The 56,711-nt window shown below is 65.2% G+C and carries 57 protein-coding genes (2 of these 57 cut by a window edge); 23 read left to right on the plus strand and 34 right to left on the minus strand.

What is annotated here, in order from left to right; translation table 11 throughout:
- On the plus strand, positions 1-304 hold the 3' portion of the coding sequence (locus G467_RS0107970) for a sulfate/molybdate ABC transporter ATP-binding protein (protein ID WP_022969206.1). Its footprint begins 746 nt before the window's first position; only the last 304 of its 1,050 coding nucleotides appear in the window; the start codon falls outside the window, past its left edge; it ends in the stop codon at positions 302-304.
- Between the two features lie 27 nt (positions 305-331).
- The gene (locus G467_RS0107975; protein ID WP_022969207.1) at positions 332-1,330 is read left to right on the plus strand and encodes a polyprenyl synthetase family protein; all 999 of its coding nucleotides are present in this window, start codon (positions 332-334) and stop codon (positions 1,328-1,330) included.
- Between the two features lie 4 nt (positions 1,331-1,334).
- Here G467_RS0107975 and G467_RS0107980 read toward each other — a convergent pair whose 3' ends face one another.
- The 4 genes from G467_RS0107980 to G467_RS0107995 form a co-directional block, all read right to left on the minus strand.
- Positions 1,335-2,117 carry a dienelactone hydrolase family protein gene (locus tag G467_RS0107980; protein WP_245559045.1) on the minus strand — a complete coding sequence of 261 codons (783 nt, stop codon included), beginning with the start codon at positions 2,115-2,117 and terminating at the stop codon, positions 1,335-1,337.
- Between the two features lie 72 nt (positions 2,118-2,189).
- Positions 2,190-3,569 carry a UDP-N-acetylmuramoyl-L-alanine--D-glutamate ligase gene (gene murD, locus G467_RS0107985; RefSeq protein ID WP_022969209.1) on the minus strand — a complete coding sequence of 460 codons (1,380 nt, stop codon included), beginning with the start codon at positions 3,567-3,569 and terminating at the stop codon, positions 2,190-2,192.
- Positions 3,550-4,926, minus strand: a complete 1,377-nt coding sequence (murL, locus tag G467_RS0107990) for a UDP-N-acetyl-alpha-D-muramoyl-L-alanyl-L-glutamate epimerase (protein ID WP_022969210.1) — start codon at positions 4,924-4,926, stop codon at positions 3,550-3,552. The genes murD and murL overlap by 20 nt, the downstream gene beginning before the upstream one ends.
- Positions 4,919-7,522 (minus strand): bifunctional aspartate kinase/diaminopimelate decarboxylase, encoded by a 2,604-nt coding sequence (locus G467_RS0107995; RefSeq protein ID WP_022969211.1) that lies wholly within the window; start codon positions 7,520-7,522, stop codon positions 4,919-4,921. The genes murL and G467_RS0107995 overlap by 8 nt, the downstream gene beginning before the upstream one ends.
- Before the next feature lie 56 nt (positions 7,523-7,578).
- Here G467_RS0107995 and G467_RS0108000 point away from each other — a divergent pair, with 56 nt between their 5' ends.
- Together G467_RS0108000 and G467_RS0108005 are read left to right on the plus strand one after the other, a co-directional pair.
- The gene (locus G467_RS0108000; RefSeq protein ID WP_022969212.1) at positions 7,579-8,457 is read left to right on the plus strand and encodes a PhzF family phenazine biosynthesis protein; all 879 of its coding nucleotides are present in this window, start codon (positions 7,579-7,581) and stop codon (positions 8,455-8,457) included.
- On the plus strand, positions 8,451-9,341 hold the full coding sequence (locus G467_RS0108005) for a PhzF family phenazine biosynthesis protein (protein ID WP_022969213.1): 891 nt from the start codon (positions 8,451-8,453) through the stop codon (positions 9,339-9,341). The genes G467_RS0108000 and G467_RS0108005 overlap by 7 nt, the downstream gene beginning before the upstream one ends.
- 82 nt (positions 9,342-9,423) lie before the next feature.
- Here the strand turns inward: G467_RS0108005 and G467_RS0108010 are convergent, their stop codons facing one another.
- From G467_RS0108010 to G467_RS0108020, 3 genes are all read right to left on the minus strand, one after another.
- Entirely contained in the window at positions 9,424-10,116 is a 693-nt protein-coding gene (locus G467_RS0108010; RefSeq protein WP_022969214.1) for a glycine zipper 2TM domain-containing protein, read from the minus strand.
- A gap of 65 nt (positions 10,117-10,181) precedes the next feature.
- A complete protein-coding gene (locus tag G467_RS17455; RefSeq protein ID WP_022969215.1) occupies positions 10,182-10,874 on the minus strand; it encodes an alpha/beta hydrolase in 693 nt (230 codons plus the stop codon).
- A 1-nt stretch (position 10,875) separates the two neighbouring features.
- Entirely contained in the window at positions 10,876-11,304 is a 429-nt protein-coding gene (locus tag G467_RS0108020; RefSeq protein ID WP_022969216.1) for an OsmC family protein, read from the minus strand.
- Positions 11,305-11,569: 265 nt separating this feature from the next.
- Here G467_RS0108020 and fusA point away from each other — a divergent pair, with 265 nt between their 5' ends.
- From fusA to G467_RS0108045, 5 genes are all read left to right on the plus strand, one after another.
- Positions 11,570-13,618, plus strand: a complete 2,049-nt coding sequence (fusA, locus tag G467_RS0108025; protein WP_022969217.1) for an elongation factor G — start codon at positions 11,570-11,572, stop codon at positions 13,616-13,618.
- A gap of 24 nt (positions 13,619-13,642) precedes the next feature.
- Positions 13,643-14,041 carry a VOC family protein gene (locus G467_RS0108030; protein ID WP_022969218.1) on the plus strand — a complete coding sequence of 133 codons (399 nt, stop codon included), beginning with the start codon at positions 13,643-13,645 and terminating at the stop codon, positions 14,039-14,041.
- 81 nt (positions 14,042-14,122) lie between these two features.
- On the plus strand, positions 14,123-14,683 hold the full coding sequence (locus G467_RS0108035; RefSeq protein WP_022969219.1) for a pilin: 561 nt from the start codon (positions 14,123-14,125) through the stop codon (positions 14,681-14,683).
- A 43-nt stretch (positions 14,684-14,726) separates the two neighbouring features.
- The gene (locus G467_RS0108040) at positions 14,727-15,425 is read left to right on the plus strand and encodes a hypothetical protein (protein WP_022969220.1); all 699 of its coding nucleotides are present in this window, start codon (positions 14,727-14,729) and stop codon (positions 15,423-15,425) included.
- Positions 15,426-15,449: 24 nt separating this feature from the next.
- Positions 15,450-15,731 (plus strand): helix-hairpin-helix domain-containing protein, encoded by a 282-nt coding sequence (locus G467_RS0108045; RefSeq protein WP_022969221.1) that lies wholly within the window; start codon positions 15,450-15,452, stop codon positions 15,729-15,731.
- On the opposite strand, the gene G467_RS0108050 is transcribed toward G467_RS0108045, so the two are convergent.
- Positions 15,728-16,609 carry a LysR family transcriptional regulator gene (locus G467_RS0108050; protein ID WP_022969222.1) on the minus strand — a complete coding sequence of 294 codons (882 nt, stop codon included), beginning with the start codon at positions 16,607-16,609 and terminating at the stop codon, positions 15,728-15,730. The genes G467_RS0108045 and G467_RS0108050 overlap by 4 nt on opposite strands.
- Positions 16,610-16,742: 133 nt before the next feature.
- On the opposite strand from G467_RS0108050, the gene G467_RS0108055 reads away from it, so the two are divergent.
- Genes G467_RS0108055 through G467_RS18320 form a run of 3 tightly spaced genes read left to right on the plus strand, consistent with a single transcriptional unit; the run spans position 16,743 to position 17,902 of the window.
- Positions 16,743-17,174 (plus strand): DoxX family protein, encoded by a 432-nt coding sequence (locus G467_RS0108055; RefSeq protein ID WP_022969223.1) that lies wholly within the window; start codon positions 16,743-16,745, stop codon positions 17,172-17,174.
- Complete coding sequence (locus G467_RS18545; protein ID WP_211214051.1) at positions 17,171-17,335, plus strand: glutathione S-transferase N-terminal domain-containing protein; 165 nt, start codon at positions 17,171-17,173, stop codon at positions 17,333-17,335. The genes G467_RS0108055 and G467_RS18545 overlap by 4 nt, the downstream gene beginning before the upstream one ends.
- A 9-nt stretch (positions 17,336-17,344) precedes the next feature.
- Positions 17,345-17,902, plus strand: a complete 558-nt coding sequence (locus tag G467_RS18320; RefSeq protein ID WP_483756896.1) for a glutathione S-transferase family protein — start codon at positions 17,345-17,347, stop codon at positions 17,900-17,902.
- Positions 17,903-17,950: 48 nt separating this feature from the next.
- Here G467_RS18320 and G467_RS0108065 read toward each other — a convergent pair whose 3' ends face one another.
- Positions 17,951-18,433: an SET domain-containing protein gene (locus tag G467_RS0108065; RefSeq protein ID WP_022969224.1), complete on the minus strand. Its 483-nt coding sequence runs from the start codon at positions 18,431-18,433 to the stop codon at positions 17,951-17,953.
- 115 nt (positions 18,434-18,548) lie between these two features.
- Between G467_RS0108065 and G467_RS0108070 the strand changes: the two genes are divergently transcribed.
- From G467_RS0108070 to G467_RS0108110, 9 genes are all read left to right on the plus strand, one after another.
- Positions 18,549-19,580 (plus strand): VIT1/CCC1 transporter family protein, encoded by a 1,032-nt coding sequence (locus tag G467_RS0108070; RefSeq protein WP_022969225.1) that lies wholly within the window; start codon positions 18,549-18,551, stop codon positions 19,578-19,580.
- Between the two features lie 85 nt (positions 19,581-19,665).
- Positions 19,666-20,106 (plus strand): SUF system Fe-S cluster assembly regulator, encoded by a 441-nt coding sequence (locus tag G467_RS0108075; protein ID WP_022969226.1) that lies wholly within the window; start codon positions 19,666-19,668, stop codon positions 20,104-20,106.
- Positions 20,107-20,113: 7 nt separating this feature from the next.
- Positions 20,114-21,553 carry a Fe-S cluster assembly protein SufB gene (gene sufB, locus G467_RS0108080; protein WP_022969227.1) on the plus strand — a complete coding sequence of 480 codons (1,440 nt, stop codon included), beginning with the start codon at positions 20,114-20,116 and terminating at the stop codon, positions 21,551-21,553.
- Positions 21,554-21,583: 30 nt separating this feature from the next.
- Positions 21,584-22,336: a Fe-S cluster assembly ATPase SufC gene (gene sufC / locus G467_RS0108085; RefSeq protein WP_022969228.1), complete on the plus strand. Its 753-nt coding sequence runs from the start codon at positions 21,584-21,586 to the stop codon at positions 22,334-22,336.
- Positions 22,333-23,634 carry a Fe-S cluster assembly protein SufD gene (gene sufD / locus G467_RS0108090; protein WP_022969229.1) on the plus strand — a complete coding sequence of 434 codons (1,302 nt, stop codon included), beginning with the start codon at positions 22,333-22,335 and terminating at the stop codon, positions 23,632-23,634. The genes sufC and sufD overlap by 4 nt, the downstream gene beginning before the upstream one ends.
- Positions 23,631-24,857 (plus strand): cysteine desulfurase, encoded by a 1,227-nt coding sequence (locus G467_RS0108095; RefSeq protein ID WP_022969230.1) that lies wholly within the window; start codon positions 23,631-23,633, stop codon positions 24,855-24,857. Before sufD ends, G467_RS0108095 begins: the two co-directional genes overlap by 4 nt.
- A 2-nt stretch (positions 24,858-24,859) precedes the next feature.
- Positions 24,860-25,393, plus strand: coding sequence for a GNAT family N-acetyltransferase (locus G467_RS0108100; RefSeq protein WP_155844853.1), 534 nt, complete (start codon positions 24,860-24,862; stop codon positions 25,391-25,393).
- Positions 25,394-25,414: 21 nt separating this feature from the next.
- Positions 25,415-25,729, plus strand: a complete 315-nt coding sequence (locus G467_RS0108105; protein WP_022969232.1) for a non-heme iron oxygenase ferredoxin subunit — start codon at positions 25,415-25,417, stop codon at positions 25,727-25,729.
- A gap of 38 nt (positions 25,730-25,767) precedes the next feature.
- A complete protein-coding gene (locus tag G467_RS0108110) occupies positions 25,768-26,403 on the plus strand; it encodes a PepSY-associated TM helix domain-containing protein (RefSeq protein ID WP_022969233.1) in 636 nt (211 codons plus the stop codon).
- 3 nt (positions 26,404-26,406) lie between these two features.
- Here the strand turns inward: G467_RS0108110 and G467_RS0108115 are convergent, their stop codons facing one another.
- The 3 genes from G467_RS0108115 to G467_RS0108125 all read right to left on the minus strand — a co-directional run bounded on the left by G467_RS0108115 (position 26,407) and on the right by G467_RS0108125 (position 28,219).
- Entirely contained in the window at positions 26,407-26,997 is a 591-nt protein-coding gene (locus G467_RS0108115; RefSeq protein WP_022969234.1) for a HutD/Ves family protein, read from the minus strand.
- Positions 26,998-27,059: 62 nt separating this feature from the next.
- Complete coding sequence (locus tag G467_RS0108120; protein WP_245559047.1) at positions 27,060-27,581, minus strand: REP-associated tyrosine transposase; 522 nt, start codon at positions 27,579-27,581, stop codon at positions 27,060-27,062.
- 272 nt (positions 27,582-27,853) lie between these two features.
- Entirely contained in the window at positions 27,854-28,219 is a 366-nt protein-coding gene (locus G467_RS0108125) for a ComEA family DNA-binding protein (RefSeq protein WP_022969236.1), read from the minus strand.
- Positions 28,220-28,419: 200 nt separating this feature from the next.
- On the opposite strand from G467_RS0108125, the gene G467_RS0108130 reads away from it, so the two are divergent.
- Positions 28,420-29,898 (plus strand): M20 family metallopeptidase, encoded by a 1,479-nt coding sequence (locus G467_RS0108130; RefSeq protein WP_022969237.1) that lies wholly within the window; start codon positions 28,420-28,422, stop codon positions 29,896-29,898.
- Positions 29,899-29,912: 14 nt separating this feature from the next.
- Positions 29,913-31,217, plus strand: a complete 1,305-nt coding sequence (locus tag G467_RS0108135; RefSeq protein WP_022969238.1) for a serine/threonine-protein kinase — start codon at positions 29,913-29,915, stop codon at positions 31,215-31,217.
- 68 nt (positions 31,218-31,285) lie between these two features.
- Here the strand turns inward: G467_RS0108135 and galE are convergent, their stop codons facing one another.
- From galE to G467_RS16000, 22 genes are all read right to left on the minus strand, one after another.
- Positions 31,286-32,302 (minus strand): UDP-glucose 4-epimerase GalE, encoded by a 1,017-nt coding sequence (galE, locus tag G467_RS0108140; protein WP_022969239.1) that lies wholly within the window; start codon positions 32,300-32,302, stop codon positions 31,286-31,288.
- Between the two features lies 1 nt (position 32,303).
- Entirely contained in the window at positions 32,304-33,239 is a 936-nt protein-coding gene (locus G467_RS0108145; RefSeq protein WP_022969240.1) for an FkbM family methyltransferase, read from the minus strand.
- 46 nt (positions 33,240-33,285) lie between these two features.
- A complete protein-coding gene (locus tag G467_RS0108150) occupies positions 33,286-34,464 on the minus strand; it encodes a glycosyltransferase family 4 protein (protein WP_022969241.1) in 1,179 nt (392 codons plus the stop codon).
- A complete protein-coding gene (asnB, locus tag G467_RS0108155; RefSeq protein ID WP_022969242.1) occupies positions 34,461-36,425 on the minus strand; it encodes an asparagine synthase (glutamine-hydrolyzing) in 1,965 nt (654 codons plus the stop codon). The genes G467_RS0108150 and asnB overlap by 4 nt, the downstream gene beginning before the upstream one ends.
- Positions 36,426-36,488: 63 nt before the next feature.
- Positions 36,489-37,793, minus strand: a complete 1,305-nt coding sequence (locus G467_RS0108160; RefSeq protein ID WP_022969243.1) for an oligosaccharide flippase family protein — start codon at positions 37,791-37,793, stop codon at positions 36,489-36,491.
- A 57-nt stretch (positions 37,794-37,850) separates the two neighbouring features.
- Entirely contained in the window at positions 37,851-38,693 is an 843-nt protein-coding gene (locus G467_RS0108165; RefSeq protein ID WP_022969244.1) for a class I SAM-dependent methyltransferase, read from the minus strand.
- A 45-nt stretch (positions 38,694-38,738) separates the two neighbouring features.
- Positions 38,739-39,875: a glycosyltransferase family 4 protein gene (locus G467_RS17805; protein WP_022969245.1), complete on the minus strand. Its 1,137-nt coding sequence runs from the start codon at positions 39,873-39,875 to the stop codon at positions 38,739-38,741.
- Positions 39,876-39,884: 9 nt separating this feature from the next.
- Positions 39,885-40,640 (minus strand): acyltransferase, encoded by a 756-nt coding sequence (locus G467_RS17465; protein WP_155844854.1) that lies wholly within the window; start codon positions 40,638-40,640, stop codon positions 39,885-39,887.
- Between the two features lie 9 nt (positions 40,641-40,649).
- On the minus strand, positions 40,650-41,783 hold the full coding sequence (locus G467_RS0108180; RefSeq protein WP_081644608.1) for an acyltransferase family protein: 1,134 nt from the start codon (positions 41,781-41,783) through the stop codon (positions 40,650-40,652).
- Positions 41,784-41,859: 76 nt separating this feature from the next.
- The gene (locus G467_RS0108185) at positions 41,860-42,924 is read right to left on the minus strand and encodes an EpsG family protein (protein WP_022969248.1); all 1,065 of its coding nucleotides are present in this window, start codon (positions 42,922-42,924) and stop codon (positions 41,860-41,862) included.
- A gap of 9 nt (positions 42,925-42,933) precedes the next feature.
- Positions 42,934-44,538 carry a hypothetical protein gene (locus G467_RS0108190; RefSeq protein ID WP_022969249.1) on the minus strand — a complete coding sequence of 535 codons (1,605 nt, stop codon included), beginning with the start codon at positions 44,536-44,538 and terminating at the stop codon, positions 42,934-42,936.
- Entirely contained in the window at positions 44,535-45,545 is a 1,011-nt protein-coding gene (locus G467_RS0108195) for a polysaccharide pyruvyl transferase family protein (RefSeq protein WP_162140745.1), read from the minus strand. Before G467_RS0108195 ends, G467_RS0108190 begins: the two co-directional genes overlap by 4 nt.
- A gap of 43 nt (positions 45,546-45,588) precedes the next feature.
- Positions 45,589-46,596: an NAD-dependent epimerase gene (locus G467_RS0108200; protein ID WP_022969251.1), complete on the minus strand. Its 1,008-nt coding sequence runs from the start codon at positions 46,594-46,596 to the stop codon at positions 45,589-45,591.
- Between the two features lie 16 nt (positions 46,597-46,612).
- On the minus strand, positions 46,613-47,890 hold the full coding sequence (gene tviB, locus G467_RS0108205; RefSeq protein ID WP_022969252.1) for a Vi polysaccharide biosynthesis UDP-N-acetylglucosamine C-6 dehydrogenase TviB: 1,278 nt from the start codon (positions 47,888-47,890) through the stop codon (positions 46,613-46,615).
- Between the two features lie 97 nt (positions 47,891-47,987).
- Positions 47,988-49,355: an O-antigen ligase family protein gene (locus G467_RS0108210; RefSeq protein ID WP_022969253.1), complete on the minus strand. Its 1,368-nt coding sequence runs from the start codon at positions 49,353-49,355 to the stop codon at positions 47,988-47,990.
- Positions 49,356-49,419: 64 nt separating this feature from the next.
- On the minus strand, positions 49,420-49,860 hold the full coding sequence (locus G467_RS0108215; protein WP_022969254.1) for a FecR family protein: 441 nt from the start codon (positions 49,858-49,860) through the stop codon (positions 49,420-49,422).
- A gap of 110 nt (positions 49,861-49,970) precedes the next feature.
- Complete coding sequence (locus G467_RS0108220; RefSeq protein WP_022969255.1) at positions 49,971-51,203, minus strand: tetratricopeptide repeat protein; 1,233 nt, start codon at positions 51,201-51,203, stop codon at positions 49,971-49,973.
- A 3-nt stretch (positions 51,204-51,206) separates the two neighbouring features.
- Positions 51,207-52,688: a DnaJ domain-containing protein gene (locus G467_RS17470; RefSeq protein ID WP_022969256.1), complete on the minus strand. Its 1,482-nt coding sequence runs from the start codon at positions 52,686-52,688 to the stop codon at positions 51,207-51,209.
- Positions 52,685-54,976, minus strand: a complete 2,292-nt coding sequence (locus G467_RS17175) for a GumC family protein (RefSeq protein ID WP_022969257.1) — start codon at positions 54,974-54,976, stop codon at positions 52,685-52,687. Before G467_RS17175 ends, G467_RS17470 begins: the two co-directional genes overlap by 4 nt.
- Positions 54,977-55,007: 31 nt before the next feature.
- Entirely contained in the window at positions 55,008-55,736 is a 729-nt protein-coding gene (locus G467_RS15995) for a polysaccharide biosynthesis/export family protein (protein WP_022969258.1), read from the minus strand.
- Positions 55,737-55,764: 28 nt separating this feature from the next.
- Positions 55,765-56,562 carry a tyrosine-protein phosphatase gene (locus tag G467_RS0108240; protein ID WP_022969259.1) on the minus strand — a complete coding sequence of 266 codons (798 nt, stop codon included), beginning with the start codon at positions 56,560-56,562 and terminating at the stop codon, positions 55,765-55,767.
- 52 nt (positions 56,563-56,614) lie between these two features.
- On the minus strand, positions 56,615-56,711 hold the end of the coding sequence (locus G467_RS16000; protein ID WP_051130420.1) for an MraY family glycosyltransferase. It continues 1,022 nt past the right edge of the window; only the last 97 of its 1,119 coding nucleotides appear in the window; its start codon lies off the right edge, out of view — the gene reads right to left on this strand; its stop codon occupies positions 56,615-56,617.

The raw sequence follows: 56,711 nt of genomic DNA on the forward strand, positions 1-56,711 counted from the left end.
CAGCCTGTTCTTCGCGCCGGGCATGTCGACGCCGCTGGCCGGCGACGGCTGCCGCGCGGGGCCGGCCACGCTGTATTCACGACCGCACGACCTGCGCCTGAGCGAGTCCAAGCGCGGGCTGCAGGCGACCGTGCAGGAGGTGCGGCGGCTGGCCGGACGCGTCACGCTCGAGGCGACCCTGGCCGGTCAGGCGCGGCCCCTGGTGATGGACCTGTCCAGCCACGACCTGCTGCAATTGCCGCAGCCCGGCGAACGCGTGAACCTGTCCCTGGACCGCTATCGTGTCTTCCCAACGACACGCTGAACACCGCACGCCGCTTATAATGTGCCCATGTCAGCCCAAGCCCACGCCTCCGCCCTGCCCGGCATCGCCGAAATCCAGCAACTGGCCGTCGCCGACATGGCGCAGGTCAATTCGCTGATCCGGCGCCGGCTCGATTCCGACGTCGTCCTGATCCAGCAGATCTCCGAGCACATCGTCGCCGCCGGCGGCAAACGCCTGCGACCGCTGCTGGCAGTGCTGGCGGCGCGCGCGCTCGGTTACGGCGGCGGCGATCACCACCAGCTCGCGGCAATCATCGAATTCATCCACACCTCGACCCTGCTGCACGACGACGTGGTCGATGAATCGGACCTGCGCCGCGGCCGCAAGACCGCGAATGCACTGTGGGGCAATGCGCCGAGCGTGCTGGTCGGCGATTTCCTGTACTCGCGCAGTTTCCAACTGATGGTCGAACTCGATTCGATGCCGATCATGCGCGTGCTGGCCGACACCACGAACCAGATCGCCGAGGGTGAAGTGCTGCAGCTGCTGCACGTGCACAACCCCGATACCGACGAAGCGGCCTACCTGCGCGTGATCGAGCGCAAGACCGCGGTGCTGTTCGCCGCCGCGACGCGCCTGGGCGCGCTGGTCGCCGGCGCCGATGCCCCGGTGCAGCAGGCGATGCACGACTACGGCCTGAATCTGGGCCTCGCCTTCCAGATCGCCGACGACGTGCTCGACTACACCGCCGATGCGCAGACGCTGGGCAAGAATCTCGGCGACGATCTCGCCGAGGGCAAGGCGACCTTGCCGGTGATCCACGCGCTCGCGCATGCCGACGCGACCCTGCGCGAGCGATTGGCGACGATCATTCGCGAAGGCGACAGCCAGGCGCTGCCCGAGGTCGTCGCGGCGATCCATGCCAGCGGTGGACTGGAATACAGCCAGCGCACCGCCGCGCGCTATGCGCGGGCGGCCGAGGCCTGCCTGGACGGACTCGCCGACAATCCGTGGACGGCCGCGCTGCGCGGCCTGGCGCGCTACGCGATCGAACGCAACCACTGAATCCTTATTTCTTGGCGAAGACGTCGCCGAAGAACTCGTGCATCAGGCGCACGCTGCGGCGGTAGCTCGGCGCGTGGTACATGCAGCCGCCCGGGCCTTTTTCGTCGGGTTCGGCGAAACAATGCACGGCACCGCCGAAACTGACGAACTGCCAGTCGGCGCCGGCGCTGCGCATTTCTTCCTGGAACGCCACGATGGATTCCTGCGACACGTACTTGTCGTCGCCGCCGTTCATCACCAGCACCGGGGCTTTCAGCGCGCCCTTGGTCGCCGGCATCTTGGTCGAGAGATTGCCGTGGAAGGTGGCCACGCCCTTGAGATCGGCACCGCTGCGCGCGAGTTCCAGCGCCACCGCACCGCCGAAGCAAAAGCCAATCGCGCCGATGCGCGTGGTGTCGACCGGCGCTTTCTTGCCGGCGCCACGCAAGGCCGCGAGCGCGGCATTAACGCGCGTACGCAGGCCCGCAGGATCGGCATAGACCGCGGCCGTGGCCTTGCCCGCTTCATCGGCATTGGCCGGACGCACGCCGCGACCGTACATGTCGACGAGCAGGATCACGTAGTCCTTGCCGGCCAGCGTCTTGGCCTTGGCCACCGCGCTGTCGGTGACGCCGTACCAGTTCGGCACCATGACCACGCCCGGGCGCGGCGCCTTGCTGGCGTCGTCCCAGACCAGATAGCCGTCGAAGGTCTTGCCGTCGGCCGTCCAGCTGATCTTGTCGGCACGCGGCGCGGCCAGCGCGGAGAAACTCACGAAGAACAGACACAGCAGCATCAGACGGCGCATGACAGGCATCCTCGGCGGGGGCGAACGGGTCGCGACATTATCGCCGCCGCGCGTTAAGACCGCGTGCGTGTGTCAGGCGACGCCGAGGCCGGGGATCGAGCTGATGATCTCGGGATCGAAGCCCGCCGCCTTGGCGAAATGCCGGCCGCGTTCGACATAGTCCTTGTAGCGCGGAAAACTCGGCGCGCCCGGCGACAGCAGCACCAGGCCTTCGCTCTCCAGACCCTCGCGCGCCAGGCGCAGGGCGTCTTCCATTTCCACGGCTTCAGACAGCACGAAATGACTGTTGGCCGAAATGAGTTTCAGGCGTTCGAAAATACGCGGCCCGTTCTGCCCGATCGTGACGATGACTTTCGGCGGATCCACCGCCATGCGATCGGCGAACACGCCCCAGTCGATGCCGCGGTCGTAGCCGCCGACGATGATCGCGACGCGACGGCCCTTGTAGCAGTCGAGCGCGGCGAGACTCGCATGCGGCGTGGTGCTGATCGAGTCATTGACGAAATCCAGGCCGTCGCGCGCGCCGAGCGCCTGCAGGCGATGCGGCAGCGGCTTGAACTGATGTGCCTGCGGTGCGAGCGCCACGGCATCCAGGCCCAGGGCCTCGACGGCCGCGAGCGCGGCGCACAAGTTCAGGCGATTGTGCCGGCCGGGCAAGGGCAGACGGCGCGCATCCATGACGAACTGCTGGCCGCGATACAGGTCGGTGTCGCGCAGATGCCAGCCGTCGCCATCGTTGAACCAGACCACGCGCGTGGTATCGGGCACGCTCAGTCCGACCAGGCGCGGATCGGCGGCGTTGAGCACGGCGGTGCGCGGCGCGCCTTCGGTGACCAGGGCCAGCTTGTCCTGGAAATAACGCGCTTCGGTGCCGTGCCAGTCGAGATGTTCGGGGAAAAAATTCAGTACGACGGCGACGTCCGGCGCGATCGCCTCGCGTGCCTGATAGCTCGACAACTCGATCGCCCAGAATTCCGGCGGCGGCTCGACATCGAGCAGTTCCAGCAGCGGCAGACCGATGTTACCGGCGAGTGCGGTGCGTTTGCCGGCACTGCGCAGCAGATGCGCAATCAGGGAGGTGACCGTGCTCTTACCCTTGGTACCGGTCACGCAGACTTTCTTTCCCGGCGGGTTCTCGGCGAACCACAGCCCGCTGCCGCCGACGAACTGCGTGCCGTGCAGGCTCGCGTCCACGGCCGGCGAGGTGTACGGACTGATGCCTGGCGACTTGATGACGATCTCGAAGGCCGCGAGCTTGTCGCCGTCGACCTGGGTGTCGATGGTCAGCGCCGGATCTTCCATCGCGGCGAGCGTGGGCGCTTCGGCGTCCGAGCAGAACACCGTGATCGGCTGCCGCGGCAGGCGCCAGCGCAGCGCGGCCAGCGCGGCGCGACCTTCGCGGCCATAACCCCAGATCGCGACCCGCTTGCCTTCAAGCTCCGAAATTCGCACGCACCGCTCCCCAGACTGCCGACGGAATCCCGTGTTCGGGCGATGCTACCAGCAAGGGCGCGAGACCGAGTTCGCTCTCGACCAGCTGCGGGCGGATCTCGCGGGCGAAGCGCGCGACCAGCGCGTCTTCCCGCCAGCTCGCACTGTCGGCCAGGGCGGCCATCGCGGCGCGCGACTCCTTGCCCTCGCCCACGCATTCGAAAGGCTTGTGATCCTCGAACTCGAGCAGGGCATCGAAACCGGGCGCCTGTTCCGGCTCGTCGAGCAGGTTGCGGCCGAAAATGTTCAGCAAGCGCGGCTTGGGCATGAACGGCGCCAGCGCGAGGAACACGAAATGACATTTCGGGCAGACGCCGCACCAGCGCTGCGCCGGTCGTTCGCCGAGCAGATGGAAGTTGCGGTTGCAGCTGGAGAAATGCGCGTCGTAATGATCGATGCGGGCGAACTGGCGCGCGACCGCCAGTTCCGAAAACGGACGCAGCAGAGAGTAGTACTCGAGATCAGCCGCGACCGTGCGCTTGAGTTGTGCGGCCAGGCCACGTTCGCAGTCCCAGCCCTTGGACCACTGGTGATTCACTTCGCCCGTGCCCGGGATCAGGCTGCCGTAGCTCGCCGAACGCTCGTTGGAAAACACGACCTGATCGGCATCGATCAACACGGCGGCCAGCGCCAGAATCGCCGAGTTCACCGCAGTTACCGGGATGTGGCCGTTGTAAGCGCCAAGCTTGTTCATCTCGAACAGTTCCGGCGCCAGACTGCGGGTCAGGTTGAGTGTCGGCAGGCCGGTGCGCTCGGCGCAGGCCTTGATCAGCGGCGAACTGCCGACCCAGGTGACAGTCTGCGCAATACCGGCAGCACGCAGCGCCTCGATCGAAACAAGCGAATCCTTGCCGCCGCCGATGGCAACGAGCGCATGGCGCTTGAGACCGATCCGCTGTCCTTCTGCCACCGGGAGCAGGTGGCCCGAAGGGCCGGATGAGGGAAAACGAATCTTGCCGCGCAACTTCAAGCCATTGCGATAAGCAAACTCGCCCAGCCCGTTCTCATAAAGTTCAGTCAGGAAGGCCGCCAAGGCCGCATCGATCTGATACGACTCGATGCGAATCTCCGCCGGCACCGCTGCCTTGTAATAGCTCACGCCTGCGATGAGATGCAGCAGACGCAAGGCCTGCTCGACCGCAGCCGCGCGCGCAGCGTCCAGTACGAACGGTGCGCCTGGAATGCGTACGGTTTCGGTCAGCTCGGGGCCGTCGTCGAAAGCGTAGACGAGCTTGGCCTCGCCGGTCGCCGTGTCGAATGCGCAGCGCACAAAACGGAAGGCGCGGACCGCGTCGCGCTGGAAATTCAGGTCAGACATCCAACACTTCCTCGACGGGCAAAGCACGCAGGTTGTAACGATTGGCCATGACGAAGCCGTAAGCGCCGGCCGTGGCGATCAGCGCGACATCGCCTTCCGCCGTGGCGTCGGGCAAGCCGCGGCGCTTGCCGAGCACGTCGCTGGATTCACAGATCGGGCCGACGATTTCCGCCGGCACGCCGTCGGCATCGTCGAGGCGCGAGAGATTCACGATCTCGTGCCAGGCGTTGTAGAGCGCCGGGCGCATGAGCGCATTCATGCCGGCATCGAGACCGATGCGGCGCTGGCCGAGCTTGTCGACGACCTGGGTCACCTTCGCCAGCAGCACGCCGGCTTCGGCGACGAGATAGCGGCCGGGTTCGATCCACAAGGCGTACTGCGGCCACGCGGCCTTGATGTCGGCCATCGCAGCGGCGAATGCGGGAATGTCGAAATCCTCGCCGTCGGGCTTGTAGGGCACGCCGATGCCGCCGCCGACGTCGATCGCCGACACGGTGCCGATCTGCTCGGCGAGATTCACCAGCTGCGCGTACACCTGCGGCCAGTGCGAGACATCCTGGATGCCGCTGCCGACATGCGCGTGCAGGACGACGATGCGGGCTTTCGCGGCACGCGCGGCGGCGATGAACTCGGGCAAGGCCTCCGCCGGCAGACCGAATTTCGCTTCCTTGCCGCCGGTGCGCACTTTTTCGTGGTGACCCAGGCCGTAGCCGGGATCGATACGCAGCGCGATCTGCCGGTTGGCGAACAACTCCGGCCAGTGTTGCAGCGGATAGACGCTGTCGAGCGTCACCCAGACATCGCGCGCGATCGCGTCAGCGAATTCGCTGCGCGGCGCGAAGCTCGGCGTGAAGAGCACGCGCGTGGCGTCGAGCGTCGGCAGGACGGAGAACAGGTGTTCGAGCTCGGCCTGCGACACGCATTCGAAACCGAAGCCCTCGTCGGCGAGCGCACGCAGGATCGCCGGATGCGGATTGGCCTTGAGCGCATAGAAACGCCGGTCGACGGCGCCGACCTCGGCCAGTCCGCGCGCGCGTTCGCGCACCGTCGGCAGGTGATAGACGTAGCGCGGCGAGTCGGTCTGTGCCGCTGCCAGCAGGCGCGCGCGCTGCTTGCGCCACCAGGGTTCGCGCCGCGAGCCGCCGCTGGGCTCGATCTGTTTCCAGCTCGGGCCGAACACCTCGGTGATATCGACCGGCATCGCACCCGAATGCGTAAGCAGGTCGTGCAGGCGCGGCATCATGCCGTCGACCAGCGCCTCGTCGACGACGAAGGTCAGGTTGAGGTCGTTCGAGCTCTGCGAAATCAGGTGCACGCGTTCGCGGCCGAACTCGCTCCAGACATCGGTGAGCTTGTGCAGCAGCGAGCGCATGCCGCGACCGACCAAGGTGATCGCGCTGCACGGCGCGATGACTTTCACCCGGCACACTTCCGCCAGGTCGGCGCACAGCGCGTCGAGCACGTTGGAATTGACCAGGTTGTCGGAGGGATCGAGCGACACGGTGACGTTGGCTTCGGACGAACCGATCAGGTCGATCGACAGGCCGTGCTGCTTGAAGCGTTCAAACACGTCGGAAAGAAAACCGACCTGCTGCCACATGCCGATGGTTTCCATCGACACGAGCACAATGCCGCGACGCGAACTGATCGCCTTCACGCCGGGCACCGTCGCCGCGCGATGATCGATGACCGTGCCGGCCATCTGCGGCCGCTCGGTGTCGCGGATCCAGATCGGCACGCGCGCTTCGCGGCAGGGATGGATGCAGCGCGGGTGCAGGACCTTCGCGCCGGTCGTGGCGATTTCCTGCGCTTCTTCGTAGTCCAGGCGCGAGAGCAGGCGGGCATCGGGTACGACGCGCGGGTTGGCGCTGAACATGCCGGGCACGTCGGTCCAGATCTCGACGCGGCGCGCCTGCAGCAGTGCGCCGAAATACGCCGCCGAGGTGTCGGAACCGCCGCGACCGAGGATCGCCGTGCCGCCGTCGTCGGCGCGCGCGATGAAGCCCTGGGTGATCAGCAGTCGGCCGTTGCCGCGGAAGCGTTCGCGCAAGGCGGCATCGCCGAGATAGCGGCAGGACACGGACAAACGGCGCGACCAGTCGCTCTGGTTCGGCAGCGACTGCGCCTGCAGCCAGTCGCGCGCATCGAGCCAGTCGACGTCCATGCCCTGGGTGCGCAGATAGGCCACGCCCAAGGTCGACGAAAGCAGTTCGCCCTGCGCCAGTACTTCCGCCTGCCAGGCGAGGGCGCCGCTTTCGCGACGCGGATCCTGGCCGAGCGCGCGCAGTGCGGCGAGGCGTTCGCCGAGCACCGCGTCGGCATCGATCGACAGCTCGCCGCAATAGGCGCGATGGCGTTCGACCAGGGCGTCGATGCGCCGTGCTACCTCGGCGGCATCGGCGTGGTGATCGGTGATCGCCTGCAATTCGTTGGTGACGCCGGAAAGCGCCGACACGACCACGAGCACGCGCGCATCTTCGTCGGCCTGGCGCTCGCGCATCAGGCGACCGATGGTGTCCCAGCGCGTGCGACGGGAAACACTGGTGCCACCGAACTTCAGGACGATCCAGTCGGTGGCGGCGGCGTCGGGACTCATGGGCGGGGCGCTATGATTGGCGGGCGCGCAATGCGCAGAACTTGGAATGATAAACGATGCATCCGCCCCGCCGCTTTCTTCAGCTCGACGTTTTTGCGGACCGGCCCGGCGCCGGCAACCCGCTGGCCGTCGTGCTTGCCTCCGACGGCCTCGATACGGCCGCCATGCAGGCCTTCGCGAACTGGACCAATCTCTCGGAAACCGCCTTCCTCCTGCCCCCGACGACACCGGAGGCCAGCTACCGCGTGCGCATTTTCACGCCGCGCCAGGAACTGTCCTTCGCCGGCCACCCCAGTGTCGGCGCCGCGCATGCCGCGCTCGAGGCCGGATTGGCGAGCGCCATCGACGGCCGCCTGGTCCAGGAATGCGCAGCGGGCCTGCTGCCGATGCAGGTCTCGGGCACGGGCGAGGCGCAGCGGATTTCGGTGCGGGCGCCGCGGGGACGCGAATTGCCCTGGCCGTCCGGCTCGGAGGCCGCACTCACAGCGATCTTCTCCGCCATTCCGACCGGTGCGCCGCCCGCCGCCTTGATCGACAACGGCCCGCAATGGTGGTGCGTGGAACTGAAAGACGAGGCCACGGTGCGCGGATTCCAGCCGCCCCTGGCCGCGATCGCCGCCCTCTGCCGCGCCGATGGCGCCGTCGGCCTGGCCATTTTCGCGCGCTGTCCGGGCAAGGATTACCAGATGGCGGTGCGAGCGTTCTGTCCCGCCGACGGCATTCCCGAGGATCCGGTGACCGGCAGTGCCAATGCGGCGATCGCTGCGTGGCTATCGGGCAACGACGGACTCGATCGCCTGGGCACGCACTATGTCGTCAGCCAGGGCCGGGAAATCGGCCGCGACGGCCGCATCGCGGTGGCGATCGACGCGACCGGCGAGGTCTGGATCGGCGGACAGACGCAGACCGTCGTGCAGGGAGCGCTGACATGGTGACGACCGTGCGCAAGCCGCGGCCGTTCATCCAGGTCGATGTGTTCGCCACGCGCGCCGGTGTCGGCAATCCGCTGGCCGTGGTGTTCGATGCCGAAGCGCTGTCGACCGAGCAGATGCAGGCGATCGCGACCTGGACCAACCTCGCCGAAACCACCTTCGTGCTCGCGCCCACGCACGCGGACGCCGACTACCGCGTGCGCATCTTCACCACGCAGAAGGAAATCGCCTTCGCCGGCCATCCGAGCATCGGCACGGCGCACGCCGTTCTCGAATCGGGCTGGGCGACGCCACGCGAGGGCGGTCTCGTGCAAGAGTGCCAGGCAGGCTTGTTGCCGGTGCGCATGGCGATGGCACAAGGCCGGCAATCCTTGTCGGTGCGTGTGCCGCGCTCGCGGATCGTGCGGTATGCGGGCGCGGACGATGTGCTGATAGGAAACATCCTGGTGACAACGACGGCAGGACTCACCGCGCCCGCCCTCGTCGAAGGCGGTCGTCGCTGGTGGCTGGCGGAGCTGGCGACGGAAGCGCAGGTGCGGCAATTCCGTCCGGATCGCGACGCCATCCGCGAGCTGGCCGATGCCACGCAAAGCTTGGGCCTGTGCCTGTTCGCACGCAGCGGCCAAGACGGCGACACGCTGACTGTGCGCGCCTTTCCCTTGGGCGTAGGTATCGACGAAGACCCGGCCTCGGGCGCGGCGAACGCCGCGATCGCCGCCTTCCTCGATGAAGCCGGCGCCCTGGCGGCGCTGGGCAATCGCTACCTGGTGAGCCAAGGACGAGAGATCGGTCGCGATGCCACGCTGGAATTGCGCGTGGACGAGGAGCACGAGGTCTGGGTCGGCGGCGAGAGCCAGACGCTGATTCGCGGTGAGATGTCCTGGTGACCTTCGCGCCCAGGCATTGCGGCGAGAAAAAAAGAAGGGGCCTTTCGGCCCCTTCTTGTTTAACACGCAGTGCGGTCAGCGATCAGTAGCGGGTCGCGACGTGCGCTTCGTCGGTCGGACGGACATTCACTTCCACGCGCAGGGTCTTGCCCGGGTGGTAGGCGGTCGTGGTGTGGTAGGTCTGACCGGCATAACGATAGGTCACGTTGTAGCCGACGACGCGCTGCTCGCTCTGGTAGCCGTCGCTGACGGTCCGGCAACGCTGCACCGTGCCGCCATTGTTGTAACCGTCGTTGTAGCCGTAGCGACTATCGCGCGGACGATCATTGCCGCGGGCGACGTTGTTGCCGATCGCGCCGCCGATGACGGCACCGGCGATCGTAGCGGCCTTGCGGCCGTCGCCTTTGCCGGCCTGGTTGCCGAGCGCGCCACCGATGATGGCGCCGAGCACGGTGCCGCCCATATTGTTGCGGGTCTGGCCGGTGTTGCCGTAGCCGCGGTTGTCATAACCACGATTGTCGTAGCCACGGTTGTCGTAACCGGAGTTGCCGCGCGCCGGCTCGTTCCAGCATTCCTGACGCTGGGTCGGGCGATCCTGCTCGATGATCGGCGAGACATTGGTGACCTGCGCGACGTCGTAGCGGGGGCCGTCTTCGTTGTACGCGGAACGATAGTCCGAGTCGTAGCGGGAGTCGTTGTAGCGGTCGTCGGCGAAGGCGCTGCCCGAAGCAGCAACCAGGGCAAGGGCGAGCGTAGAGACTGCAAGGCGATTCATGAGGAAGGCTCCAAGCGCCGGAGTGGCGCGACCCGAACAGTACGTACGCGGATGGCAACGCCGGCTTAATTGCTTCGGCGCTGTATGCATTCGTTCAGTAGGCCGACAGTCTGCTGCGCCGCGTCTGCGGCCTGCCGGCCGAGCAGCGGGCCGACATGGCTGGCTTCGGGCAGGAAAATCGTCGTCGCCGCAAACGCCTGCGCCAGCTCACGGGAGAGTTCGGCCGGCACGTCTTCGTCGCGCCCCGATACGATTATTCCGACCGGACAGGAGGGTTTCTCGATCGCGATGCCGGCCAGCGCAGCGTTCATCACCGCGCCCGATTCGTCGCGCCAGTGCCGGAAAGCGAACAGGCAGGCGGCTTCGTCCGCATCAAACAGACTGCGTCGTGTTCCGGCCAGGCTGGCGCCGGATCGCCAGGGAATCCGAGCCGGATACGGCGCGCGCACCGGCAGACGCGAATGCCAGGGCGCCGGCGGCAAGGGATTAATGAGGATCAGCGCATCCGCCAACCCGGCATTCATCGCCACCAGCAAGCCGCCAAGGCTGGCGCCGACCAGAACACGCGGCGACGGCAACGCCAGCACGGCCTCGCGCACTTGCACGGCGTAATCCTGCAGCGTGGTCGCTTCCAGTCCGGCCGATACCGGCTGCAGATCCGGCGCGGACACCCGAAAGCCCTGCGCGATGAAAACGCGCCGCCAGATCTGCCATTCCCAGCCACCGCCGCCCGCGCCGTGCACCAGCAACGCATTCACGTCAGACCAGCGTCGCCGTCATCGTCACCGGAATCGCCAGCGCCTTGGAAATCACGCAATTTTCCTTCGCGGTGTCGGCGATCGTGGCGAACTCGGCCGCGCTCACGCCGGGCACCGTCGCGCTGACGGTCAAATGCACGCCGACCGCATGCGGGCCGGGACTGGTTTCCATCAGCACCTCGGCGCGCGTGTCGATGCGCGTGGCCACGTGTCCGGCGTTCTGCAGGATGAAGCCCAGCGCCATCGAAAAGCAGCCCGCATGCGCAGCGGCCAGCAATTCCTCGGGGTTGGTGCCCTTCTCCTCGCCGAAGCGGGTGTTGAAGGAATAGTTCTGTTCGGCGAACAAGCCGCTCTGGGGCGTGCTCATCGCGCCCTTGCCGGTTTTCAGATCGCCTTGCCAATGCGCCGTCGCAAATCGCTTGAAGCCCATGTCGCTCTCCTTGCCCGAGGTGGATGGGCATTATGCGACGGGCGGGCGGCGGCCGTATTTCAGACGGCCGCGGCAGAACGGCCGCGCCAGGACGCCCTGCGGCGAGTGCGGCTTGACCGGGCCGGGAAGCGGAGCGAGGCTAGGCATCCCCGGGGTCACCGGGGACCCCGCCATGACCGCCCGCCGAGCGAACCGCTCGGTCGGTATCGCTCCCCACGCGGACGACCATGACGGCCTCAGCCACCCGAACCGGGAGAGGTCCGTTATGTCGTATTCCACAGAGCAAATCAGGAATGTGGCCCTCGCAGGCCACTCCGGCGCCGGCAAAACAACATTGTTCGAAGCCCTGCTGCATGCCGGCGGCGCAATCCAGACGGCAGGCAGCGTCGAACGCGGGACCACGGTCTCCGATTTCGACCCGATGGAAAAGACCCGCGTGCATTCGCTGAACACCGCGATCGCGAGCATCGACCACGCCGGCATCCACATCAATCTCATCGACACGCCCGGATACGCGGATTTTCGTGGCCCAACCCTGTCGGCGTTCTCGGCCGTGGAAACGGTGTGCATCGTCGTCAATGCCAGCCTCGGCATCGAATACGGCACGCGCCGCATGATGGAAGTGGCGAAAGCGCGCAATCTTTGCCGCGTGATCGTCGTCAACAAGATCGACGCCGAGCCCGGCAAACTGCTGACGCTGATCGAACAGCTGCGCGAGGAATTCGGCAGCGAATGCTTGCCGATGAACCTGCCGGTCGATGGCGGCAAGTCGGTGGTGGATTGTTTCTTCAATCCCGCCGGCGACTCCGATCTGGGCGCGATCGCCGATCGCCACCAGAAGATCATCGATCAGGTCGTCGAGGTCAATGAAACGGTCATGGACCACTATCTCGAAGGCGGCGAAGCCGGCGTGTCGGGCAGCGAACTGCACGAGGCGTTCGAGCAGTCCCTGCGCGAAGGCCATCTGGTGCCGATCTGTTTCGTGTCCGCGCGTACCGGTGCGGGCGTGAAGGAACTGCTCGACCTGACCGAACGCCTGTTCCCCAATCCGCTCGAAGGCAACTCGCCGCCCTTCATCAAGGGCCGCGGCGACCAAGCCGAGGCCATCATCGCCAAACCCGAGGCGAAGGCGCACGTGATCGCGGACGTGTTCAAGATCGTCAACGATCCCTTCGTCGGCAAGCTCGGTGTGTTCCGCATCTTCCAGGGCACGGTGAAACGCGACACCCAGTTGCTGATCGACGATGGCCGCAAGCCCTTCAAGGTCGGCCATTTGTTCAAGCTCAAGGGCAAGGATCACGTCGAGATCGAGCAGGCCATTCCCGGCGACATCGCCGCCGTCGCGAAGATTGACGAAATCCATTTCGACGCCGTGCTGCACGATTCTCACGATGAAGACGAGATCCATCTCAAGCCGATCGAATTTCCCAAGCCCATGTTCGGCCTCGCGATCGAAGCGGCGACCCGCGGCCAGGAGCAGAAACTCTCGCTGGCCCTGCACAAACTGGCCGAAGAGGATCCCGGCTTCCACGTCGAACACAATCCCGAACTCAACGAGACGGTGATCCGCGGCCTGGGCGAGCTGCATCTGCGCGTGATGATCGAGCGCATGAAGGAACGCTACGGCGTGGAAGTGAAATCGCGCCCGCCGCGCATCGCTTACCGCGAGACGATCGCCGCCAAGGCCGAGGGCCATCACCGGCACAAGAAACAGACCGGTGGCGCGGGACAATTCGGCGAAGTGTTCCTGAAGATCGAACCGCTCGAGCGCGGCACCGGTTTCGAGTTCGTCGATGCGGTCAAGGGCGGCACGATTCCCGGCCAGTTCATGCCGGCGATCGAAAAAGGCGTGCGCCAGGTCCTGCTCGGCGGCGCCGTGGCCGGCTACCAGCTGCAAGATGTCCGCGTGATCGTCTACGACGGCAAGTACCACACCGTCGACTCCAAGGAAGTCGCCTTCGTCGCGGCCGGCAAGAAGGCCTTTCTCGATGCGATCGCGAAGGCGCAGCCGCAGATCCTGGAACCGATCGTCGACCTCGCCGTCACCGCGCCGGAAGCGCATATGGGCGACATCACCGGCGGTCTCGCGGCCAAGCGCGCACGCATCAACGGCACCGACTCCATGCGCGACGGCGAAATCGTCATCAAGGCCCAGGTCCCTTTGTCCGAACTGACCGACTACGCCGCCGAACTCAAGGGCGCGACCGCCGGACGCGGCCGCTACGACCTCGAGTTCAGCCACTACGAACCGGTGCCGGGCAATGTGCAGCGACAACTGGTCGAGGCCTACAAACCGCATGCGGACGAGGATTGATCCGCGTCGAAACGGAGTTCGTGCATGTTCGATCACATCGGCATCGTCACCCGCGATCGCAGCCTGAGCCTGCGCTTCTACCAGGCCTGTCTGCCGCCGCTGGGGTATGTGGAGACCGAGTCGCAGGAAGGCGCCTCGGTCTTCGGCGGACCGGCGGGCCGGCCGTTCCTGTGGATCGGCACGCGACGCCCCGCGTTCTGGAAGGACGAACACGCCGCCGGCACGAGTCCGATCCACCTGTGCCTCGCAGCGCCGAACAAGGAAGCGGTCGACGCCTTCCACCACGCCGCACTGGGCGAAGGCGGCACCGACAACGGCGCGCCCGGCTATCGCGGCGACGGCCGTACCTATTACGCGGCCTTCGTGCTCGACCCCGACGGCAACAACATCGAAGCGGCGTATCGCACTCCCGGCACGGGGTGATCGGCGGCGCGGGCGGGACTGCGAACTCGCGGGCCGCTCGTGTACGCTGGCCGCGCCCTCCCCGACCGATCCCACCGCCCCATGAAACAGTTCGCCATCGTTTTCAGCGCTGTCCTGATTGCCATGCTGCTGTCCCTGTTGGCCTACGACCAATTCATCGTCAAGCCACGTACCGAAGCCGCAGTGCAATCGGCATCGGTGGACCTGTCGACGACGCGCGAACAGGCACAGGCGATCGCCGCCGATCTCGATGCATCGGTGAAGAAGAGCGTCGCCGATTCGCAAGAAGCGATGCAGGCGCAGGCGAGCGAAGCCGATCGTCGTCGCCTCGCGGTCGATGCGCTGATGCGCGCGCAGATGTTTCGCGTCGCGCTGACTGAGTACTACCAGACCAATGGCGAGTGGCCGGCGAATGCGCAGCAAGCCGGTCTCGAAAGTGCCAGTGCGTATGCCGGTGGCGCGGTCACCGGTATCGAGGTCGGCGCGCATGGCGTGGTGATCATCAAGATCAACAACGCCTTTACGCCCGCCAGCCAGATCGTGTTCGAGCCCAAGACCCATGCCACTGGCATGGTCGACTGGCGCTGCAGCGTGCAAGGGTCGGACGAATTGCGTCGTTACCTGCTGGCCTGCAAAGGCTGAAGCGGCGCTATGCTGATGCCCTGCCCCTAGCCTGGACCCGGACATGAACCCTCGTTTCGCAGCGATCCTCCTGACGACCGCGGCCCTTGCGCTCGCGGCCTGCCAACCGGACAAGCCCGCCGAAGAACCTGCGAAACCAACCGAGCCGACCGTGGGCACGACAGACGCGAGCGTCATTCCCGCAGCGAACGCCGCGGCGACGTCGGAACCGTTGCGGCTGGACAAGGTCGCGACGCCGAAAGACACGCTGGACACGCTGCGCGCGCGCTTCGGCGCGGACAACGTCGTCGCCGGCAAGGTGCCGGGCGCGGAAGGCGAGGAATTCGACGGCTGGATCCTGTATCCGACCGACGAGAGCAAGCGCGTCTACATCTATCTCGACGACAAAGGCCAGCCGGAAGTGCTGCGCATCCTGGATCAGACCTCGACCTGGCAACGCAGCGACGGCATCCGCATGGATCTGGACTTGAACGAACTGGCCAAGCGCAACGGCAAGCCGATCGAATTCAGCGGCTTCGGCTGGGACTACGGCGGCAACATCACCAGTTGGGGCGATGGCGCGATGGACAAGCAGCTCGTCGACGGCGGCTTCGGACTGTGCCCGCCGGAATTCGAGAACGACGAATGGCCCAAGGGTTACCCGGAAGGCGAAGGCACGTTCTCGTCGACCCTGCCGATCGTGCAGCAGTTTCCGCCAGTGGTCTGCACCTTCGCGGTCATCGTCGGAGAAAACGCGCCCTGAGCGGCGCGTCGGCGGAGACAGGCGATGGCGAAGGCGCGAAACGCCGCCGAGGCGAAACGGCTGGAACAACTCCCGAACGTCGGCCCATCCATCGCCGGTGACCTGCGCGCGCTCGGCATTTCGGAACCGGCGCAACTGATCGGACTCGATCCTTACGCCCTGTACGAGCGCAGCAACGCGCTCGTCGGCGTCCGTCAGGACCCCTGCGTGTGCGACACGTTCATCGCGGCGGTGCGCTTCATGGAAGGCAGCCCACCGCATCCGTGGTGGCATTACACCGAAGAGCGGAAGAAAAAGCTGCGCTAAGCGGTAGCGTCGTCCAGCCGGATCGACGTGCGCAGGAAATCGAAAAACGCCTTGACCCGACGCAGATGCCGCACGTCTGGATGGGTGAGCGCCCAAAGATCGACGCCAAGATCGTCGACCGCTCCGCTCAGATTGACGATGCCCGGCCGCGCTTGCAGCAGGAACGCCGGCGCCACGCCGATCGCCTGCCCGTGTTCGACCAGATCGGCAATCGAGAGAATGCTGTTGCACCGGAAGCGCGGCACGACGCCGGGAAATTTGCTGCGCCGCCATTTCGCCGACGGGTGTTCGGCGAGCGAATCGTCCGGCGCGGCCCAGTCCATCTGCGCGGGAATGCGATAGGACGGATTCGCGTCCAGGTACGCCTGGCTGGCCCACAACGCCGACGCGATGCGCCCGAGTTTCGCGCCGACCAGATGCTCGGGCGGTTTCATCGACGGGCGAATCGCGATGTCGGCATCGCGCCGGCTAAGGCTCGCGACCTGGTTGGTGGCGACCAGTTCGAGTTCGACCTGCGGATGCGCCTGCACGAACACCGGCAGCACCGGCAGCAACAAGCCCTTGAGAATCGTGTCGGTCGTGGTGATGCGCAGCAGACCCGCCATCGGCCGGTCGTCGGCATTGAGCAGTTCACGCGCCTGCTCGACCTGGGCTTCGACCGCCTCGCCGCGACGCGCGAGCTCCAGCGCGAGCTCGTTCGGGACCATGCCATCGCGGCGGCGCTCGAACAGGGTCTGGCGCAATTCCTTTTCCAGACGCTGGATCGCGCGGAACACCGTCGAGGTATCGACCTGCAGACGTCGCGCCCCCTCGGCAAGGGTGCGGCCGCGCACCAGGGCGAGCACGAGCTCCAGATCCCGCGAACCGATCTGACCCATCGGCGGGCCGGCCGCCTGAGAGACCGCCTTTGTTTGCGTTTTCGCAATGGGAGATTTCATTTCTGCGTATTTACCTGGCCGAAATGCAAACCCAAGATTGCCACACCTTCTGCCCGCCACCAAGGAATTCGCCATGACTCCGATGCCGTCCCCCGCCCACGCCGCCACCCTGGTCCGCCTGTCCCTGGGCACGATGTGGATCTCCCACGCCCTGCTGAAACTGCTCGTCTTCACGATGCCCGGCTTTGAAGCCTTCCTCGCCGCGCAGGGCATTCCCACCTTCATCGCCTGGCCGGTCGTCCTGGCCGAACTGGCCGGTGGCACGGCGATCGTCCTGGGCCTGCATGGCCGTTACGTCTCGCTGGCGCTGTTGCCGATCCTCGCCGGCGCGCTATGGACCCACTACCCGAACGGCTGGGTGTTCTCGGCCGCGAACGGCGGCTGGGAATTTCCCGCCTACCTGATCGTCTGGTCGGTCGTGCATTTCCTGCTCGGCGATGGCGCCTTCGCGTTGTCCTCGAAGCGTTCGCCGCATTTCGGCACCCGCCTGGCGCATGCGTCATGAGTCCGTCGTCGAATTTGTTGCCGACACTGCCGCGCAGCGGCCTGCCCATCCTCGTCTCGCATGCGCTGTGCCCTTACGTGCAGCGTGCCGTCATCGCGCTCAAGGAAAAACAGCTGCCCTACGAACGCATCGACATCGACCTGAAAAACAAGCCGGCGTGATTTCTCGCGCTGTCGCCCCTGGGCAAGACCCCCGTGCTGGTCGTCACGACGGACACGGGACGCGAGGCCCTGTTCGAGTCAGCGGTGATCTGCGACTACCTCGACGAGACGCAGTGGCCGGCACTGCATCCCAGCGACCCGTTGCAGCGCGCACGCCACCGCGCCTGGATCGAATTCGCCTCCGCGGTGCTGGTCCGGATCGGGAGCTTCTACAACGCCGCGGACGCCTCGGCGCTGTGGAAAACGCGCGACGAAATCGCCGCGATGTTCCAGCACCTGGAAACGCAACTGGGCGATGGGCCCTGGTTCGCCGGCGCGTCGTTCTCGCTGGTCGACGCCGCCTTCGGACCGGTCTTCCGCTACTTCGATGTCTTCGACGAGATCGTCGACAGCGAGGTGACCGGCGACCTGCCGCGCCTGAGCCTGTGGCGGGAGAACCTGAAGCAACGCGCCTCGGTGCGCGCGGCAGTCGGACCGGAGTATTCACGCCGGTTGCGGGACTTCGTTTCCGCGCGGGGCAGCTATCTTGGCCATCTGATCGACGCGCAGTCCGTCGCGAGCGCGTGAATCGATTCGGCGTACACGGGGCCGGGCCGGCCGGCCCGGCGTTCGCGATTATTTCTTTTTCGGCTCGCGCTTGGGCTGCAGCATCGTGCCGGTGCATTTCTTCGAGCCGCAATGGCAGGCCCAGAGTTTCTTCATCTTCGGCGTGTGCGCTTCGGCGAGCTTGATGCCGTAGTTGTAGGTGAGCTCTTCGCCGGGCTTGATCGCGCGGATGGCTTCGATGAAAACGCGATCCTTCGCCGCGTCCTTGCCCTCGTCCTCGTCGATGACCGCTTCGCAGTTCGGATCGCAGCTGTGATTGATCCAGCGGGCATCGTTGCCCTCGACATTGGCGTCGATGACGTAGTCGTCGTTGAGCGTGAACAGGAAGGTGTGGCCGGTATCGATGTCGTCAGCGTAGACGCGGTCGACTTCCTCGTGGGAGCGCAGCAGACCCTTGTACTGGATCAGGCGGGTGCCTTTCTTGATGGGCGCGGCGGCGAAGACGCCGTTGCCGTGGATGGCCGAGCGGCGGGTCACGATGTTCGAGGACATGGAGGCATCTGGGGGAGGAAAGGCGGCATTGTCGCCCAATCGCGTCCGCTTTGTCGGCAATGAGGGGTGCGAGAACGCGGGCCAGGGGCGACAATCCCCATCTCTGGAGGGACCCATGAACGCACGCGAGAGCTGGCACGAAGAAAAGCAGTCGGCCTGGTTGTATCGGGCCCTGGCGCGGTGCGAGACCGAAGCCCACATGGCCGCGCTGTTTGCACAGCTGGGCGAAGCTGCCGAGCAACAGTCGGTGCACTGGGCACGTATCGCCGGCGACGCGGGCCAGGCCTTGCCGGAGTTCGTGCCTGAAGTGCGTGCGCGCCTGGTCGCCTCGCTGGCGCGCCGACTAAGCCCGCGCCGCATCAAGCCGGCCCTGGCCGCCATGAAGGTGCGCGGACTCTCGGCCTACGGCAGCGGACCGGTCGGTCACGCGATGCCGACCTCGGTCGCGCAGATCGGTCGCGGCCATCAGACCGTCGGCGGCGGCAATCTGCGAGCGGCGATTTTCGGCGTGAACGACGGCCTGGTCTCCAATGCCAGCCTGATCCTGGGCATGGTCGGCGCCGCGGCGAGCACCGGCACGGTCCTCGCGACCGGTGTCGCCGGCCTGCTCGCGGGTGCGCTGTCGATGGCGGCCGGCGAATTCGTCTCGGTGCGCTCGCAGCGCGAAATGTTCGAGTACCAGATCGGACTGGAAGCCGATGAGCTCGCCGAATATCCCGATGCGGAAGCCGAGGAGCTGGCCCTGATCTACGCCGCCCGCGGTCTGCCGATCGACGAGGCGCGCGCGTTCGCCCGGCGGCTCATCACCGATCCGAAGCAGGCGCTGGACGTGCTGGCGCGCGAAGAACTGGGCCTCAATCCCGACGATCTGGGTTCCCCGCTCGGGGCGGCGAGTTTTTCCTTCATCGCCTTCACGCTCGGCGCGTCCGTGCCCCTGCTGCCCTTCCTGTTCGGCGCAACCCTTCCGGGGGCCGCCTATCTCGGCGCCGGGCTGTCGGCGGCGGGCCTGTTCGCGACCGGCGCGGCCATGAGCCTGTTCACGGGGCGCAATCCGGCCGCCGGCGGTCTGCGCATGCTGGCGATCGGCGGCGGCGCCGGGGTCGTGACCTTCGCCATCGGCAGCCTGATTGGCGGGCATCTGGCCTAGGGCGGATGCGCTCCCACGATTGAGCGCAAAGCCGCCATACCGTACAATTTCGGTACGGATTGATCCGTTCCCGCGGGCCACGGCCATGCTGCGTGTCACCAAACTCACCGATTACGCCACGGTCGTGCTGACCGCCTTGGCCGAACGCCCCGACCGCGTGCACAGCGCGGCCGAGCTGGCCGAGCGCGCCAAACTCGAACTGCCCACGGTCAGCAAGGTGCTCAAGCCGCTGGCGCATGCCGGCCTGGTCGAGAGTTTTCGCGGCGCGAGCGGCGGCTACCGTCTGGCCCGCGCGCCCGACCGGATCAGCCTGTACGACGTCGTCGAAGCGATCGAGGGCAAGCTCGGCATGACCGAATGCTCGGGCGAACACAGCACCTGCGAACACGAACCGCATTGCGACGTGCAGAGCCACTGGCGCCGCATCAACGATGTCATCGCCGATGCCCTGCGCGGCATCAGCCTGGCCGAGATGTTGCCGGCGGCCGCACGTAAATCCATTCCGCTGCACCTGGCCCGGGCCTGAGGCGAGCATGTCTTCCCAGAATCTTGAAATCACCAAACAGCTCGAACGCCGCTACGACGCCGGCTTCGTCACCGACATCGAGTCCGACACGATCGCGCCGGGACTGAGCGAAGACGTCGTGCGCTTCATCTCGGCCAAGAAGAACGAACCCGAGTGGATGACCGAGTGGCGCCTGAAGGCCTATCGCCACTGGCTGACCATGACGCCGCCGGAATGGGCCAAGCTGCAGATCGCCGCGATCGATTTCCAGGCGATCAGCTATTTCGCTGCGCCGAAGAAAAAATACGCCTCGCTCGATGAAGTCGATCCGAAGCTGCTGGAAACCTACGACAAGCTCGGCGTGCCCCTGCACGAGCGCGCGCGTCTGGCCGGCGTCGCGGTCGATGCGGTGTTCGATTCTGTGTCGGTCGGCACGACGTTCAAGAAAGAGCTCGCCGAAAAAGGCGTGATCTTCTGCTCGTTCTCCGAAGCGGTGCAGGAACATCCCGAGCTCGTGCAGAAATACCTGGGCTCGGTCGTTCCGACTGGCGACAACTATTTCGCGGCACTCAATTCGGCCGTGTTCTCCGACGGCAGCTTCGTGTTCATTCCCGCCGGCGTGCGCTGCCCGATGGAACTGAGCACGTATTTCCGCATCAACGCCCGCGATACCGGCCAGTTCGAGCGCACGCTGATCATCTGCGAGGATCGCGGCCACGTGTCCTATCTCGAAGGCTGCACCGCGCCGATGCGCGACGAGAACCAGCTGCATGCCGCCGTCGTGGAGCTGGTCGCGCTGGAAGACGCCGAGATCAAATATTCGACCGTGCAGAACTGGTATCCCGGCGACGAGAACGGCGTCGGCGGCATCTACAACTTCGTGACCAAGCGCGGCGAGTGCCGCGGCGCACGCAGCAAGATCAGCTGGACGCAGGTGGAAACCGGCTCGGCGATCACCTGGAAGTACCCGAGCTGCGTGCTGCGCGGCGACGATTCGACCGGCGAGTTCTATTCGGTCGCGCTGACGCACCACCGCCAACAAGCCGACACCGGCACCAAGATGATCCACATCGGGCGCAACACCAAGTCCAAGATCATTGCCAAGGGCATCAGCGCCGGTCGCGGTCAGAACACCTACCGCGGCCTGGTCAAGGTCGAGAAGACCGCCGACGGCGCACGCAATTACACCCAATGCGATTCGCTGCTGATCGGCAAACGCTGCGGCGCCCACACCTTCCCGTACATCGAGGTCAAGCATCCCGGCGCGATCGTCGAGCATGAAGCGACCACCTCGAAGATTTCCGACGACCAGCTGTTCTATTGCCGGGCGCGCGGCATCGGCGAAGAAGACGCGGTCTCGATGATCGTCGACGGCTTCTGCAAGCAGGTTTTCAAGGAACTGCCGATGGAGTTCGCAGTAGAGGCGAAGAAATTGCTCGAGGTGTCGCTGGAAGGCGCCGTGGGTTGATGTTGCAAAAACTTTTTTGAGAACGAGACAATGCTGAAGATCGAAAACCTCCATGTCCGTGTCGCCGGCAAGGACATCCTCAAGGGCCTGTCGCTCGAGGTGCAGGCCGGCCAGGTGCACGCGATCATGGGGCCGAACGGCGCGGGCAAGTCCACGCTGGGCAATGTGCTCGCGGGTCGCGAAGGCTACGAAGTCGTCGAAGGCTCGGTGAGCTTCGAAGGCCGCGACCTGCTCGCACTGGCGCCGGAAGAACGCGCGGCGGAAGGCGTCTTCCTCGCATTCCAGTACCCGGTCGAAATCCCGGGCGTGAACAACACCTATTTCCTGCGCGCGGCGCTCAATGCCCAACGCAAGTACCGTGGCGAGCCGGAACTGGACTCGATGCAGTTCCTCAAGCGCGTGCGCGAGAAACTCTCGGTGCTGCATCTCAAGGACGAGCTGCTGCATCGCGCCGTCAACGAAGGTTTCTCCGGCGGCGAGAAGAAGCGCAACGAAATCTTCCAGCTCGCCCTGCTCGAACCCAAGCTCGCGATCCTCGACGAAACCGACTCGGGCCTGGACATCGACGCACTCAAGGCCGTCGCCGATGGCGTCAACCTGATGCGGTCGCCCGAGCGTGCCTTCCTGGTGATCACCCACTACCAGCGCCTGCTCGACTACATCACGCCCGACGTCGTGCACGTGCTTGCCGACGGCCGCATCGTGGAATCGGGTGGTCCGCAGCTCGCGCTCGAACTCGAAGCGCACGGCTACGCCTGGGTGAAGGATCGCGTCGCGCCATGACCGGTCTGCTCGAGTCCTTCCAGGCCGGATTCGCGGCCCTGCCCGCGAGCGCGATCGATGCGCAGGGCCTGGGCGACGCGCGCCGACAGGCGCTCGCACTGGCCCTTGCCAGCGGTCTGCCCGGTCCGCGCAGCGAGCGCTGGAAATACACGCCGCTGCGCGCCCTGTCGCAACGCGACTTCCGCAGCAGCGCGGCGACGCCAGCCATCCATCCGGCCGTGCTTGCCGACATTCCGTCGCCGCGCCTGGTTTTCGTCAATGGGCAGTTCGATGCGACGCTCTCGCAGATCGCGGATCCGGCACCGGGCTTGTCCGTGCAGCCGCTTTCGCAGGCCTTGCATGCGAATGGCCGGGACGCAGCCGCCTGGCTCGGTCGTCGCTTTGAACAAGTCGACGAGACCTTCGCGCAATTCAATGCCGCGCTCGCGATCGAAGGCGCACTCGTTCGCGTCGAAGCGAAGGCGCAGATCGCCGCACCGGTGCATCTGGTGTTCGTCGGCGCTCCGTCCGATGCCGATGTCGCCGCGCATCTGCGCCACGTCCTCGTCGTGGGCGAGAACGCGCGCCTGACCGTGGTCGAACACCATCTGGCCACCGGCGCGCATCGACACCTGGGCAATCATCTCGTGCAGGTGCAGCTCGACTCCGGGGCACACCTGCTGCATGCCCGCGTCCAGGACGAGGACGCCGGCGCCACCGTGATCGCACGCACCGACGCCGAACTGGGCGCCGACGCCGACTACCGGCGCGTGGACCTGGAGCTCGGCGCCGCGCTGTCGCGGCACGAACTCAATGTCGAACTGCAGGGGGCGCGCGCGACCTTCGGCTCTGGCGGCGTGCTGCTTGCCGGCGGCCGTCGTCATGTCGATACGCGCTTGGGCATCGTGCACACCGCCCGCGACACCACCTGCGACCTGCTCTGGCGCGGCCTCGCCGCCGACCGCGGTCGCGCGGTGTTCCATGGCGGCATCCTTATCCGCGAAGGGGCGGATGGCACCGAGGCTGCGCTGTCCAACAAGAATCTCCTGCTGTCCGACGGTGCCGAGATCGATACGCAGCCCGTGTTGGAAATCTACGCCGACGAGGTCAAGGCCGCGCATGGCGCGACGATCGGACGCCTCGACGACCAGCACCTGTTCTATCTGCGGACCCGCGGCATTCCGGAGACCCAGGCGCGTGCGTTGCTCACGCTCGCCTTTGCGCGCGAGGCCCTCGGCCGCCTGCGCGACCCGGTGCTCATCGAGCAACTCTCGCCGGTGCTCGAAGCCCGCCTGGCCCGTCTGGAGACGAGCGCATGAAGCCGGTCGCGATCGATTGGGACGCCCTGCGCCAGGACTTCCCGGTGCTGGCGCGCGAAGTGCACGGCAAACCGCTCGTGTATTTCGATTCCGCGAACACCTCGCAGAAGCCGCGCCGCGTGATCGACATCACCGATGCGTTCTACCGCGAACACAACGCGAACATCTCGCGCTCCGTGCATACGCTGGGCATGGAAGCGACCGAGGCCTACGAAGCGGCGCGCAAGAAACTCGCAGCCTTCCTCAATGTGCGCGGCGAAGACCTGGTACTGACCTCGGGCACGACGCAGGCGATCAACCTGGTCGCGTACAGCTATGCCCTGCCGCGGCTGACCGCCGGCGACGTGATCGTGCTCTCGCGCATGGAGCACCACGCCAACATCGTGCCCTGGCAGCTGATCGCCGAGCGCACCGGCGCGAAGATCCGCGTCGCCGAGATCACCGAGACCGGCGAGCTTGATCTGCCGGCGCTGTACGCGCAGCTGACGCCCGAGGTGAAGATCCTCGGACTCACGCAGGTGTCCAATGTGCTCGGCACGGTGAACCCGGTCGCGGACATCTGCCGCGAGGCGCGCCGGCGCGGCATCGCCACCGTCATCGACGGCTCGCAGGCCGTGCCGCACCGGCCGGTCGACATCGCCGCGATCGGCTGCGATTTTTATGCCTTCACCGGCCACAAGATGCTCGGGCCAACCGGCACCGGCGCGCTGTGGGCGCGACGCGAACACCTGGACGCGATGCCGCCGTTTTTCGGCGGCGGCGAAATGATCCGGGAAGTCCGTTTCGAGAAGACCGTGTTCAACGATCCGCCGCACAAGTTCGAGGCGGGCACGCCGAACATCGCCGGCGTGATCGGACTCGGCGCGGCGGTCGAGTATCTCGACCAGATCGGCATGGCCGCGATCGAGGCGCGCGAACAGGAACTGCTCGCCTACGCCACGACGCGGCTGAGTGCGATTCCCGGCCTGCGCATTTTCGGTGCAGCGCAGGAGAAGGCCGCCGTCGTGTCCTTCCTCGTCGACGGCGCGCATGCGCACGATCTGGCCACCCTGCTCGACCTCGAGGGCATCGCGGTGCGTTCGGGGCATCATTGCGCGCATCCGCTCATGCAACATTTCGGCGTGGCGGCCACCTGCCGCGCCTCGTTCGCTTTCTACAACCGCTTCGACGAGATCGACCGCCTCGCGGTCGCAATCGAAAAAGCCCGCAGCCTGCTGGGATGATCATGGCCGATCCGACACACTCTTTCCGCCTGGCCACCGTCGCCGATATTCCCGCCCTCGTCGCCTTGGTCGAATCCGCGTATCGCGGCGACGCCAGTCGCGCGGGCTGGACGACCGAAGCCGACATGCTCGAAGGCCAGCGCATCGACCCCGAGGGGCTGGCGCGCGACATCCACGCCGCAGATAGCCGCGTGCTCTTGCTGGAACGCGACGGCGAGATCCTGGCCTGCTGCCATCTGCAGAAACAGGGCGAAGCCGGCTATTTCGGCATGTTCTCGGTCAAGCCGACCTTGCAGGGCGGCGGCGTTGGAAAGCTGCTGCTCAACGAGGCCGAGCGCCAGGCGCGCGAGGACTGGCAGTGCCGGCGCATGGAAATGACGGTGATCGACATCCGCGACACCCTGATCGCGTTCTACGAACGCCGTGGCTATCAGCGTACCGGTATCCACAAGCCGTTTCCGTATGGCGATGAACGCTACGGCCTGCCCAAGCGCGACGACCTGCGTTTCGAAATCCTCGCCAAGCCGCTCTCGTAACTCTCTCGCGCGAGACACCTCATGACCGACTGGATACGGGTGTGTGCCACCTCGGACTTGCTGCCTGGCGAGTTCCAGGTGGCGTTCGACGGCGATACCGCGATCGCCGTCTTCAACATCGACGGCAGCCTGTACGCGGTCGAGGACATCTGCACGCACGACGGCGGCGAACTGGCCGGCGGGCCCATCGAGGGCTTCGAGGTCGAGTGCCCGCGTCACGGCGCCAAGTTCGACCTGCGCACGGGCGAGGCCCTGTGTGCGCCGGCCTACGTGCCGATCGCCAAATTTCCCGTCAAGATCGAGAACGACCAGGTCTGGACACGCGACGACCGCTGATCCCCACCCCATCCCACTTTTCCACGAGACCGCTCGCCATGAATGCAACGCCGCCCCGCACCAAGCCGACGCGCTGGTATCCGATCGTCCGGCAGATCCACCTGTGGGTCGGCGCCTGGGGCGCGATCGCCGCGATCCTGTTCGGTTTCTCCGGCGTCGTGCTCAACCACCGGTTCGCGATGCAGTTGCCGCAGGGTGAACGCACGCCGGGTGAGCCAGTACGCATCACCGTGCCGGAAGCCGCCCGCGCGACGCCCGAGGCGATGGCGCAGTGGCTGACGCAGGACCAGGGCATGACGCCGTTGATGAAGCGCGTTCGCCCCGCCGTGCCTGCTGGCGACGGCGGCAATGCGAGCGAACCCGAGCAGTGGCAATTCTCCGGCGGCAGCGCCCGCGACAGCTGGAGCGCCGACTACGCCGCCGGCGATGCCAGCCTGGAAATCGAGCGCACCCACCACGACTGGCTCGCCTCGCTGGTGCGCCTGCACAAGAGCGGTGGCGGCGGCATCGCCTGGATCGTGCTCGGCGACAGCTTCGGCATCGCGATGACCTTGCTCGGCATCAGCGGTATCGCGATGTGGGCGCGCGGTCGTCGCCCGCGCGACATGGTCGTCAGCGTCCTGGCCGCCGCCATCGTGGTCATCGCCCTGGTGCTCGGACCGGGCCTGCTCTGATCGTCAGCGCGCGATCAGCTTGATCAGCAGCAATTCGCCACCGCCGTCGAGAATGACGCGGTGGTTGGCATGGCTGTGCGAGGGTTCGATCAGGGCGGTGTCACCCTGCTCCAGGCGCGACGGCAGCAACTGGTCCTTGAACGCGCACTGGCCCGAAATCACGTAGACGATCCAGCGCACGTCTGCTTCGGAAAAAAACACCATCGGGCCGACCAGCGGCCGATGCAGTAAGGTCGCCTCGATGCGATCGCGGCGCCAGATCAGATTGAAATCCTGTGTCGGACCGGAGACGAGTTGCGCGGACAGATCGCGCTCGCCGGAGAACCGGTGACTGCCGTGCGGCGGCATCAAGTCGACCTGGCTGCCATCATCGGCAAAATCCAGACGCATGCCCTCGCCGGACAGCAGCACGAGTTCGCGATCGCAACCTTCAAAGCGCGAGAACGGTCCGGGTTTGTCGACCTCAGCGATCGACACCCGCCAATCCCAGGCCGTGGTTTCTTCCGGCCAGCGCAGGATCTCGCGCGTCCAGCCCAGTCCATTCTTCCACCGCTCACGGCGGTACTCGTTGGCGGGGATGAGGTGGATGTTCACGACCGCATTGTGGGAGCGGCCGGGGCGGGCCGCAAGCGGGGTGCGGGGTCATGGGAGCGGGTCTAGAGAGCGCAGATGCTGTCCGGGCGTGCGCCGATCCACGCGGCGTCCCAATACGGGTAGTTCGCAATTTCGTCCACCAGTCCGGCGCGCAAGGGATTGGCGACGAGGTAGCGCGCGGTTTCTCGGACGCCTTCGTCATTGTGCAGGGCGTGATCGTGGAAGCCGCGATTCCATAACCAACCATTGATACGGAAGCACTGAGGGACGGCGCGCGCTGTGACAGATTTGAACCGCCCCATCAGCGTCGAGAGATCATCATCACGCCCCAGTCGGACCAGGCCATGCCAGTGATCGGGCATGAGCACCCAGGCGAGCAGCTGACTGTCGCGCCAGAGCCAGGGTTGATGAAGTGCTTTGCAGACAGCGAACGAAACTTCAGCATCGCGAAAAATAGTGCGGCGATACATCGTCGTGGTGGTCAGCAGGTAGGCCTGTCCCTCGAGGCTGGTGCGGTGTTTTCGGAGAGCCTTGCTTCCCGGCATCGTGGAGCCTGGGCGAGTTTCTTGCAGTGCATTGGCCATTGCGGCCTCCAAGGTCGTGTGGCGGCATCCGGGCAGGGCGCGCTTGTGGGAGCGGGCCTGACCGCGACCGGGACTGAAGATCCGGGGAGGTCTCCAGTCAAAAGCATCGCGGTCAGGCCCGCTCCCACAAAGGCAAATCAGTCAAAAGCATCGCGGTCAGGCCCGCTCCCACAAAGGCAAATCAGTCAAAAGCATCGCGGTCAGGCCCGCTCCCACGACAACAGAGAAAAAACCCGCGCCGCCCTAGTTCGGCGCGGGCCATCGTCTGCCTGTCAGCGCGCGACGGGACGCGCTGCAGGGGCCTTGCCGGCGACCGGACGCGCAGCGGCGGGCTTGCCGGCAGCAGCGGGTGCGGTAGCGGCGACAGCGCCGGTGACCACGATGCGGTCACGGTTCTTTTCGATGGTGGCCAGGCCGATGCCTTTGACCGAGGCCAGCTGGTCGGCGCTGCGGAAGGCGCCATTGGTCTTGCGGTACGCGACGATGGCTTCGGCCTTGCTCGGGCCGACGCCGACCAGCACGCGATCGATGGTTTTCGCGTCGGCCGTATTGATGTTGACCTTCTCGCCGGCGAACGCGGAGGTGACGAGCAAGGCAGAAAGGACGAGGCTCTTCAGGATCAGGGCGAACTTGTGCATGACGGTGCTCCTTGGGTGGTGACAGTCCGGCCCGGCGACGCCGTGTCGGTGGAGCCAGTCTCCGCACCGCGCCGGACGCGCCCCATCGCCGTTTTATTCACATTTCCCTGCGAATCCGCCCGCCTCCGGGGTCGGCCTTTTCCCACCCCCGTCAGCTAGAATTAGCGGACAAAACCGCCAGCAGGGCCGGAGCAGAACGCATGGACACCGCAAAGACCGACCGTATCGTCAGCGAGGCCTGGGATGGCGACATCGTCCCGCAGCTGGTCGAGTACATCCGCATCCCGAACAAGTCGCCGATGTTCGACGCCGACTGGCAGAAAAACGGCTACATGGATGCCGCGACCGAGCAGCTGGCCGCGTGGGCGAAGACGCAGCCGCTCAAGGGCATGACGGTCGAGGTGGTGCGCCTGCCCGGCCGCACGCCGCTGATCTACATCGACGTCCCCGGCCAAGGCGACGATTGCGTGCTGCTGTACGGCCATCTCGACAAGCAACCGGAAATGACCGGCTGGGCCGACGACCTCGGTCCTTGGAAACCCGTCATCAAGGGCGAGCGACTGTACGGCCGCGGTGGCGCCGACGACGGCTACGCGATCTTCGGTTCGCTGACCGCGATCCGCGCCTTGCAGGAACAGGGCAAGCCGCACAGCCGCTGCGTGATTCTGATCGAAGCCTGCGAGGAATCGGGCAGCTACGACCTGCCGTTCTACGTCGACCATCTCGCCGATCGCATCGGCAAGCCGTCGCTCGTCGTCTGCCTGGACTCGGGCTGCGGCAACTACGACCAGCTGTGGTGCACCACTTCGCTGCGCGGCCTCGCCGGCGGCAACCTGCGCGTGAGCGTGCTCAGCGAGGGCGTGCATTCGGGCGATGCCTCGGGCGTCGTGCCGTCGAGCTTCCGCATCCTGCGCCAGCTGCTCTCGCGTCTGGAAGACGAAGGCAGCGGCAAGATCCTCGTCGAAGATCTGTTCGTGGACATTCCCGAGCAGCGCCTGACCCAGGCGCAGCGGGCGGCCCAGGTGCTGGGCAATGACGTGTTCGACAAGTTTCCGTTCCTGCCCGGCATGACGCCGATGAATCCCGACCTCACCGAACTCGTGCTCAATCGCACCTGGCGCCCGGCCTTGTCAATCACCGGCATGGACGGCATCCCGCCGCTGAACAATGCCGGCAACGTGCTGCGTCCGTTCACCGCCGTGAAGCTGAGCCTGCGCCTGCCGCCGACACTGAACCCGAAACGCGCGAGCGAGATCCTGCAGCGTGTGCTCACCGAGAATCCACCGAACAACGCGAAGGTCGAATTCGAAGTGGAGAAAGCATCCACCGGCTGGAACGCGCCGCTGCTGTCGCCCTGGCTGGAGAACTCCATCGACCAGGCCAGCCTGCAGTTCTTCGGGGCGCCGGCGGTGTACATGGGCGAAGGCGGCACGATTCCGTTCATGGGCATGCTCGGCGAAAAATTCCCGGGCGCGCAGTTCATGATCACCGGCGTGCTCGGCCCGCATTCCAACGCCCACGGTCCAAACGAATTCCTGCACATCCCGACCGGCAAGCGCGTGACCTCGGTGGTTGCAAAGGTCATCGCCGATCATTACGACGCCAGCGAGAAAGGTCTCACGCGCGGTGTTGGTGTGCAGGCCGGCGACAGCCACTTCGGCGACCACGGCTGCTGCTGAACCTCCGCGACGCCATGCAGGATCCTCTCTTTCCCGCGCATCCGACCCGAACCCACGACGTGGACGACGGGCAATTTCCCGGCATTCCCGGCTACCGTTTCGAGCGGCGGCTGGGATCGGGCGGCATGGCGACGGTGTACCTGGCCATCCAGGAATCGCTCGATCGGCCGGTCGCGATCAAGGTCACCGAGCGGCATGCGCTGCAGGACGAGACGAGCAAGCAGCGCTTCGAGAACGAAGCACGCACGATCGCCAAACTCAGCCACACGGGCATCGTCGGCATCCACGAAGTCGGTCGCACGAACGACGGGCGCATGTACTACATCATGCCGCACCTGGCGAACGGCGATCTCTCGCAACGCGATCTGCGCGATGACGAGACGCAGATCAAGGACGTGTTGCGCGTCCTGCTGCAGGCGCTGGGCTACGCGCACGTGCAGGGCATCGTGCATCGCGATGTCAAGGAAGAGAACGTGCTCTTCGATGCCCAGGACCGGCCGCATCTGACCGACTTCGGCATCGCGACGTCCAAGCGCGACACCAGCCGTCTCACCTCGGCCGGTCTTTCGGTCGGCAGCTCCGGCTACATGGCACCGGAACAGGCGCGCGGCGAAGAAGTGGACGGTCGTGCCGATCTCTACAGCGTCGGCGTGCTGGCCTATTCGCTGCTGACCGGCGACCTGCCCTTCCGTTCGCCCGATGCACTCGGCTTGGCCTTGATGCATGCCAACGACGCCATCCCGAGATTGCCGGCGGACAAACGCCACTGGCAAAGCTTCATCGATCGCGCGATGGCGAAATCGCCGGCGCAGCGTTTCGGCAGTGCCGAACAGATGTTGCAGGCGCTGGAAAAAATTCAGCGCGGCGACGACCGTGTTTCGCCATTTCTCGCTTTCCGGACCTGGGGCGAGGCCTTGCGGCAGCGCAGCGGCAAACGCGATCTCGCCCTGCTGGCGCTTGCGATCGGTTTGCTGATCGCGACCGGATGGTATGCGACGCGCGAACCGGCCACGGAAACCACCGTCGCCGATGCCAGCACCGCGCCGACCACGCCGCCGACGGAACAACCCGCTGAAGCCCCGGCGAAAACACCGCCCGCCAAAGCTCCTGCGGCGACGCGACCCGCACCCGCCAAGCCCGCGTCCGAACCCGAGCAGGCGCCGGACGAACCGGCCTCGGAACCGGAACAGGAGCCGGCCCCGCCCGACGACAAACCCGGCCAGGGATCGAAGAAACCGGCGCGTGGAAAACCCTCCGAAGTCCGCCAATTGCCGCAGAAACTGAAGAACTGGGCGTCGCGGACCTTCCGGCGCCGTTGATTTGGTGGGAGCGGGCCGGACCGCGATTCGCTGATCCGCCGAAACAACCGTCGCGCTGATGCGCGCTCCTACGAGGTCGCGTAGCCCTGCGGATTGCGCGACTGCCAGTGCCACGCGTCGCGACACATCGCTTCAAGATCGAGCTCCGCGCGCCAGCCGAGCACCCGCTGTGCAAGCGACGGATCGGCATAAAGGGCCGCGACGTCGCCCGCGCGCCGCGCGACGATGTCGTAAGGCACCGCGCGACCCGACACGCGCTCGAAAGCCTGCACCAGCTCCAGCACGCTCACGCCCTGCCCCGTGCCCAGATTTGCCGTCAGGCTGCGTCGTTCGCGCACGAGAAAATCCAGCGCATCGGCATGCGCACGCGCCAGGTCCATGACGTGCAGGTAGTCGCGCACGCCGGTACCGTCGGGCGTGGCGTAGTCGTCGCCGAAAATCGGCAGCCTCGCGCGCTGGCCGACGGCCACCTGACTGACATACGGCATCAGATTCGTCGGCGTGCCGTGCGGATCCTCGCCGAGCAGGCCCGAAGGGTGCGCACCGACCGGATTGAAGTAACGCAGGTTCACGGCGTGGAAATCCGCTGTCTCGTTTGCCTGCTGCGCGATCAGATGCTCGCAGGACAACTTGCTCTGGCCGTAAGGATGACCGGCGCCCAACGGCGCGTCCTCGCCGACCTGGATCGATGCCGTCGCGTCGTACACCGCCGCCGACGAGCTGAAGACCAGCCGCGATACCGAGGCTTGCTTCATCGCCGCCAGCAGCGAGGCGGTGCCGCCGACATTGTTGCTCTCGTATTCCTGCGGCCTCGCGATCGAATCGGCCACCACCTTCAATGCAGCGAAATGCATCACCGCCTCAAAGCGGTGCTCGGCGAAGAGGCGCGCCAGGCCCACCGCATCGCGCAGGTCCACGGTACTTGCCACCACGGGCGCACCCGTGAGTTGCGCGATGCGCGTCAACACCTGCGGCGAACTGTTGCTGTGGTTGTCGACGACGACGACCTCGTGTCCGCGCGCGGCCAACACTACGCAGGCATGGCTGCCGATATAGCCGGCGCCGCCGGTGACCAGGATTTTCACGCTAGTCGACCGAAAGCTTGGGCAATGCGCTGCGCAGCTCCGCGAGGGGCTTCACCGTCAGGAGCCAATCGCGTCCATCTCGGCTCGGCTTGATCCGCTCCCGGCGCACAAGCCCGGCATCGGTGAACTGGTAGTAGCTGTATTGGAGCGGATCGAGCTGCTCGTGCAACGCCGCCGAGGTGTCGGCCGATTCGAGGACTTCGCAAATCATGTCGGGACGAATGCGTGCCAAGAATTCCCGACCACCCGTCAGCACACCGGGCTCGAATCCCTCGACATCGATCTTGAAAAACGCCTTGCCGGAGAAGTCGCCGAACAGATCATCCAGTCGGGCCAGTGGCACCGACAGACCCTCCGGAAACGACGAAGAGAGGGACAAGGATGAAGGAAGTTGCGATTGCTGCGTTTTCAGGGGCATCCGGATCTCGCCCGGCTGATCCGCGATTCCCAGCAACTGCGGCGACACGGTGCGGTTGAGCCGATTTGTGATGACGTTTTCGACCAACAGAAGATAGTTCTCCGGCACGATTTCGTAGGCGAATACGCGAATGCCAGGATTCGCTTGCCCCACGACCAACGAGAACAGGCCCGAATATGCGCCGATGTCGAGGAACAGATCCGCCGAACCGGCCAAAGCCTCAGCGCAATCGATAGCATGGCATTCGGACGCCCATTCGCGTCGACCCTGGCCCCAATAGATGTCTCGGGCGACGTCGCATTTCATCGGACTATTGAGCGTCAGGTGTCCGCCATTGCTCATGCGATAGGTCACGACGTCCTTGCCGACAGGGACGCGGGCGCGGCGAGCGGGTGATAGAAACGTCCGCGCGAATCCGAGCAGGAGCGGATTGAGCAGCGGCAGGCCGAGCAGCGACTTGAGCCGAGGTTTGAGCCCATACCAGCTGAGGCTGCGCAGCTCCTTATTGCCGATGATCATCGTCCTTGTCCTTTGCGGTGCCAATCCGTCCGGGTTTCCGGGTGATTCATTTTGTCGACGCCGCCGTCTCCGGCAACACCTCGCGATAGACCGCCATCGTATCGGCAATCACGCGTTTCTCGTCGAAGCGCTCCATGACGCGCTGGCGGGCGGCCTGTCCCAGGCGTGCGGCCAGGGCGGGATCGTCTTCGAGTCGCGCGATCGCTGCGGCCAGCGGCGCGGATACGCGCAGCGGCACCAGCAGCCCGGTGACTTCGTGCTCGACGACGTCGCGACAGCCCGGTGCATCCGTCGCGATCAGCGGCAACCCGCAAGCGCCGGCTTCGATCAGGGTTTTCGGCAGACCTTCGCGATAACTCGGCAGGACCACGACATCCACGCTTGCGAGCAAGGCAGGCATGTCAGTCACTTGTCCGAGCCATTCGACCAGGCCATCGCCCACCCAGGCGGCGACCTGCGCAGGTTCCACCGAGGCGGGGTTGCCCGCATCCGGCGCACCGGCAAGCAGGAAACTCGTGCGGCGCCCGCTGGCCTTGAGCTCGCGCGCAGCGGCGACGAATTCAGCCAGACCTTTGTCCCACAGCAATCGTGCCGCCAACAGCACGCGCAGGGGCTGACCGGCCGCGCGGGCCCGATCCGCGCGCTGAGAAAAACGCGCACAGTCCACGCCCGAGCCTGGAATCAAGCGCACCTGCGTCGCATCGACCAGCCGGGCGGCGGCGAACAGGGCCGCGTCGTCAGGATTCTGCAAGATCAGGCGCGCCGAGGGTCCGCCGAGTGCCAGGCGCAGCATCAGCCGTACCAGCGGACGCAACACGCGCGCCTTCAGGTCGCTGCTGATGAAGACATAGCCCATACCGGCCACGGCATTCACGCGCGCGCGCACGCCGGCCAGGCGGGCAACGAGCGAGCCGTACACCGCGCACTTGATCGTGAAGCTGTGCACGAGTGTCGGGCGTTCGCGTCGGAACAGCCGGAACAACCAGAACAGCAAACTCAGCTCGCGCCAGGGATTGAGGCTGCGCCGATCCATCGGCGCGGGCATCCAGCGCAGTCCCAGCGCGCGCAGGGCCTCGCCGTATTCGCCCGGCGGTGAAAGCAGCAACACCTCATAGCCCGCATCGACCAGGGCCAAGGCCAGCGAGCGACGGAAGTTGTACAGATACCAAGCGGTGTTGGCGAACAACACGACCTTCGGACGCGCGGCCGTCGGAACCGCACTCATGCGCGGGCCTCGGTCTGCTGATGTTCCAACCAGGCCTGGAACATCAACACGCTCCACAGCCGCGTGTCCCAATTGCGTTTCCCCGATTGGTGTTCCTGCCAGCAGCGCTGGATGGGCTCGGGATGGAAATAGCCTTCGCGCTGCAGCCGTTCCGGTGCGATCAACGCTTCGGCCCACTCGCGCAATTCCGCCCGCAGCCACTGGCCGACCGGCACGGCGAATCCCTGCTTCGGACGATCGACGATCGCCGGCGGCACATAGCGATAAAGCACGCGCCGCAGGACCTGCTTGCCGCGACCATCGGCGATCTTCATCGCCATCGGCAATCGCCATGCAAGATCGAATACGCGCGTATCCAGAAACGGTACGCGGGCCTCCAGACTCACGCCCATGCTGGCGCGATCGACCTTGGCCAGAATGTCATCGGGCAGGTACTGCTGCGTGTCGGCGAGCATCGCGCGTTCGGCGAAACGCCAGCCCGGCAAGACGGCCTGCGCGGGCGACCGAGGCATCTGCGCGTTCTTGACCACGGCGTCGGGCTCGGGCCAGTACGAGAGCATGCGGCCATGCAGTTCGCTCTCGCTGTCGGCAGACAGAAAGCCGGCGAGTTTGTGCAGCTTGTCGCCGGCACGACCGGCAGCGAGATCGCCCGGCGCCCAGCGGCCGAGACGCGCGAACGCGCGGTCGAGCGTCGCCGGCGACGCCGCGGTGATTCCGCGCGCACCGAGCGAACGCAGGCCGCGCGGAATGCCAACCAGACGCCGCCACAGGCGCTCGCCATGAAGATAGCGGTTGTAACCACCGAACAGTTCGTCGCCGGCATCGCCCGACAAGGCCACGGTGACCTGCCGACGCGCGAGCTGCGAGACCAGGAAGGTCGGAATCTGGGAGGAATCGGCGAAGGGTTCGTCGTAAAGCTCGGGCAGGCGCGGCACGATCGCCAGACCATCGGAAGCCTGCACGTAGAGTTCCGTATGATCCGTGCCCAGGTGCTTGGCGACAGCGCGCGCGTGCTCGGCTTCGTCGAAACCCGGCTCGCGGCTGCCGATACAGAATGTGCGCACGCGGTCGCCGCGCTGTGCCTGCATCAGCGCCACCACGGTGCTCGAATCGATGCCGCCGGACAACAACGCGCCCAGCGGCACATCAGCCTGCATGCGGCTGCCGACGACCTGGCGCAGCAAGCCGTCGAGCTCTTCGACAGCCTCGTCTTCGCTGCCGCGATAGGGTCGCTCGCGCGCCGACAGCGCCGCGGCTTCGGCCGACCAATACGGGGTCGGTGCCGGCAGATCGGCCGCGATCGTGTCGCGTCGCAGACTCAGGAAACAACCCGCCGGCAGCTTGTGCGTGTCGCGATAGATCGAGCGCGGTGCGGGCACGTAACCGAAGCGCAGATACTCGCCAAGCGCCGTCCGGTCGATCTCGGGCCGATAGCCCGGGTAGGCCCGCAAGGCTTTAAGTTCCGACGCGAACACCAGGCTCGACCCGCAAACCCCGTAATACAGCGGCTTCTCGCCGAAGCGATCGCGCGCCAGATGCAGCACTTGCGCCTCGCAGTCCCACAACGCGAACGCGAACATGCCCTCGAGCCTGCGCAACGTCGCCTCCAGGCCCCAACGCACCACTGCCTCGATCAGCACCTCGGTATCGGAATGCCCCCGCCACGCGATTGCCGCGTCCGCATCGAGCGCGGTGCGCACATCCTGCGTGTTGTAGATCTCGCCGTTGTAGACGATGACGAAGCGCCCGTCGTGCGAACGCATCGGCTGCGCCCCGGCCGGCGAGAGATCGACGACGGACAGGCGCCGGTGGCCCAAGGCGATACCGGCCGCCGGATCACACCAACGGCCTTCGGCGTCGGGGCCGCGGTGGGCGAGTTGGGCGATCATGTGCGACAACACCGATTCCATCTCGGCCGAAGCAAGAGCTTCCGCGCGGAAATATCCGCTCAGGCCGCACATGTGCACCGTCCCTGCGTCATCGGAAATCGCGACCAGCCTCGCACGACAAACACTCTCCTCGATTCAGGCCGGAACGGCATCGAGCCGACGGCGCAGGAAATAAGACAGGAGGATACGCCAGACCACGAGGGCGACCGCACTGCCCATGGCCGATCCGATCATCCCGTAGGCCGGAATCAACGCGATATTGAGTACCGTATTGACCACGACCGAGACGCCGGCGCAGACCAGGACGTCGCGTTCGCGTCCGATCATGTTCAGCAGCACATTCGTGGTGCCGGCCCACAGTGTCAGCAGATGCGCCGCCGACAGAATCATCAGAGGCAGGTAGGCGGGCAGAAACTCCTCGCCCACGGCCACGCGGAGAATCCAGCGACCGAACACTGCGAACAACACCGTGACCAGCAGACCCGCCGTGAAGGAGATGGCTGCCGAAGAATGATTGAGTCGCTTGAGTTCGGCGATACGCCCTTCGTGGAACAGGGCCGCAAATCGCGGCGCCGCCACGGCATTGACGATAGTCAGCACGAAACTGACCTGCAGAGCGAGTGTGGAAGCGACTTTGTAGATGCCGACCTCGTGTTTGGAGGCCAGCAGGCCAAGCGCGACCAGATCGATCTGGCTGTTGACCAGCTGCATTCCGGCGACCGTCGACAAGGGCAGCAGGGCCAACGTCCACCGTTTGAATTCCGACGCGGCATGTTCGCTATCCGGCGGCGATCTGCCCATGAGCCCTTTCGCCACCAGCAGGGCCAGGATCGCCGCAAGAAAGTGCAATCCCATGACGCGCTCGGGGCTGGCGCGTCCCCAGAGAAGAAAACCACTGATCAAGATCAGGAACCCGAGCGGGCGAACGATCATGTCCGGAATCTGTCCGGCAATAGCACGCCCCTCGCTGCGGATGACGGCACCGCGAACGAGGCTGGCCACCATCGCCACGGGCACACCGATCGCCGCGAGCGCCAGCGGCAGGTCCGACAGCCCCAGTCTCGTCAGACCGGTCCAGGCGATCAGTCCGGCCAACAATGCGAGCGACAGTCCGATGCCCAGGATCAAACGATGGGAGTAGCCAAGCAATGCACCGACCACTGCCGTACGCTTCGGTCCATTCTCTCGAGCGGCTTCCCGCAGGACGAGGGTCGGCAATCCCTGCAACAGCGGCAAGGCCACGAGTGTCGCTGCCGAAAAAGCGAAGGAGTACGCACCGAAGCCTGCCGGCGCCAGCAGTCGCGCCAGCAGCAGGGTCAGCACCACCGAAACGAGGCTGGATATCAGTCGGAGTGCGCCGACGCCAGCCACACCCGCGAGCAGCGCGCGTTCGGTACGGACCAAGGTGCTCAGAGCGTCCTTCGCGCGGGCGATCGGCATCGTTCTATCTCGCCAGCAGGAGGCGAGCGACCTCGAAGCAAAGGATCGGTCCGCTGATCATGCTTTCCGGTATCCCAGCACGCACCAGTAGGGCGCATTCGGAGAATGGGACACTTTTTCCAGACCGGCGGCCACCATCATCTCGCGCATCTGTGCCAGCGTGAAACGACGCTCCAGCGGTGTTCCGAATCGATCCCGTGAATCGGTCCTCATCGTGTAGAAGGAGTGCGCCCGGTAGTAGGAAAGCGGCCAGGCGGACACGGACAGACCCAGGCGCTCAAACACTCGCGCCGACCGGGCCAGAGGCCAATACACCACAAGCGCCAGGGTGTCCGTGACAAGAACCTTCAGTGCCTCGGGAAGACGGGAAATCCCCGCCCTGAGCAGATCGGACATTCGCCAGAGCGCCCGGAACCACCAGGCACGACCATCCAGCGCGTAATAGAGATATAGAAGCAGGGGCGCACCCGGCTTGAGCTTCTGTGCACAGGAGGCGATGGCGCTCGCGGTGTCCGGCACGTGATGCAGGACTCCCAGCGAGTAACAAAAATCCAGGCTGGCATCCGCGACCGGCAGCTCGGCGACACTGGCGCAGTGGAATTCGACATTCTTCTTGGCGGAAAGCGTTTTCTTAGAGACCTCGATCGCCTCTGCGCTGGCATCGACGCAATGCAGCAAGCCTACTCTGTCGGCCACGAGAACCGCCCAGCGACCGGAACCGCAACCGATGTCGGCGCCGACCGCCGCCTCGGGCAATTCATGCCAGGGAAAAATGGAGAAATACTCGTCGAAAATCTTCCGATGCTCGGCCTGATCCAGATCCGACTGATCGAACCGGGACCACTCGGATCCGAAGCTCTTGACCGTCGAGCTGTCCTGATTGCGGCTGTTGACATCCATTCCAGAGAGTTCCGGCTGATTCGGGGCCACCGCGCCGGCAGGCGGCTAGTGGTAAAGCGTTCCGGCCTTGCAAGCCTGCAGGAAATTCTCCCACACATCGACCACGCGCTCGATCGAGAATTGATCGACCGACCGGGGTCCTGCCGCCCCCAGCCTGGCCCTGAGTGCGGCATCGTCCATCAAGCGGCGCAAACCCGCCGCCAGACTCGCGACGCGCGCGCTCCCGCCCGCAACCAGCAATCCATTCTTTTCGTTCTCAATCAGTTCGTTGGTTCCCGAGCAATCGGCGAAACCGATAACGGGGCGACCCGACGCCTGCGCCTCGGCCGTCACCATGCCGAACGACTCGTACAACGACGGCACGGCGACGATGCTGGCAGCACGGTACTCGGCGGCGACCTCCTGGGTCGCGCCGGGCATCTCGACTCGGGTCGACAGCCGATTTTTTTCCACCACACGCTCGAGTTCCTCGCGCATCACACCGTCGCCGACCAAGCGCAGTGTCCAGGTCGGGTAGTCCGCAGCCAGCAAGGCGAACGCTTCGATCAGTTCGGTCTGATTCTTTTCTTCCATGAACCGGCCGACAGTGAGGATGGTCGGCGGGTCCGAGGGCGGCTGATCGGAAATCCCCTCGAATCGGGCCAGATCCAGCGGATTGGGAAGCACGAAGACCTGCTCGCGTTCGCGCGGCGGATGCGCCGTGCGTACTGGCTCGGAAGGTACCGTTTTGGCGAAGAACAGCGCCTGGCCCAGCCGAACCATCGCACGCTGCGCCCATCGTCCGTGGAAATGATGAAACCCCGCGTGCTCGCTCGCGATCACGGGAATTCTGGCGCCCCACAACGCCGCTCCGAAGGGGACATACATGCTGTGCATGAATCCGATGGCGACATCGGGCCGCCGCTCACGAACCAATCGACGCATCTTTGGAAGTGACGCCAGCAGCTTGAATCGCGGCGTGGGGTGACCCGGCGTGCCTATCGCCATATCCAGGCGCTCCACACCGGCTGCCAGCGGATAGAAAGAGCGGCCGGGCCCGTCGAACGTGAGAATCGCCACCGTGTGCCCGCGCTCAACCAGACTGTTGGCCAGTTGAACCAGAACGCGCTCGGCGCCACCGCCTTCGACATTCAATGACTTGATGGCGAAGACAAGGCTTAGGCGGTCACCGGGATGAGTCATTGCGAAGCCTCAGCCATGAAGGTCGCTGGCACCGGCGACGCCCGCGAGGTCGGGGCGGGTTGGAAACTCCACCAGGGTCCGGGCAGCTTCATCCAACGGCTTGACGACGCGAGCGGGCACGCCGGCGATCAGGCTGGAGTCGGCATCAAACTTCTTGGTGATCACCGCCCCCAGTCCAACGACGCAATACGAACCCAGCGTCGAACCCGGCACCATTTGCACGCCGGAACCGACATAACAATTGCGCCCGATCTCGATCGGCATGACCTGCTGACGATTATGCGTCCACAGGCAGGAATGCCTGCCCGCGATGATGGTCGAGTCGCCGATGATGATCCGATCGGTGTAATCGATTTTGTGCCAGGCGGTAATCACCGCGCCCTTGCCCACGATCAACCTCGGATCGGACCCACCCGTACTGACGGGGTTGATGATCGAATTGATTTCGTTGAAGCGGCCGATCTGCGCCTCGTCCCCGATCTCCACGCTCTCGCCGCCGAGCAGGATATTGAAGACGCCGATGATCGCGTTACTGCCGATATGCAGACGCTTGATGCTGGAGATGTAGTTGAAGTGCCCGATCCGCGTGCCTGCGCCAATGAAGCAGTCATCGACGCGGATGATCGACATGCCAATCCGAACGCCGGGCTCGATGCGGTATTTGAACAGGTTCCGGTAGAGGAACACTTTCAGCCAGGAAGGTGTGGGGACCAGTAACAAGTGAATGAAATTTCTGACCCGCATGCTTGCCTCCAGCAATTCCAATTCTGCAGATCAATTCGCCGCATCCCGAGAAGCGCGACGGTGACCAAAGCGAATGAGCGGCCCTTCAATGAATCGCCATGAAACCATGGCAGCGAGATAGCAGCCTGAAGTTGCAATGATCAACCCCGACCAAAACCCAAGATTACCACCGGGCAGGATGGCTTGAAGCGATCGAAGCCCATCCAGAAAGAACATATGAAACAGATATATGAAATACGACAGCTTTCCAAGCGGAGCAACTGACCTAATCAACAATCCTGGGCGGCTCTTGGGGGAAAACGCAAGGCTCGACACCCAGATGGCGCAGACCAATCCGAAAACTGCGTACCCGAACAGCGGCAACACCCATCCACTCGTGCGCAGCCACTGGAATCCAATCATCAGCCCAATCGTGGAAATTCCGGCTATCGCAGAGCAGTTCTTGCGCTTGAGAAGGAAATCGTAGGCGCCAAAGGCACCCAGTCCGCCAAACGCAATGGCATCTAGGCGCGCCGGAACGAAGAAATACAGAAGATCTGTTGGAAACACATTCCCCGCAAGAACAAGCAGCCTAACGGCGATGGCCATTACGAGAAAAATAGTGACGACCTTCCTAAGCATGCCTCTGGGAAAAGCCGCAGAAACTCCAAGTGCCAAATAGGCGAACTCTTCCACTGACAGCGACCAGGCAATCGTGAATGGGACCTCATCCACGCCCAGAAAAGGAATAGCCCAGCCATTGAGGAATAGTGCCGTTATCCACAAGTTCCCCAAGTGTTCAACATCATGCCCTGTGACCAGAGATGCCAGTCCATAGACAGCGACGGATATCGCGAACACCGGAACAATCCGAAAGAATCGCCTTTTGAAGAATCCAATTATGTCTCCGCGCTCGGAATCTCTGATAAGTATCTTGACTATAAGAAATCCGCTCAACGCGAAAAACAAATCAACGCCGATCCACCCGACAGATTTAAAAAATCCAGCGACCACGTCACCAGCTGCCGCGGCGAATCGGAAGGAAGCGTGATGCCCAATGACGAGAACTATCGCCAGGCTACGCACCGCATCGAGCACAAGATAACGATCAGAACCGTCAAACTTTCCAAGAGCACCTTTTTCGGTCGAGGTGGACCCTTTGTCGGAGTTTTCTAGACGACTCATAGATGGTCTTTGCCCACACTGGACATGTCGATGTGCTTCGATCTGCGGCTCACCCTTGCTAGAAGATTCAGGCGCATCACAAATGAAGATCCTGAGAATCCATCATTAGCGCATTCCGATAAGGTATGTGCGCGTAACTGCTATTGGCGAATTCCAACCAAACCCCCAACGTCACAAAGAGTACGGCGGCCAGCGCCGTTCGCAGGACTGCACGAAGCGTCCTGTCCCCTATGAGATCGGGCATGCCGCTGAAGGCGTACATGGACACAGGGAACAAGTACAACGTCATTCGGCCGGCAGCCGCGGAAAAAAAGAATGCTGTGGGTACCAACAAGATTGCCAGCCACGCCATTTGAACCAAAAGCGTTCCCGGGAAGAGCTTCGCCCGAACCCGCCTACCAAAAAGCACAAGAAGCGCCGGAAGGCCATTAAGAAGCACGTGCTGCGTTGCACCCGATGAATAGGTAACCTCGGCCTGCCCGCTTACATATAGCTGGTCGTAGTAGTCGGCGCCGCCGGAGACCTGCAAAAAGGCGAGCATGATCACCCCCATGAGGATACCGAGAGCGACTTTGTATCCGGGGCGGACTTTTAGCCCAAGCACCGCAAATGCCAAGAAGAAGATGGCACTGAAGTGGAACATCGCTGCAACAATTGTGTACGTCACACGCTTCAAGATTGAACTGTCTTCCCACTCGGCAACTAGCCACATGAGCACGCCAATGGCTACCGCTTGGCGACTCGCACTCATGGAAACGACCATCACAAGAATTGGCATTGCCGTGGCCAGAGCCAGCCACGGCAATGGCATCCTCCGCGCCAAACGAAAGAGTCCGAGACAGAAAATCGTCGCCGCGACAAAGTTCGCTCCGTAGACACCAAGACCCGACTTCGCAGAGAGCCAGAGAATAGTCGCGAAGGCCGGTTCGGCGAACTGGAAGGACTCAAGGAAGGAGCCACCATCGACCCGCTGGATCATCAGCAGATAGTTGTTCCAGTCCATTCCTACCTTGTGGCGTAGGCCGATGAAGAGGACGACTACAACAAAGGTCATAGCCCAAAAAACCGGATGCGCTCGTCGCTGCGGAAACAACGCCGCAGCCAACGCAATCAAGCCGGTAATGAAAAGATATGGAAACATGCGTCCCGGCTATCCTGAAGTAATTTGGGTGAGCTGCAACGGAGCGGATGGTTGAATCTCCTCCCACGCCCGCTCAAACATCGCCTGCCGATAGTGCATATCGCTATCCGCCTTGAAAAGCGCCGCCAATCCAGCGGCGTCGGAGGCGTGCAGCGGATAGTGCGCGAGGGCGGCGTCCGGATCCAACGGCTGCCAGTTGAGCAAAAAGGGCAGCAAGCCTTGGCCCAGCAGGTCCACGATGGCGGTGGAGGCCGTACTCACCAGCCACCGCGACGATCTCGCCAGGTCGGCGAGCTGTTCTTCGCCATCAGTTTTACGGAAGCCGGCGGTAGCGGCGATTTCCGTCAGTTGCATGCGTTGGGCCTCAGACAGACTGGTGAAGGTCGGATGGGGTCGCCATAGCCGGGGCCCCTGCCCTGTCGACACGGCGACGGCTTCGCCGGCCAGGCGAAGCGCGCATGCCTCATCCAGGATGCCTTCGGCGCAAGACCTCGGATTCATCGGATGCGCCAAATTGGTCAACAGCAGCACGCCGGTGGGCGGCGAACGCAAGCCGGGTCTGGCGGCCACGTGCGCGCGGCATTGTCCGTATCCGCCTAGACGTTCATGCCTGCGCGCATCCCTTCCGCAACGGAACACCGCGACCGTGGATCGACCGCAGAAATTGAGTCCCGAACTGATGCCGTGGACGACATGGACCGTTCGCACGCCTTGGCGTTGTTGTTCCATTTCCAATGCGGTCGTATCGGCAATGCCGGTATGACCGTAGCAGACAGTCCTAGCCTGAAAGCGTCCTGCCCGCCACCACGCCGCCGACGCCGCCCCCAGCAAAACGCGATACACGATGGCGACGAGTTCCCTCGCGGGGGGAAGATACTCCTGCTCCGACGCCAGTCTGAAGCCCTGCGCCAGCATCCGGATCGACTGCGGCATCGAAGCAAGCAATGCGAGCAGCGAGAACGGCCGCGCAAGCGGCGGCATGGCCACGCCCGCTTCTTTCTTCCAGGTTTCGCGAATGCGCGCAAGACTGGCTTGCGGCCGCCCCAAGACGAGAATTCCTGCCGGGGGACTGCCCTGCCGGAGCACCGAAAGCAGATGGCGGGTGCGATTGGAGGACTCGCCGTGCATGGCGAAGAGGACATCGGCTTGCGCCGGCAAGCGATCATTCCCAACCGAGGCACGCATCACCGAGAACAGCGCCAGAAGCCCCGCCACCAGACTCGCTAAGAGGAAGCGTGCGGCATCGAGGAACCTTCTTCCGGCCTGACCCCCGACGCGGCAGCCGCGGGCACGAAGCGCCAGCGCGACAGTACGCAGGGACACGTAGTTCGCAGGCATCGGCATTTCACAGACGTCGTCCGCGCTCTTGGCGCAGGCTTCCGCCAGGAGATCGGCGTAGCCGACGACGACTTCGCCGACGCCGATCGCGGCCTTGGGAAATTCAAGCTGCCAAAGCCCCGCCGCTATTCCCAGCCGCTGATAACTTTGCTCGATGATGCAGCGGCCACGCGAAATCGCCTCGTCCAGGCGCACGCCGTCTTCAGCCAGCGCAGGAGACCGGACAACGGACAGACACCACTCGTCACCCGTTCGAACGGCCTTGAGCGTCGTCATTGAACGAGCTCCCGCAAGTCTCGGAAAAGACCCTCCGCCTTGCTCCTCGCTTCGGACAAGTAATTCTCGATGGCCGCTGTCTCGTTCTTTTCCCAGCCCCGTGACGCCGCCAAATCGATGTCGGCGGGCGCGAGACTTGTGTTCGCCCGCCATGCCGGCAGCTCGACATCTTCCACCAGCGCCGCGATCTTGGACGTGTTCGAGGCGACCGCAACGAAAGGTGTCCCTGCCGCGAGCGCCAAGGTGCAGGCGTGAAAGCGCCCCGAGACGAGCAGACGAGTCCGGGCGAGTTGGTCCAGGTAGTCCTCGGCAGACGCGACTGTCGCGTGCAGCTGCGCCAACCTCGCGGAGAGCAGACCGAAGGCGAAACCAGGCGACAACAGGTCTCTGGCAGCGAAGGCCTCCCGCAGAAAGCGCAGCCCAGCCCCCGGGCCGGGCTCGCGATACTGAATCGCCGACGCACGGGCGCCCATGCGACGCCGGAGACGATCCAAGGCCAATGCCGTCGTTCGTTCGACGCTGTCGGTGACAGCAATGCCTTGCCGCGCGGCATCGCGATCGGGTGATGAGCCATACAGACTCAGATCCGGCACAACACGACAAGCGTGCCCCGCGGCGCCAATCTCCTTAGCACTGCGCGAATCCCTGACTGCAAGGAGATCGAAGTCAGGCAGCTGTGCGAGGAGTTCGGGGCCGTTGGCCTCCCACCCTGCGTTGATCAACGCCGAGGGCACTCCTCGTTGCCGAGCCCAGGCGCCGACCTCAAGAAGCATCTTCCCTGCCGGTCTATCGTGGTGCAGCGTGCCTTCTCCGTTGACCAGCACCAGACGGGCGCGCTCGAAGGCCGCGATAAATCCGGGTTGCGACTTCCAGTCGCGGTGCGCCGGGGACGTCGCGATGACCTGGCCACCCATGGAGGCGACCAGTGCCTCGATCGCGGTCATGACTCGCGTGCATCCGTGATGACGGTCGACCCGCGTGTCGTTGACGACGACGACGGGAATCAAGCCCTGCATTCGTCGCCCGGACACAATGCGGCAGCCGATGATTTCATTGGCGGTAGTAGCTGCGGTACCAATCAACGAACGCCGCCACCCCCTCCTCCACCGACACCTCCGGCCGATACCCCGTCGCCGAGATCAGGTCCGACACGTCGGCTTCGGTATCGGGCACGTCGCCGGCCTGCAGAGGCAGCATCTGCATCTTGGCCTCGCGGCCGAGGCTGCGTTCGAGCACCTGGATGTAGGTCAGCAATTCCACCGGCTGTTCGTTGCCGATGTTGTACAGGCGGTACGGCGCACTGCTGTTGGCGGGATCGGGCGCGTCGCCGCGCCATTGCGGATTTGCGGCCGGCACCTGGTCGAGCGTGCGGATCACGCCTTCGACGATGTCGTCGATGTAGGTGAAGCTGCGCTTGTGCTTGCCGTGGTTGAACACCCGGATCGGTTCGCCGGCGAGGATCGCCTTGGTGAACAGGAACAGGGCCATGTCCGGCCGGCCCCAGGGACCGTACACGGTGAAGAAGCGCAGTCCGGTGCAAGGCAGGCCGTAGAGATGCGCATAGCTGTGCGCCATCATCTCGTTGGCTTTCTTGGTCGCCGCGTATAGCGTCAGCGGGTGCTCGGTGCTCTGGTGCTCGGAGAACGGCATGTGCGTATTGGCGCCGTACACCGAGCTGGTCGATGCGAACACCAGATGCTCCACACCATGATGGCGACAGCCCTCGATTACATGCAGAAAGCCGGTGACGTTGCTGCTGACGTAGACGTGCGGATTCTCCGCCGCGTAACGCACGCCCGCCTGCGCCGCCAGATGGATCACGCGCTGCGGCTTGTGCGTGGCGAAGGTCGCCTCGACCGCGGCGCGATCGGCCAGATCGGCCTGGACATGCGTGTAGTTCGGATGATCGGAGAACCGCGCCAGGCGCGCTTGCTTGAGGCCGACGTCGTAGTAGTCGCTGAGGTTGTCGAAACCGATCACCTCGTCGCCGCGCTCAAGCAGCCTGATCGCGACGTGGGAACCGATAAACCCGGCGCTGCCGGTGACCAACACTTTCATTGTTTCTTTCCCTGGTTCAAAGACGGCCGTCCACGGCCGTGCGCGGCAGCACGCTCTTCACGTCGTACAGCACCGACGAGGGCTTGCCGAAGGCACGAATGCCTTCCGCTCCCAGCGCGGCGAACTGGCGGTGACCGACCGCGAGAATGATCGCATCGTAGACCCCGGCCTGCGGCGCGGCGATCGGCGTGAGGCCGTATTCATGGCCAGCTTCGGCCGCATCGATCCACGGGTCGTGGACATCGACCTGCGCGCTGTAATCGCGCAACTCCGCGATGATGTCGATGACGCGGGTATTGCGCAGATCCGGGCAGTTTTCCTTGAAGGCCAGGCCCAGCACCAGCACGCGCGCGCCGACCGGATTGATGCCCTTGCGTGCCATCAGACGGATCGTCTGCGTGGCGACATGCGCGCCCATGCCGTCGTTGATGCGACGGCCGGCGAGAATGACTTCAGGGTTGTAGCCGATCTCCTGCGCCTTGTGCGTCAGATAGTAGGGGTCGACGCTGATGCAATGACCGCCCACCAGACCGGGCCGGAACGGCAGGAAGTTCCACTTCGTGCCCGCCGCCTGCAGAACTTCCAGCGTGTCGATGCCCATGCGGTTGAAGATCAGCGCGAGTTCGTTGACCAGGGCGATGTTGAGATCGCGCTGCGTGTTCTCGATCACCTTCGCCGCTTCGGCGACCTTGATCGAGCTCGCCTGATGGGTGCCGGCCGCGATGACGCTGCGATACAGCGCATCGACGAAATCGGCGGCCTCGGGCGTGGATCCGGACGTGACCTTGAGGATCGTGGTGACACGATGCTGCTTGTCGCCGGGGTTGATGCGCTCGGGGCTGTAGCCGCAGAAAAAATCCCGGTTGAACACCAGCCCGGACGCGCGCTCGAGGATCGGCACGCAGATTTCTTCCGTGCAGCCCGGGTAGACGGTCGATTCGTAGATGACCACGTCGCCGCGCTTGAGCACCTTGCCGATGTCGCCGCTCGCCTGGATCAGCGGCGAAAGGTCGGGGCGCTTGGCGGCATCGATCGGCGTGGGCACGGTCACGATGTAGACATTGCACGCGGCGATCGCGTCGAGGTCGCCGGCATAGCTCAAGCGCGGCGCCGACTTGAGCTCGTCCGCATCGACTTCCATCGTGGCATCGCGGCCGTGCCGCAGCTCGGCGATGCGCGCGGGCCGGATGTCGTAGCCGACCGTGTCATAGCCCTTGCCGAACTCGACCGCCAGCGGAAGGCCGACATAGCCCAGTCCGATGATGGCGATCTTGCTGTCTTTCACTGCCTGCATCGCGCGTTCTCTTCCTGTGTCGCCGCGTCGCGAACGTTCTCTCGCTAGTTGAACCGACCGGCCCGTCGAAGGCAAGCTGCGCCGCCGCCGGAAACGGTCAAGCGGCGGTGGCGGGCACCGGCGCGACGCGGGTTTCCCGGGCCGATCCGGCCACGCGGACCACGATCGCCAGCAGCAGCGCGAACACGACCTGATTGCTCGTCGTACGCAGCGGATAGTCGAGCGCCGAGTGCACCAGCACCAGCAGCAAGGCGATGGTGCACGCCCGCGCGGTCAGGCGACCCGGCCCGTCGTCCTGGCGCCAGACGGCGATTCCGAACCAGGCCACATAGGCAAGCATCAGTGCGATCGCCGCCAGACCCGGCCAGCCCGATTCGAGCCAAACCTCGAGATAGTCGTTGTGCGCATGCGCGACGATCAACGGATTCGGACGCGCGCGCGCTTCGTAAGGTTGGTAGATCTGCCGGAACGTGCCCGGCCCGGCGCCGAGCGCGCCCTGGTCCTGCGCGGCGGGCAAGGCCAGTTGATTCATCGTCCAGCGGCTGTCGGTAAGCGGATCGACGCTGAGCTTCTGCATGATCCCGAACAGCGCGAACTGCACCGTCAGCGCGATGCCGACCGTGGCGATGATCGCCAGCACGCGTTTGCTGCCACGGCGATGGCGCAGCGAAAAGATCAGCGGAATCGCCAGCAAGAGCGACAGCATGCCCAGCCCCAGCCCGGCGCGCGATCCGGTCAGCGCCACGCCCAGGATAAGCACGACCGCGAGCCCGATCAGGCCCACGATCACCAACGGATTGATGCGCTTACCCGCCGCGCGCTCGCCGGCATACCAGGCTGCCGCCGCGAGCACGAGCGGCAGCACCATGCCCAGGAAACTGGCGAAATGGTTGCGATTGGCGAAAAAACCGACGGCGGACACGGTATTGGTCGGTCGATGCAGACGCAGTGCGCTGTCCGGCCCGTCGGCGAGCTGCGCAAATCCCAGAATGACGCCGATCAGGGCGAACGCGAACAGCAGCGCGAGCAATTGCTTCTGTCGGGCCAGCGACAGGCGCAACACGGACAGGTACAAGGCCGCTGCCGGCAGCAGCGACCATAGGGCGCGTTCGGCGGCATAAGCGATCAAGCCGACATGCGCGTCGGGTCTCACCTGCACGGACGCCAGTTCGCCGGCCAGCGGTGCACGTGCGCCCAGCGTCGACCAAAGACCACCCGGCATCGGCAGACAGGCGAGCAAGGGAATGAGCAGCACCAGCAGTGGCAGCCACGCGGTGCCAGCAGGCACGAGGCGTCGCGGATCGGGCCAGAGCAACATCGCCACGAGTAAGAGCGCGAGCACCTGCACCAGCGAATCGGCGAGCACGCCACGCGTGCTGCCGCCCAGGACGATCGCCGCGCACAACAGCACCGCCGTCAGGACGAACTGCGCCGTGCCGGACTTTTCTTCGTTGCTGTGATCCATGTCGACCCCCGGAAAAAACGAGGGCCGCTCAGCGCGGCCCAGGTTGTTCGAATGCGAGTCGGGATTACGGGCTCGTAAATTCGTCGTCGCCTTCATGGATCGCCCAGGCGTCGATCGCGATGACCGGACCCACGACGATCCAGAAAGCCGTCCAATCGGTTTCGGGCGGATACGGCGTACCGACCGCGCCGGTATTGGTGGGCGCGATGCGTTGCGTCTGCGCGATGCCGCCGGCGCAGGTGGAGGTCGACGGCAGGGTCACCATCGTCTCGGCGCTGATCGACAGGGGGCAACCGTCGTTGTAGGTCACGATCGCGGAACTCTTGTCGGCCACCATGATGCGGTCGCCCGGCGACAGCGGCTGACCGGCCGAGAGCGGCAAGAACTTGTCGCCCTGGTTGACCATGACCGAGCCGTTGACGGAAGAAGCCGTAGCCACCGTTTCGGCTGCAGCCGTGCCCGCCATGAGCGAGGCAAGGATGAGTGCGACAAAACGACGATTCATGGAAGGCTCCTTGTTTCCATACAAGACAGTCACGCGGTTGGCAGCATACGGCGGCCAGAGGGGGATTTGCAAGCGGAACAAGGACTTGGATTAACAATGTTACGACGGCGTCAATGTTCCCTCACGACCCGGAGGTCGTCGAACCAGACCCGTCCGCCGATGCGCTGCTCCGCCGGGATGCGCGCGGGCAACTTCAGCTGCAGCCACTGCCCGCCGCAATGATCCCCAGGCACGGTGACCGGGACATCAAATTCGACCCAGCCTGAACTACCGTGAATCGGCTCGGTCGTGGCCAGGGGTGGCCCGCCCTCGCCGCAGCTCAGGACCCAGACCAGGCCGCGCTCCGTGCGCAGATCCTCGGGACGAACCCGGCCTTGCAACCGGTACTTGCCCGGAGCCAGGTTCAGCAACTGCCGCAGGTGCTTGAACAGCACCCGGCGACCTTCGAAGCTCACGCGCAAGGCATAGCCATCGGCCGCGACGTCCGGGTGCAGGCGCTCGATGACGGCTCCGGATACCTCGCCCATGCGCCAATCGAAGCCCATGCCGGTCGGCTCGGTCTCGAAATCGCCGTTGAAGACATTGCTCAGGCGCTGTTGCTGCGCCGGAGCGAGCTGGCTCACCCAGGTCAGATAGGCCTCGCCCCAGCGCTGATCCTTGACCAGGCGGTCCAGCCAGGCGGCCAGTTCCACCGGAGACAGGCCGGGCGGCGACTGCCGCAGCCGGGTCATCAGCGGCGCGATCGCCCCGCTGTCCGGCGCGAGCTTGACCAGGCCGGCAATGAACTTCTCGCGCCAGGGCGGCGCTTTCCCGAGCAGATCGGCCAGGGCCGGCTGCGCGGCGGGCTGGGCCGCCAGCACGGCCAGCAGCGGGAACTCGCTCGCGGCGAGCTGCGGCTGAATCTGCAAGCGGGTATCGATGTGCTGCAGGGCTTGCGGCAACTGCCCGGTTTGCAGGTAGTGGCGGGCTAGCCAGGCGTGGCTGGGCAGATCGCGCGGCGAGCGTTGCACGGCCAGTTCGAACAGGCGGACGGCCTCGGCGCGCTTGCCCTCCGCCTCGGCCAGACGACCGAGCACGCGATAGCCACGACCTTCCAGCGGATTGGCGCGCAAGGCGCGACGGGCGAGCTCGGCGGCCTGCGCCGGCGACTGGCCGGTGCCGACCAGACGTTCGGCTTCGCCGATGAGCGCTTCGGGCTGATCGTCGCGCCAGGCCAGCGCGCGACCGGGCTGCGTACGTGCGAAATGATCGGCGAAGCCCTGGCCGATGACGCGCCAGGCAATGAAAACGAGCAACAACACAGAGACAGCGAGCAGGAAGCGGCGACGCAGATCCAGACTCATGCCTCAGCCGCCCTGACTGTCGTGGCGCAGCCGGGAGATGCGCAATTCGCCATCCTCGCGCTTGAGGTCGAAGCGGATGTCACCGCTGAAACGGCGGCGCTGTTGCTGCCCGCGCGGCTGGATCCAGGCATCGAAACTGGCGATGACCACGGCGGTGTCGCCGTTTACCAGCCAGCTGGCGTCGTGGATATCGATGCGCCGGCCTTCGGTGGTTTCGAACAACTGACGATAGCTGCGCAGGATCGCGCGGCGGTCGCTGCGCCGGTCGGTCGACAGCATCGCCTGGATGCGCGCGAGGTCGCCGCTGCTGTAGGCGCCGCGGAAGCGCTCGATGAGTTGCTGCGCGGTCGCGTCGTCGATCAGGGCGGGTTCGTTGGCGCGTCGTGCGGTCTCGACGACGGCAACGCTGTTGGTCGCGGCAGGCGCGACATTCGCCGACGTGTTCGTGGCTGCTTCGGCCTGCGCGGCGGCCTGTGCCGCGGCCTGCGCCTGAGCGCGCGCGAGGCGGCGACGTTGTGCGCGCGTCATCGGTGGCGTCGGCGGCACGACCGCCGTATCGGAAGCCTGCGCCACCGGCGTGGCCGTGCCCTGCGCTGGCGCGCGGCGCGCCGGTTTGACCGGCGGTCGGATCGCAGGCGCGGCGGCGATAGGCGGTGCGTCGGGGCGGATCGCCGCAGGCAGCGGCGGTGGTGTGGCTTCCGGCGGCGGCGCGGCGGTCATCGCGGGCACCGGTTCGGGCACCGATGCCGTCGGCGCAGGCACGACGTCGGCCACGAGCGGTGACGCCGGCGTGGCTTCCGGCACCGGTTCCGCGGGCGTTTCGACGATCTGTGCCGCCGCCTGTTTTTCGTCTTCGTCCATCTTCTGCAGCGTGTACTGCAACCCGAGCGTGCCGATGGCGAGAATCGCAAGACCCCCAAGAATGAAGGTCGGCAGCAGGCGGATCGTGCGCGAGGAAATCGCCGCGCCGTCCGTCGGTGCCATGGCGCGTCGCGAAACGAGCTCGTTGGCAGCCGGCGCGCGCGGCGGCGCGATCCGCGGCTCCAGGTCCGCGAGTTGGGTGTCGTAGGCGCGGCGGCGGTCGGGCGTGCGCAAATCCTGCCAGGCGAGATTCACGCGATCGGCGAACACCGCCTCCCACTCATCGCTGTTGCGATCGGGATGCAACCAGCGCACCAGCCAGCGGTAATGCTCCTTGATGCGCGCGGCATCGGCATCGGGGTCGACGCCGAGAACGCGGTAACTGTCGGAGTTCGGCGCGAACATCAGCTGCTGGATGAGGAAGGTCGCCGCCTCGATGATCTCGGTGCGCGACTGCCGGCTGTGTTCGATGGCATCGAGAATCGCACTTTCCTCGCGCGCGGCGATGCGCAGCAAGGTCAGCATGTCGTCGGGCAGCGGGCGGTCGCGCAGCGCGGTCAGCAGGGTGGGCGTGCGTAGCACTGCCAGGGCCTGCTCCAGCGCTGGGCTATGCACGACGGTCATTGCCGGGTCAGTTTGGCCGTGTTGTTGCCGTAGCTGTAATACGCATAGTCGCCGTAACCGTAACCGTAACCGGCGTGACTGGCGTGGTACTTGGTCAGCAGCGCGCCGATGACGTGCGCACGCGCGGCCAGCAGTCGCTTGAGCGCGTTGCGCGCGATGCTGATACGGGTCTCGCCCGCTTCGACCACCAGGATCGTGCCGGTGCAAACATTGGCCAGGATCGGCGCGTCGGCCAGCCCCATGATCGGCGGACCGTCGACGATGATCTGGTCGTATTTCTGCGCGGCCACGGTCAGCAGGGACATGAGCTTGGACCCCATCAACAATTCGGCCGGATTCGGAGGCAGCGGGCCACTGGTGATGAAGCTCAGATTCGGAATCTCCGGCGAGGTGACGATGGTCTGGGTGACCTTGCTCGCACCGGCCAGCAGGTTGCTCAGGCCATGGCTGTTTTCTGCCCCAAGCGCACGATGCAGCGACGGATTGCGCAGGTCGGCATCGATAAGCAGGACGCGCTTGCCCAGCTGCGCGAAATTCTTGGCCAGGGTCAGCGCGGTGGTGGACTTGCCTTCCGACGGCGTCGCACTGGTGACCAGCAGGCAGCGCGGCACGCCTTCGTTCGTGGAGAACTGCAGTGCGGTGCGCACCGACCGGTAGGCTTCGGCGAACGCCGAACGCGGATCGTCGAGCGCGCGCGCCGGCGTCAGGCCGTCCTTGAGCATTGGGATCACGCCTAGCACGGACAGGCCGAGCAGCTTCTCGATGTCGTCGGGCGCCTTGACGGTGTCGTCGAGGTATTCGAACAGCAGCGCCAGCAGCACGCCAAGCATCAGGCCGACCAGCAGACCCAGGCCGAGATTGCGGGTGAGGCTGGGCTTATATTTGCGACCGATGTCGGCGCGATCGACGATCGACAGGTTGTTGGTGCTGACGCCGCCGGCGACGCCGATTTCCTTGTAGCGCTGCAACAGGCCGTCGTAGAGCTGACGGTTGGTGTCGACCTCGCGCTTGAAGATGTTGTACTGGATCGAGCGGTTCTGCAGATCGAGCACTTCCGACTTCAGACCGGTCAACTGCGTCTGCAGCATCGCTTCCTGCTTGGACGCGGCATCGTATTCGGCGCGGATCGAGGACTTGATGTTGGCCACTTCCTGACGGATCTGCTTGTCGATCTCGTCGATCTGGCTCTTGAGGCTGAGCATCAGCGGGTATTCGGGCTTGTAGGTGCGCAGCTTGTCCTGGTAGTCGGCCATCGCCTTGCCGCGGCTTTCCTGCAGCGTGTGGATGATCGACGAACCCAGTACATCGGCCGGCAACGAGGTGCCGCTGGCGGCCTGCGCCTGGTTCCAGCGCGCTTCGGCGCGGATGCGGTCTTCCTTGGCCTTGGACAACGCGGCATTGATCGAGCCCAGGTTCTGTTCGGTCAGCGTGGCCTGGTCGCCGCCGGCACCGACGATTTGCTCCTTCTGAGCGAACGCGACGAGCTTGCGTTCCGAATCCTCGAGCTTGAGCTTGAGTTCCTGCAGACGATCTTCCAGGTAGGTCTTCGCGTAAGAGGACGACTCGAAGCGGCGCTCGAGATTGCTCGCGATGAAAGCTTCGACGACCGCATTGGCGGCCTTGGTCGAAAACGCCGGGCTCGGGCTGTCGAAATGCACGCGCACCAGACGGGAGTTGCGCACGGGTTCGATCGACAGACCTTCGGCGAAAGCGCTGATAGCCTGCCGGCGACGGGTTGCGCTGGCTTCGTCGGCCTCGCCCTGCGAGGGTTCGTCATTGCTGGAAAAAATTCCGGTCAGGCGCCGCCACGGCGACGGCGGCGTGAGCTTTTCCAGCGCTCCCGGCGCAGTCAGTCCCAACTGGGTCGCGACGCGTTCGGCCAGCGCACGGCTCTTCAACAGTTCGTATTGCGTCTGATAGAAATCGCGGTCGCCGGCGCCGCCTTCCACCGCGCCCATGCCTTCGACCTGCACGACCTGGATCGTGTCGCGGTCGATCTGCAGCGTCGCCGAGGCGCGATAGATCGGCGTCATCAGCAGCGTCGCCACCAGGGTACTCACCAGCACGATGCCCATCGCACCGAGCACGGTCCATTTGCGCTTGACCAGGATGCGCCAGTAGCTGAGCAGGTCGATCTCGTCACCGCCAGCCACGGCCTCCTGCGAACGCAGGTCCAGGCTCAGCTGTTGATTGCGCGCGATGGTCAGCGACTGGATGCGTCGCGAATCGACAGGCGTGGGGAAATTCCCCTCGCCGCCCGACATCGGATCCTTGTTTGCGTCCTGCATGAGCGTTCCTTCTTACTTCAAGTCGCGGCGATCAATACACGCCGAACATGTTCAACACGGGCACCGCTTCGATGATGCGGCGCAGCGCGGTCTTGGAACCCGACTGGTCCACGACCACCACGTCGTCGCCGTAGATCTGCGGATCCTCCGCCTGGCCGGCGCGGATCTGCTTGAGGTCGAACACTGCAGCCATCTTCTTGCCATCGATCATGCGGAACACGACGATGCCCTGAAGGTTGGCAAGCTGATCCATGCCGCCGGCCATCGCGATGCTCTGCAACAGGGTCGTGCGACCGGTCAGTGGATAAATGCCCGGCTTCTTGACGGCGCCTTCGAGGGTGACGCGCTGGCTGGTGAATTCCTTCACGAACACCGAGACCTGCGGATTTTGCAGATATTTTTCGGTGAGCTTGGCGCTGATCTCGCTCTCCAGCTCGGGCACGGTCTTGCCGCCGGCCTGCATCTGGCCGATCAGCGGCAGGGAGATCTGGCCGCCGGAATTGATGCGTACGGTGCGATTGAGGTCGGGCACCTGGAACACGGTGATTTCGAGCAGGTCCTGCGGACCGACGCGGTAGTTGTCCACGCCCGTGTAAGCCCCGGACTGGGCCGTCGTATCGGGCGCGGGCAGCGACTCGGTCGAGGTCACGGCATGGGCGGTACCGCTGCGCACGGCATTGCCCGAGGAGCTCGCGCAGCCCGAGAGCGAGGCGGCGAGCGCCAGGAGTCCGACGATCAGTAAACGAGAGGTGGGCAACATGGCGATCCTTCCTTAGGTGCCGGGAACATTATGGGCCGCCAAACCAGCGCTGCCACAATCCTTTGCTGGGCGCCGCCGGGGCGGGACGTGCCGGCAACGGCGGCATCGTCTCAGGAGCAACGTTGGCCAGGATGCCTTGCGGCCGGGTCAGCACCAGATGCGTCGCCTCGACATCGCCCACGCGCTGGGCGGCCGCGTCGCGGCCCTCGGCGAGCAGGGGCGGCCGCTTGTCGATGTGGTGGGAATCAGTCGCCAGGATATGCACCAGCCCCTCGTCGAGCATGCGCTCGGCCCAGTATTTGGGGCGGCGGCCGAAGCGGCCGGTGAGGCTGCCGGCGGTCAGCTGGATCCAGGCGCCGCCGTGCACGGTCTTGCCGAAGATTTCGTAGTGGCTCTCGATCCAGGTCAGGCGCTCGGGGTGGGTGATCACCGGCACGAAGCCGGCCGCGAGCAGGTTGAACACCGATTCCTCGAAGCGCGGCGGCGCCACGTGGTGCGGCGGTTCGAGCAGGAAATAGCGGGTACCGCCCAGCGTGGGCACCCGGCCGCTGCGGATGCCGGCGACCAGATCCGGCGCGAGATGGGTGTCGGCGCCGTAGGTCAGGGTCAGTGGAATGCCCGCCTCGCGCAGATGCTGCTGCAGCTGCGCCACCGCGGCTTCGATGCCGGCGCGGTCGTTTTCGTACAGGCCCGGATAGATGTGCGGCGTGCAAGCGGCAATGTGGATGCCGTCGGCGACCGCGCAGCGCGCCATCGCCAGTGCGACCGCGAGATCAGGGGCCCCGTCGTCGATACCGGGCAGGATGTGGCAATGCAGGTCGATCATGCGATCAGGTCGTCGCGTCCGTCACTGTGGATGATCCGATGGGACGGTCCCACTAGATCAGCCGGGGGTTCGGCTTGCCGGGCAGAAATCGCAGGCGACAGCGTTCAAGGAAGGTAACCGCGCGCTCGCGCTTGGAACTGAACCAATAG

The sequence above is a fragment of the Arenimonas oryziterrae DSM 21050 = YC6267 genome (assembly GCF_000420545.1).
Lineage (GTDB): Bacteria > Pseudomonadota > Gammaproteobacteria > Xanthomonadales > Xanthomonadaceae > Arenimonas > Arenimonas oryziterrae.

Bases quoted from the DNA above. Each gene is read 5' to 3' on its own strand.
- G467_RS0107975 (WP_022969207.1), top strand. From the start codon at position 332: ATGTCAGCCCAAGCCCACGCCTCCGCCCTGCCCGGCATCGCCGAAATC.
- G467_RS0107980 (WP_245559045.1), bottom strand. From the start codon at position 2,117: ATGCGCCGTCTGATGCTGCTGTGTCTGTTCTTCGTGAGTTTCTCCGCG.
- murL (WP_022969210.1), bottom strand. From the start codon at position 4,926: ATGTCTGACCTGAATTTCCAGCGCGACGCGGTCCGCGCCTTCCGTTTT.
- G467_RS0107995 (WP_022969211.1), bottom strand. From the start codon at position 7,522: ATGAGTCCCGACGCCGCCGCCACCGACTGGATCGTCCTGAAGTTCGGT.
- G467_RS0108000 (WP_022969212.1), top strand. From the start codon at position 7,579: ATGCATCCGCCCCGCCGCTTTCTTCAGCTCGACGTTTTTGCGGACCGG.
- G467_RS0108005 (WP_022969213.1), top strand. From the start codon at position 8,451: ATGGTGACGACCGTGCGCAAGCCGCGGCCGTTCATCCAGGTCGATGTG.
- G467_RS0108010 (WP_022969214.1), bottom strand. From the start codon at position 10,116: ATGAATCGCCTTGCAGTCTCTACGCTCGCCCTTGCCCTGGTTGCTGCT.
- G467_RS0108020 (WP_022969216.1), bottom strand. From the start codon at position 11,304: ATGGGCTTCAAGCGATTTGCGACGGCGCATTGGCAAGGCGATCTGAAA.
- fusA (WP_022969217.1), top strand. From the start codon at position 11,570: ATGTCGTATTCCACAGAGCAAATCAGGAATGTGGCCCTCGCAGGCCAC.
- G467_RS0108030 (WP_022969218.1), top strand. From the start codon at position 13,643: ATGTTCGATCACATCGGCATCGTCACCCGCGATCGCAGCCTGAGCCTG.
- G467_RS0108035 (WP_022969219.1), top strand. From the start codon at position 14,123: ATGAAACAGTTCGCCATCGTTTTCAGCGCTGTCCTGATTGCCATGCTG.
- G467_RS0108040 (WP_022969220.1), top strand. From the start codon at position 14,727: ATGAACCCTCGTTTCGCAGCGATCCTCCTGACGACCGCGGCCCTTGCG.
- G467_RS0108045 (WP_022969221.1), top strand. From the start codon at position 15,450: ATGGCGAAGGCGCGAAACGCCGCCGAGGCGAAACGGCTGGAACAACTC.
- G467_RS0108050 (WP_022969222.1), bottom strand. From the start codon at position 16,609: ATGGGTCAGATCGGTTCGCGGGATCTGGAGCTCGTGCTCGCCCTGGTG.
- G467_RS0108055 (WP_022969223.1), top strand. From the start codon at position 16,743: ATGACTCCGATGCCGTCCCCCGCCCACGCCGCCACCCTGGTCCGCCTG.
- G467_RS18545 (WP_211214051.1), top strand. From the start codon at position 17,171: ATGAGTCCGTCGTCGAATTTGTTGCCGACACTGCCGCGCAGCGGCCTG.
- G467_RS0108065 (WP_022969224.1), bottom strand. From the start codon at position 18,433: ATGTCCTCGAACATCGTGACCCGCCGCTCGGCCATCCACGGCAACGGC.
- G467_RS0108070 (WP_022969225.1), top strand. From the start codon at position 18,549: ATGAACGCACGCGAGAGCTGGCACGAAGAAAAGCAGTCGGCCTGGTTG.
- G467_RS0108075 (WP_022969226.1), top strand. From the start codon at position 19,666: ATGCTGCGTGTCACCAAACTCACCGATTACGCCACGGTCGTGCTGACC.
- sufB (WP_022969227.1), top strand. From the start codon at position 20,114: ATGTCTTCCCAGAATCTTGAAATCACCAAACAGCTCGAACGCCGCTAC.
- sufC (WP_022969228.1), top strand. From the start codon at position 21,584: ATGCTGAAGATCGAAAACCTCCATGTCCGTGTCGCCGGCAAGGACATC.
- sufD (WP_022969229.1), top strand. From the start codon at position 22,333: ATGACCGGTCTGCTCGAGTCCTTCCAGGCCGGATTCGCGGCCCTGCCC.
- G467_RS0108095 (WP_022969230.1), top strand. From the start codon at position 23,631: ATGAAGCCGGTCGCGATCGATTGGGACGCCCTGCGCCAGGACTTCCCG.
- G467_RS0108100 (WP_155844853.1), top strand. From the start codon at position 24,860: ATGGCCGATCCGACACACTCTTTCCGCCTGGCCACCGTCGCCGATATT.
- G467_RS0108105 (WP_022969232.1), top strand. From the start codon at position 25,415: ATGACCGACTGGATACGGGTGTGTGCCACCTCGGACTTGCTGCCTGGC.
- G467_RS0108110 (WP_022969233.1), top strand. From the start codon at position 25,768: ATGAATGCAACGCCGCCCCGCACCAAGCCGACGCGCTGGTATCCGATC.
- G467_RS0108120 (WP_245559047.1), bottom strand. From the start codon at position 27,581: ATGGCCAATGCACTGCAAGAAACTCGCCCAGGCTCCACGATGCCGGGA.
- G467_RS0108125 (WP_022969236.1), bottom strand. From the start codon at position 28,219: ATGCACAAGTTCGCCCTGATCCTGAAGAGCCTCGTCCTTTCTGCCTTG.
- G467_RS0108130 (WP_022969237.1), top strand. From the start codon at position 28,420: ATGGACACCGCAAAGACCGACCGTATCGTCAGCGAGGCCTGGGATGGC.
- G467_RS0108135 (WP_022969238.1), top strand. From the start codon at position 29,913: ATGCAGGATCCTCTCTTTCCCGCGCATCCGACCCGAACCCACGACGTG.
- G467_RS0108145 (WP_022969240.1), bottom strand. From the start codon at position 33,239: ATGATCATCGGCAATAAGGAGCTGCGCAGCCTCAGCTGGTATGGGCTC.
- G467_RS0108150 (WP_022969241.1), bottom strand. From the start codon at position 34,464: ATGAGTGCGGTTCCGACGGCCGCGCGTCCGAAGGTCGTGTTGTTCGCC.
- asnB (WP_022969242.1), bottom strand. From the start codon at position 36,425: ATGTGCGGCCTGAGCGGATATTTCCGCGCGGAAGCTCTTGCTTCGGCC.
- G467_RS0108160 (WP_022969243.1), bottom strand. From the start codon at position 37,793: ATGCCGATCGCCCGCGCGAAGGACGCTCTGAGCACCTTGGTCCGTACC.
- G467_RS0108165 (WP_022969244.1), bottom strand. From the start codon at position 38,693: ATGGATGTCAACAGCCGCAATCAGGACAGCTCGACGGTCAAGAGCTTC.
- G467_RS17805 (WP_022969245.1), bottom strand. From the start codon at position 39,875: ATGACTCATCCCGGTGACCGCCTAAGCCTTGTCTTCGCCATCAAGTCA.
- G467_RS0108180 (WP_081644608.1), bottom strand. From the start codon at position 41,783: ATGAGTCGTCTAGAAAACTCCGACAAAGGGTCCACCTCGACCGAAAAA.
- G467_RS0108185 (WP_022969248.1), bottom strand. From the start codon at position 42,924: ATGTTTCCATATCTTTTCATTACCGGCTTGATTGCGTTGGCTGCGGCG.
- G467_RS0108190 (WP_022969249.1), bottom strand. From the start codon at position 44,538: ATGACGACGCTCAAGGCCGTTCGAACGGGTGACGAGTGGTGTCTGTCC.
- G467_RS0108200 (WP_022969251.1), bottom strand. From the start codon at position 46,596: ATGAAAGTGTTGGTCACCGGCAGCGCCGGGTTTATCGGTTCCCACGTC.
- tviB (WP_022969252.1), bottom strand. From the start codon at position 47,890: ATGCAGGCAGTGAAAGACAGCAAGATCGCCATCATCGGACTGGGCTAT.
- G467_RS0108210 (WP_022969253.1), bottom strand. From the start codon at position 49,355: ATGGATCACAGCAACGAAGAAAAGTCCGGCACGGCGCAGTTCGTCCTG.
- G467_RS0108215 (WP_022969254.1), bottom strand. From the start codon at position 49,860: ATGAATCGTCGTTTTGTCGCACTCATCCTTGCCTCGCTCATGGCGGGC.
- G467_RS0108220 (WP_022969255.1), bottom strand. From the start codon at position 51,203: ATGAGTCTGGATCTGCGTCGCCGCTTCCTGCTCGCTGTCTCTGTGTTG.
- G467_RS17470 (WP_022969256.1), bottom strand. From the start codon at position 52,688: ATGACCGTCGTGCATAGCCCAGCGCTGGAGCAGGCCCTGGCAGTGCTA.
- G467_RS17175 (WP_022969257.1), bottom strand. From the start codon at position 54,976: ATGCAGGACGCAAACAAGGATCCGATGTCGGGCGGCGAGGGGAATTTC.
- G467_RS15995 (WP_022969258.1), bottom strand. From the start codon at position 55,736: ATGTTGCCCACCTCTCGTTTACTGATCGTCGGACTCCTGGCGCTCGCC.
- G467_RS0108240 (WP_022969259.1), bottom strand. From the start codon at position 56,562: ATGATCGACCTGCATTGCCACATCCTGCCCGGTATCGACGACGGGGCC.